53 protein-coding genes, 1 pseudogene and 1 other annotated feature (2 of these 55 cut by a window edge) are annotated in these 57,671 nt (G+C 39.1%); of the genes and pseudogenes, 45 read left to right on the top strand and 9 right to left on the bottom strand.

The window, feature by feature from the left end:
* From R8923_RS01045 to R8923_RS01070, 6 genes are all read left to right on the top strand, one after another.
* On the top strand, positions 1-314 hold the end of the coding sequence (locus R8923_RS01045; protein ID WP_485870899.1) for an N-acetylmuramoyl-L-alanine amidase. Its footprint begins 634 nt before the window's first position; 314 of the gene's 948 nt are visible here — the last part of the coding sequence; the start codon falls outside the window, past its left edge; its stop codon occupies positions 312-314.
* A gap of 121 nt (positions 315-435) precedes the next feature.
* Positions 436-2,250 (top strand): HNH endonuclease, encoded by a 1,815-nt coding sequence (locus R8923_RS01050; protein WP_485870900.1) that lies wholly within the window; start codon positions 436-438, stop codon positions 2,248-2,250.
* Positions 2,251-2,267: 17 nt separating this feature from the next.
* Complete coding sequence (locus tag R8923_RS01055) at positions 2,268-2,735, top strand: DUF6985 domain-containing protein (protein ID WP_485870901.1); 468 nt, start codon at positions 2,268-2,270, stop codon at positions 2,733-2,735.
* Between the two features lie 248 nt (positions 2,736-2,983).
* Positions 2,984-3,403 (top strand): SMI1/KNR4 family protein, encoded by a 420-nt coding sequence (locus R8923_RS01060; protein ID WP_485870902.1) that lies wholly within the window; start codon positions 2,984-2,986, stop codon positions 3,401-3,403.
* 264 nt (positions 3,404-3,667) lie between these two features.
* Entirely contained in the window at positions 3,668-4,078 is a 411-nt protein-coding gene (locus R8923_RS01065) for an Imm6 family immunity protein (RefSeq protein ID WP_485870903.1), read from the top strand.
* Between the two features lie 81 nt (positions 4,079-4,159).
* Positions 4,160-4,405: a hypothetical protein gene (locus R8923_RS01070; protein ID WP_485870904.1), complete on the top strand. Its 246-nt coding sequence runs from the start codon at positions 4,160-4,162 to the stop codon at positions 4,403-4,405.
* A 366-nt stretch (positions 4,406-4,771) separates the two neighbouring features.
* Here R8923_RS01070 and prli42 read toward each other — a convergent pair whose 3' ends face one another.
* The gene (gene prli42 / locus R8923_RS01075; protein WP_088809974.1) at positions 4,772-4,867 is read right to left on the bottom strand and encodes a stressosome-associated protein Prli42; all 96 of its coding nucleotides are present in this window, start codon (positions 4,865-4,867) and stop codon (positions 4,772-4,774) included.
* 108 nt (positions 4,868-4,975) lie between these two features.
* On the opposite strand from prli42, the gene R8923_RS01080 reads away from it, so the two are divergent.
* The 4 genes from R8923_RS01080 (at position 4,976) to R8923_RS01095 (ending at position 10,196) form a co-directional block, all read left to right on the top strand.
* A complete protein-coding gene (locus R8923_RS01080; RefSeq protein ID WP_485870905.1) occupies positions 4,976-6,076 on the top strand; it encodes a M20/M25/M40 family metallo-hydrolase in 1,101 nt (366 codons plus the stop codon).
* A gap of 127 nt (positions 6,077-6,203) precedes the next feature.
* Complete coding sequence (gene gndA, locus R8923_RS01085) at positions 6,204-7,619, top strand: NADP-dependent phosphogluconate dehydrogenase (RefSeq protein WP_485870906.1); 1,416 nt, start codon at positions 6,204-6,206, stop codon at positions 7,617-7,619.
* A gap of 430 nt (positions 7,620-8,049) precedes the next feature.
* Entirely contained in the window at positions 8,050-8,730 is a 681-nt protein-coding gene (locus R8923_RS01090; protein WP_485870907.1) for a response regulator transcription factor, read from the top strand.
* Positions 8,727-10,196 (top strand): HAMP domain-containing sensor histidine kinase, encoded by a 1,470-nt coding sequence (locus R8923_RS01095; RefSeq protein WP_485870908.1) that lies wholly within the window; start codon positions 8,727-8,729, stop codon positions 10,194-10,196. The genes R8923_RS01090 and R8923_RS01095 overlap by 4 nt, the downstream gene beginning before the upstream one ends.
* Positions 10,197-10,231: 35 nt before the next feature.
* On the opposite strand, the gene yidC is transcribed toward R8923_RS01095, so the two are convergent.
* The 3 genes from yidC to R8923_RS01110 form a co-directional block, all read right to left on the bottom strand.
* Positions 10,232-11,059, bottom strand: a complete 828-nt coding sequence (gene yidC, locus R8923_RS01100; protein WP_485870909.1) for a membrane protein insertase YidC — start codon at positions 11,057-11,059, stop codon at positions 10,232-10,234.
* 40 nt (positions 11,060-11,099) lie between these two features.
* Positions 11,100-11,369 carry a hypothetical protein gene (locus R8923_RS01105; protein WP_485870910.1) on the bottom strand — a complete coding sequence of 90 codons (270 nt, stop codon included), beginning with the start codon at positions 11,367-11,369 and terminating at the stop codon, positions 11,100-11,102.
* Between the two features lie 71 nt (positions 11,370-11,440).
* Entirely contained in the window at positions 11,441-11,722 is a 282-nt protein-coding gene (locus R8923_RS01110; protein WP_485870911.1) for an acylphosphatase, read from the bottom strand.
* A gap of 129 nt (positions 11,723-11,851) precedes the next feature.
* Between R8923_RS01110 and R8923_RS01115 the strand changes: the two genes are divergently transcribed.
* Positions 11,852-12,238 (top strand): DUF1033 family protein, encoded by a 387-nt coding sequence (locus tag R8923_RS01115; protein WP_485870912.1) that lies wholly within the window; start codon positions 11,852-11,854, stop codon positions 12,236-12,238.
* Entirely contained in the window at positions 12,231-13,298 is a 1,068-nt protein-coding gene (gene fni, locus R8923_RS01120) for a type 2 isopentenyl-diphosphate Delta-isomerase (protein ID WP_485870913.1), read from the top strand. Before R8923_RS01115 ends, fni begins: the two co-directional genes overlap by 8 nt.
* A gap of 36 nt (positions 13,299-13,334) precedes the next feature.
* Here fni and trhO read toward each other — a convergent pair whose 3' ends face one another.
* On the bottom strand, positions 13,335-14,300 hold the full coding sequence (trhO, locus tag R8923_RS01125) for an oxygen-dependent tRNA uridine(34) hydroxylase TrhO (RefSeq protein ID WP_485870914.1): 966 nt from the start codon (positions 14,298-14,300) through the stop codon (positions 13,335-13,337).
* Positions 14,301-14,498: 198 nt separating this feature from the next.
* Here trhO and R8923_RS01130 point away from each other — a divergent pair, with 198 nt between their 5' ends.
* From R8923_RS01130 to dtd, 30 genes and pseudogenes are all read left to right on the top strand, one after another.
* The gene (locus R8923_RS01130) at positions 14,499-15,425 is read left to right on the top strand and encodes a YitT family protein (protein ID WP_485870915.1); all 927 of its coding nucleotides are present in this window, start codon (positions 14,499-14,501) and stop codon (positions 15,423-15,425) included.
* A gap of 77 nt (positions 15,426-15,502) precedes the next feature.
* Positions 15,503-16,069 carry an ATP-dependent Clp protease proteolytic subunit gene (locus R8923_RS01135; RefSeq protein ID WP_485870916.1) on the top strand — a complete coding sequence of 189 codons (567 nt, stop codon included), beginning with the start codon at positions 15,503-15,505 and terminating at the stop codon, positions 16,067-16,069.
* 152 nt (positions 16,070-16,221) lie between these two features.
* Entirely contained in the window at positions 16,222-18,504 is a 2,283-nt protein-coding gene (locus tag R8923_RS01140) for a DNA translocase FtsK (protein WP_485870917.1), read from the top strand.
* Positions 18,505-18,803: 299 nt separating this feature from the next.
* Positions 18,804-19,880, top strand: coding sequence for a BMP family lipoprotein (locus tag R8923_RS01145; RefSeq protein WP_485870918.1), 1,077 nt, complete (start codon positions 18,804-18,806; stop codon positions 19,878-19,880).
* A 365-nt stretch (positions 19,881-20,245) separates the two neighbouring features.
* Complete coding sequence (locus tag R8923_RS01150) at positions 20,246-21,784, top strand: ABC transporter ATP-binding protein (protein WP_485870919.1); 1,539 nt, start codon at positions 20,246-20,248, stop codon at positions 21,782-21,784.
* A 10-nt stretch (positions 21,785-21,794) separates the two neighbouring features.
* Positions 21,795-22,838, top strand: coding sequence for an ABC transporter permease (locus R8923_RS01155; RefSeq protein ID WP_485871208.1), 1,044 nt, complete (start codon positions 21,795-21,797; stop codon positions 22,836-22,838).
* On the top strand, positions 22,835-23,785 hold the full coding sequence (locus R8923_RS01160; protein ID WP_485870920.1) for an ABC transporter permease: 951 nt from the start codon (positions 22,835-22,837) through the stop codon (positions 23,783-23,785). The genes R8923_RS01155 and R8923_RS01160 overlap by 4 nt, the downstream gene beginning before the upstream one ends.
* 122 nt (positions 23,786-23,907) lie before the next feature.
* Positions 23,908-25,192, top strand: a pseudogene (gene yfmF, locus R8923_RS01165) (EF-P 5-aminopentanol modification-associated protein YfmF).
* Positions 25,173-26,462 (top strand): EF-P 5-aminopentanol modification-associated protein YfmH, encoded by a 1,290-nt coding sequence (gene yfmH / locus R8923_RS01170; RefSeq protein ID WP_485870921.1) that lies wholly within the window; start codon positions 25,173-25,175, stop codon positions 26,460-26,462. Before yfmF ends, yfmH begins: the two are co-directional and overlap by 20 nt.
* 108 nt (positions 26,463-26,570) lie before the next feature.
* Positions 26,571-27,302: an elongation factor P 5-aminopentanone reductase gene (gene ymfI, locus R8923_RS01175; RefSeq protein WP_485870922.1), complete on the top strand. Its 732-nt coding sequence runs from the start codon at positions 26,571-26,573 to the stop codon at positions 27,300-27,302.
* Between the two features lie 38 nt (positions 27,303-27,340).
* The gene (locus tag R8923_RS01180; RefSeq protein WP_485870923.1) at positions 27,341-28,288 is read left to right on the top strand and encodes a helix-turn-helix domain-containing protein; all 948 of its coding nucleotides are present in this window, start codon (positions 27,341-27,343) and stop codon (positions 28,286-28,288) included.
* Between the two features lie 74 nt (positions 28,289-28,362).
* Entirely contained in the window at positions 28,363-28,941 is a 579-nt protein-coding gene (pgsA, locus tag R8923_RS01185) for a CDP-diacylglycerol--glycerol-3-phosphate 3-phosphatidyltransferase (RefSeq protein ID WP_485870924.1), read from the top strand.
* 77 nt (positions 28,942-29,018) lie between these two features.
* The gene (locus R8923_RS01190) at positions 29,019-30,272 is read left to right on the top strand and encodes a competence/damage-inducible protein A (protein WP_485870925.1); all 1,254 of its coding nucleotides are present in this window, start codon (positions 29,019-29,021) and stop codon (positions 30,270-30,272) included.
* A 254-nt stretch (positions 30,273-30,526) separates the two neighbouring features.
* Entirely contained in the window at positions 30,527-31,576 is a 1,050-nt protein-coding gene (gene recA, locus R8923_RS01195; protein ID WP_485870926.1) for a recombinase RecA, read from the top strand.
* 293 nt (positions 31,577-31,869) lie between these two features.
* On the top strand, positions 31,870-33,432 hold the full coding sequence (gene rny, locus R8923_RS01200; protein WP_485870927.1) for a ribonuclease Y: 1,563 nt from the start codon (positions 31,870-31,872) through the stop codon (positions 33,430-33,432).
* Between the two features lie 99 nt (positions 33,433-33,531).
* Complete coding sequence (locus tag R8923_RS01205; RefSeq protein WP_485870928.1) at positions 33,532-34,257, top strand: YebC/PmpR family DNA-binding transcriptional regulator; 726 nt, start codon at positions 33,532-33,534, stop codon at positions 34,255-34,257.
* Positions 34,258-34,306: 49 nt separating this feature from the next.
* The gene (locus R8923_RS01210) at positions 34,307-35,653 is read left to right on the top strand and encodes an aldehyde dehydrogenase (protein ID WP_485870929.1); all 1,347 of its coding nucleotides are present in this window, start codon (positions 34,307-34,309) and stop codon (positions 35,651-35,653) included.
* A gap of 66 nt (positions 35,654-35,719) precedes the next feature.
* On the top strand, positions 35,720-36,655 hold the full coding sequence (locus R8923_RS01215; RefSeq protein WP_485870930.1) for an L-lactate dehydrogenase: 936 nt from the start codon (positions 35,720-35,722) through the stop codon (positions 36,653-36,655).
* 72 nt (positions 36,656-36,727) lie between these two features.
* Entirely contained in the window at positions 36,728-37,330 is a 603-nt protein-coding gene (gene ruvA / locus R8923_RS01220) for a Holliday junction branch migration protein RuvA (protein WP_485870931.1), read from the top strand.
* Positions 37,331-37,343: 13 nt separating this feature from the next.
* Positions 37,344-38,357, top strand: a complete 1,014-nt coding sequence (ruvB, locus tag R8923_RS01225; protein ID WP_485870932.1) for a Holliday junction branch migration DNA helicase RuvB — start codon at positions 37,344-37,346, stop codon at positions 38,355-38,357.
* The gene (gene queA / locus R8923_RS01230; protein WP_485870933.1) at positions 38,354-39,382 is read left to right on the top strand and encodes a tRNA preQ1(34) S-adenosylmethionine ribosyltransferase-isomerase QueA; all 1,029 of its coding nucleotides are present in this window, start codon (positions 38,354-38,356) and stop codon (positions 39,380-39,382) included. Before ruvB ends, queA begins: the two co-directional genes overlap by 4 nt.
* A 74-nt stretch (positions 39,383-39,456) precedes the next feature.
* The gene (gene tgt / locus R8923_RS01235; RefSeq protein WP_485870934.1) at positions 39,457-40,596 is read left to right on the top strand and encodes a tRNA guanosine(34) transglycosylase Tgt; all 1,140 of its coding nucleotides are present in this window, start codon (positions 39,457-39,459) and stop codon (positions 40,594-40,596) included.
* A gap of 30 nt (positions 40,597-40,626) precedes the next feature.
* Complete coding sequence (gene yajC / locus R8923_RS01240; protein ID WP_485870935.1) at positions 40,627-40,962, top strand: preprotein translocase subunit YajC; 336 nt, start codon at positions 40,627-40,629, stop codon at positions 40,960-40,962.
* A 154-nt stretch (positions 40,963-41,116) separates the two neighbouring features.
* Complete coding sequence (locus R8923_RS01245; RefSeq protein WP_485870936.1) at positions 41,117-41,434, top strand: post-transcriptional regulator; 318 nt, start codon at positions 41,117-41,119, stop codon at positions 41,432-41,434.
* A gap of 32 nt (positions 41,435-41,466) precedes the next feature.
* The gene (gene secDF / locus R8923_RS01250; protein ID WP_485870937.1) at positions 41,467-43,731 is read left to right on the top strand and encodes a protein translocase subunit SecDF; all 2,265 of its coding nucleotides are present in this window, start codon (positions 41,467-41,469) and stop codon (positions 43,729-43,731) included.
* Between the two features lie 99 nt (positions 43,732-43,830).
* Complete coding sequence (locus R8923_RS01255) at positions 43,831-44,196, top strand: LapA family protein (RefSeq protein WP_485870938.1); 366 nt, start codon at positions 43,831-43,833, stop codon at positions 44,194-44,196.
* Positions 44,197-44,404: 208 nt separating this feature from the next.
* Positions 44,405-46,702 (top strand): single-stranded-DNA-specific exonuclease RecJ, encoded by a 2,298-nt coding sequence (gene recJ / locus R8923_RS01260; RefSeq protein WP_485871209.1) that lies wholly within the window; start codon positions 44,405-44,407, stop codon positions 46,700-46,702.
* A gap of 26 nt (positions 46,703-46,728) precedes the next feature.
* Positions 46,729-47,250: an adenine phosphoribosyltransferase gene (locus R8923_RS01265; RefSeq protein WP_485870939.1), complete on the top strand. Its 522-nt coding sequence runs from the start codon at positions 46,729-46,731 to the stop codon at positions 47,248-47,250.
* A gap of 138 nt (positions 47,251-47,388) precedes the next feature.
* Positions 47,389-49,605 carry a RelA/SpoT family protein gene (locus R8923_RS01270; protein WP_485870940.1) on the top strand — a complete coding sequence of 739 codons (2,217 nt, stop codon included), beginning with the start codon at positions 47,389-47,391 and terminating at the stop codon, positions 49,603-49,605.
* A 14-nt stretch (positions 49,606-49,619) separates the two neighbouring features.
* A complete protein-coding gene (dtd, locus tag R8923_RS01275; protein WP_485870941.1) occupies positions 49,620-50,072 on the top strand; it encodes a D-aminoacyl-tRNA deacylase in 453 nt (150 codons plus the stop codon).
* A gap of 38 nt (positions 50,073-50,110) precedes the next feature.
* Here dtd and R8923_RS01280 read toward each other — a convergent pair whose 3' ends face one another.
* Positions 50,111-51,391 carry an N-acetylmuramoyl-L-alanine amidase family protein gene (locus R8923_RS01280; RefSeq protein WP_485870942.1) on the bottom strand — a complete coding sequence of 427 codons (1,281 nt, stop codon included), beginning with the start codon at positions 51,389-51,391 and terminating at the stop codon, positions 50,111-50,113.
* A 200-nt stretch (positions 51,392-51,591) separates the two neighbouring features.
* Positions 51,592-51,813: a binding site (T-box leader), on the top strand.
* Between the two features lie 51 nt (positions 51,814-51,864).
* Between R8923_RS01280 and hisS the strand changes: the two genes are divergently transcribed.
* Both hisS and aspS read left to right on the top strand, forming a co-directional pair.
* A complete protein-coding gene (hisS, locus tag R8923_RS01285) occupies positions 51,865-53,130 on the top strand; it encodes a histidine--tRNA ligase (protein WP_485870943.1) in 1,266 nt (421 codons plus the stop codon).
* A gap of 12 nt (positions 53,131-53,142) precedes the next feature.
* The gene (gene aspS / locus R8923_RS01290; protein WP_485870944.1) at positions 53,143-54,912 is read left to right on the top strand and encodes an aspartate--tRNA ligase; all 1,770 of its coding nucleotides are present in this window, start codon (positions 53,143-53,145) and stop codon (positions 54,910-54,912) included.
* Positions 54,913-54,953: 41 nt separating this feature from the next.
* Here aspS and R8923_RS01295 read toward each other — a convergent pair whose 3' ends face one another.
* The 3 genes from R8923_RS01295 to R8923_RS01305 form a co-directional block, all read right to left on the bottom strand.
* Positions 54,954-55,334 (bottom strand): hypothetical protein, encoded by a 381-nt coding sequence (locus R8923_RS01295; RefSeq protein WP_485870945.1) that lies wholly within the window; start codon positions 55,332-55,334, stop codon positions 54,954-54,956.
* 128 nt (positions 55,335-55,462) lie between these two features.
* Positions 55,463-55,831: a P-II family nitrogen regulator gene (locus R8923_RS01300; RefSeq protein ID WP_485870946.1), complete on the bottom strand. Its 369-nt coding sequence runs from the start codon at positions 55,829-55,831 to the stop codon at positions 55,463-55,465.
* Between the two features lie 15 nt (positions 55,832-55,846).
* Positions 55,847-57,052, bottom strand: a complete 1,206-nt coding sequence (locus R8923_RS01305) for an ammonium transporter (protein ID WP_485870947.1) — start codon at positions 57,050-57,052, stop codon at positions 55,847-55,849.
* 293 nt (positions 57,053-57,345) lie between these two features.
* Between R8923_RS01305 and R8923_RS01310 the strand changes: the two genes are divergently transcribed.
* On the top strand, positions 57,346-57,671 hold the 5' portion of the coding sequence (locus R8923_RS01310) for a TetR/AcrR family transcriptional regulator (RefSeq protein ID WP_485870948.1). Its footprint extends 280 nt past the window's final position; 326 of the gene's 606 nt are visible here — the first part of the coding sequence; the start codon lies at positions 57,346-57,348; the stop codon falls past the right edge of the window.

The following is a 57,671-nucleotide window of genomic DNA, read 5'->3' on the forward strand; positions in this document are numbered from 1 at the left end:
CCAAAATTAAAGTCCGGAAACATTCAAAATATTGGTATAAAACGTATGTTAATGTCAACGGGAAAATGACGCTTGGCTATGTTTACCATAGTTTTCTAACTAAAGTAGGGAAGCCGAACAGAAAAGGGCAGATTAGTGCAACTGTGAAAGCCTTCGCGATTTTTTGGGATAACGAAGAATTGAATGGCGGTCAAGTTTTGACATATAAACCCGGAGCGAAATTGAAGCATTATCCTACGAGAAACGGCTTGAAATCAGCGTATTTTTTAAAACAGAAAAAAATATTTTACACAACGACTTATTGGCTTAAATAACCCTTCGCCTCATCCTTCAGGATGGGGCGTTTTTTTTATGTATTTCTATCGAAAATTCACAAATCATCCGCATACTATTTTTTTCTATGTTAAACTAGAAAGACAGGAGGTGAATTTTTTAATGAAAGATATACATTATCAGGAAGATGACTTTGAAAAAGCGAAAAAAAGCATCGGCAACCTCATCGGGAAGGGTGCTTGGGGAAAGGGTGCAATCGACTGTTTAAAGGATGCTTCCAAGAATTTAGAAGAAGTAGAAAAAGATATTCGTACATATGATTCAGACGGCGCCATCTCCTTCCAACATACGGACCAAAAAGCCCAGTACCAAGAGCTTTTTGAAGATTTCGATGTCCTCTACCGCTTTTCCGACCAAATCGGCGAAATCGTCAAAAATACGATCGACCGCCCCTTTTATGAAAAGCTAGATGATTTTGTGGAAGGCATGCGCAACCTAGATGCCACCACTTTCACAACGGAAAACCGCATCGGCGCAACAAGAACAAGCATGGAATTTGTCAACAGTTCCACACAAAAACAAGTCGAAGTCCCGAAAAGCAAAGTAAGCCTCGACGATTTATTCAGCGGGAGCGCATTTTATGCGAATCAAATGAAAGCGCAGTTTGATGCGTGGAAAAAGACCCATAAAGGGGAAGACGTCAGCCGCCAAGACTTTCAAGCCGCGATGCTAAATTCCCGCGCCTTCACCTATACGTCCATCAAAGACGAACAACAGAAGCAAGAATTTTGGGTGAACATCGCCGCCACAGTGGTCATTATCGGGGTTGCCGTCTTCTGCCCTCCAGCCGGTCTAGCCCTTGGTGCCACTTACGGCGTCCTCGAAATGGGCACCGCGCTTACAGGAAAAGACTGGGTAAGCGGCCGCGAGCTTGATACCTCCGAACGCGCGATGCGCGGAAGTTTTGCCTTACTCGACGTCTTGCCCGGCGTCAAAGCCCTATCTGGCGGCGTACAAACCATGCGCACAGGAAGCCGTTTAGCGAGCCTAAGCGATACATTCGTGCACGGAGTAAAAAGCGCCCCAACCCAACTCGGCGACATCACAAAAATCGGCCAAACCCAAATACGCACACGCATCAAGAGCCTAAAAAACGTCACCCAAGACGCCTTACAAAGCGCCACCCAAAAAGGCATCCAAGGTTTAGACAAAGTGGGGCAAACCGCGACAACCATGAAAGGCTCCCTCAATTTGCCTCCAAGGCAAAACCTAGCCTTAGCCGGAATGGGCGGCATCCCAACCCAAGCCCCATCCCAAATCACACAAGGGACGGAAAACCTCAAAGACATCCTCCAGAAATTTGACGTGAACTTGAGTGGTAAAGGAAAACAGGCGGATGGTATAATAAAAGGAGCTGGTGGGACTGCAAATGGTGTGCCGACTGCATTTAAGCAAATGGAATTTACTAGTTCATATGAAACGCGCATAGGTCAGACACCTGCAGTTGGTAATAAAAAAGTTCAATTTGAGGGCGCACGAGGAGAATCGCTATGTACCTTAAAACCACCCCCAGACTCAAAATTAGAAAGTTTGTTAAAAGATGCGGGTGTAGGTGGCGTTACCTATAAGAATGGCGTTCCCGATTTTACCCCGTTCTCTAAAGCAGAAGTTGAAATTGATCATATGCTTGGTGGAAAAGGAACAATGGGTAATAAAGCTAGAGATTTAAATTTTCAGCAAGCAAATTCAAAATTAGCGAAAGAACTGAATAATTCATCAGAACTGGCTAAATCATTTGGTATGGAGCCTGGTAATATAAAGCCATCTGATATTGAAAAATATAGGGTGAAAAACAACTTAACTTGGCATGAACTAAACGACTGCAAGACAATACAACTTGTACCATCGGAAATTAATAGTTCGTTTGGTCATCTTGGCGGAGTGGGGGAAATAAATACAGGCGCATTTATAAAATAGGATAAGGAGTTTTATGTATGAAAATTAATGATGAAATTTTTGGACAGTTAGAATTTGATTATTCTTGGTCAAAAGATAGCAAAATTGACTTTTATGGTAAAGAAGTTGAGATAGTTATTTTAATCGCAGGAGATGAAGATGCAGAATTTGAAAAAGAACAATATGACGCCTATAAGGTGTTTATGGATAATTGGACTGATGTCCAAAAGACGTTATTGAATCCTATTTTAGATTATTATAGAGAAGAAAGAAAAAACCGTGGATATGATGTTGAACTAAATGAAGACTATCCAAATATCTCTACAACAGGAGAACTATTAAATCATATTACATTAGTGGGAATAAAGGTTCCTTATGGAGAAATATATGGTGGAAGAAGTATAGGTATAAGTTTTGATTGTACATGGGATTCTGAGAATGGATTAGGCTTGCGATTAAGTGATGAAGAAGTGATAAAAGTAGGCTATCAGGATGTCGCAATCTAAGGATAACTCTTTAAGACGAATATAAAAAAATCTATTTCATAAACACTTCTATTTTGCCAGATTCTGAGGGCGATGAAGAAAATCTTTTACTAGTAATGTAGATAGGTTATATCCCTAAAGTGATAAAGCTTTAACTAGTAAATGTGTTAGTTTGTAGTGTGCTTAACTCTAAAAAACAAAGCAAAATTGCATGTAACTGAATGACTTTAAAAGAATCAACTTTATCTTACTTTATAGGAGGGAAATAAATGTACGATAATTTATATAAGATAATTAAAAAGAATGAGATAATAGGCGATTTTACATATGCTAAAGTAAATGAAGAAACGTTGACAGAGGCTGAAAGTGAACTTGGGATTATTATTTCGGATGCATATAAATGGTTTTTGAAAAAGTTTGGACATGGGAGCATTGGAGGAATAGAAATTTTAGGAGTAGGAAAGAATGGGAAAATGGCTTTTGTTAGTGAGACTCTAAAATATCGTTCGTATGGTTTACCGAAAGATTTAATCGTCATTGAAAATTGTGATGAATGGGTTTATTGTCTAGACTCAAAAACAAATAAAGTTGTTATGTGGTCTCAGGGGGAATTAGAAGGTAGCGTTGCCTATCAGAATTTTGAAATATATCTACTGGATAGAATTAATGATATGATTGAAAATATGTAATTTCACTGAAAAGATACCCACTCTTTTGTAAACAGTATTAGTGGTGAATAACTCAAACTAGATATTTTTAAGGAAGCAGGAGCCTATTCAATTATGAAATAATCCGTAACAGACATTATTTTGTCGTTATGGATTATTTATTTTATTCTAGGCGTGACTTCATCTGTAATTTACAAGCAAACTTGATGAAACTGTTAAAGTTTCTGGAAGAGCCAACTTCATAGTGCGAAATGGGAAACATATAGATTAAGGAGGTTATGAGAAATGGACACAGAAAAATTTTACGCTTTGAATAGTTATGAAAAAGTCGAGCATTTATTAAAAACAAGTGAAAATTTAATTCCTTATTTTTCAACAAAAGAATATCAAAGCTATGCAACTTTTTGTATTGAAGCATGTTGGAATTGGTTGAAAAACAAGGAAAAAGATGGAGAATATCTATATAACTTATTAGATGACGAAAGTGAAGGACTTGTTTCAATTCAATACTCAGCGAAATTAGATAAAGATAATAATATCTGGAGCTGCATAATTGATGCAGTTGCCTATACTAGTAGGAAAGCATATGAAGCCGAGGAGACTCGCTATTTTCCAGAGCCAATCGCTTTAGTAGAAGATTCCATAATAGAACATTTTAATGATTGCTTAAATCAAGTAGGAGGAAATATGTTATAAAAAGTGAAAAAGTGTGTACTCAACGAGGGTCTAAAATTTGTTTAATTATAGGTTTCTTGACAAGTACAGGAGGAAAGATTTATGAATATAGAAGAAGCAAAGCAGATTTTATTGAAAGAACAGTTACATGGATATAATTGGTTCAACGAAGGTCCTGTTAATCCAAATGATGTATTAATATATAAAAATGAAAATGGCTGGGTTGTGGCAGCGGCTGATGAAAGAGCTTCGATTGTAGACACTTCTATCGCTTACTTTGACAATGAATCTGACGCTCTAAAAAACTTCATTAAAAAAGTTAGGCTAGAAAAAATATTAAATGAGTGAAAAATATATAGAATATAAGGAAGAGTTAGGGGCACGGGAAAAGGAAAAGATGATGCAAATCATTTGACCTCGTCCTTTTTGGACGGGGTCTTTTTTATGTAACGTTATGTAATGCTACATAATGTTAAGAATTAAAATCCAAAGTCTCAGCCCCATTTCAGCCCCAAACAGAAAAAATAGTAGGCAGATGAAAAAATTAAAACTCTCAGAACATTGATGTTAAAGGGTTTTTCAGGTTAAAAATATTCCTTAAAATCCATACCCCTAAACTCCCTAGATGTTTTGGGTGGTACTCTTTGTAGTGCTGCTCTTTTTTTGTATAAAAAAAGCCGGAGAGCTTCCGGCTTTTGGGGATTGTGATAATTTTTAAAGAAACATTAATACTCCAGCCATAACACTTGAAAGAACGATGGCGATAAGCATCAGAATGACCACAAAACGTACAAATTTTTTGTTGGACATGTAGCGTAAGCTCCTCTCGAAACATTGTTACCTTATTTTACCAAGATAGTAGTAACTGTTCAAGCGGAATTATGTTATTCTATATAAAAACAAGGAAAGAAGGAGAAAATGATGACCGCATCCGATTTTTTTGAAAAGCTCGTACAAATTTATTCTCCGTCGTATCACGAAGCGGAAATACTGGATTATATTGCGTCAGAACTAAAAAAGCGGAATGTAGAGATACTTGTTAAATCGGATGGCGGAATTATTGCACGCTTAGAAAAAACAGCTGAACATTTTCCAGCGCTTTTCTTTAATGCCCACGTGGATACAGCTACAAACGGGAAGATTCCGGTGCTTCAAAAACAAAACGGGGTATACTTAAGCACAAATGGTTTTTTAGGCGCGGATGATAAAGCAGGTGTCGCTGTAATGCTCGAGCTAATCGACACGCTACAAATGAGTTCAGAAGCGAAGCACGGGACACTTGAATTCATTTTTTCAACCCAAGAAGAGGTAGGAATGCTAGGGGCGAAAATGCTCGATTTAAGTGTGCTAACGTCACGCTTCGGGTATTCGCTGGACGCACCAGGAAAAGTAGGAACCTTTCAAATTGTCGGCGAGTCACATGTTGTGCTCGATTTTACAATTATCCAAGACTTCAAAAAATCGCAAATTTCAGCGATTAATGTAGCGAGAGCCATTATCCATAAATTAAAGCAAGTCAATTTGCCACAAGCCATAAAGCATGAGGTAAAGCAATTTGAAGGTGCGATTAATGAAAATGCTGATGAAACTGTTTTCATGAAGTTGGTGCTTTCTGGCTATATGCCGCTTGAAGAATTGATGCCCTACATGGAAGAAGTGAAGCAACTATTTTTTGAGGCGGGTATCAAATACGATGTTGAAATGGAAGGGGAGTCACATGTCACACATCCCGGCTTTCGCTTGGAGGAGCGCCACCATAGTGTAGCATTGTTAAAACAGGCGCTAAACCATTTAAAATGGCAAAGCGAACAGATTTTTTATGCAGGCGGATCAGACGCGAGTATTTTTAACGAGCGCGGGCTTGTGACCGTACTTCTATCTGCAGGGTATCAAAATCCGCATTCAGAGGATGAACAAATTTCTGAAAACACGCTTGAAAGGTTAACGGAACTGGTTTTAGCCCTTGTTTTATCCGGAGAAAATTTTGGGGAAGCAATTTCTTTTTCAAAAAATTTATAAAATGTTATGAGTGGCTAGAAACATTCATTTGCTGTGGTTCCCAATATTTGGTATAGTAGAGTGGTTGAAAGAAAATGAAAGACAGAGACTTCTGCCTGAAAAATACGAGGAAGGGAAGAATTTTCATATGGCAAAACAAGAAATTGGCGTTATTGGAATGGGTGTAATGGGGCGTAACCTTGCACTAAATATTGAAAGTCGCGGGCATACTGTGTCGATTTTCAACCGTTCTACTGAAAAAACAAAAGCGGTTATGGAAGCGAATCCGGATAAAAAACTAGTTCCGACTTATAGTTTAGAGGAGTTTGTGGAGTCACTTGAAGTACCGCGCCGTATTTTGATTATGGTTCAAGCAGGTAATGCGACGGACATGATGATTGATGCGGTTAAACCTTTCCTAACAGAAGGCGATATTTTAATTGACGGCGGAAATGCATTCTTTGAAGATACCATTCGTCGCAACAAAGAATTGAGTGAAGAAGGTTTCAACTTCATCGGAACAGGCGTTTCTGGTGGTGAAGAGGGCGCACTAAAAGGCCCATCTATTATGCCAGGGGGACAAAGAAAAGCATACGATTTAGTTGCCCCAATTTTACGCGAAATCGCAGCGGTTGCTAACGGTGAACCATGTGTGACTTACATTGGTCCAGACGGCGCTGGTCACTACGTTAAAATGGTGCATAACGGCATCGAATATGGTGACATGCAACTTATTGCAGAAGCCTATACCATCTTAAAAGATATTGTTGGTTTAAATCACGATGAATTAGCAGACGTTTTCGCAGAATGGAACGAAGGCGAACTAGATAGCTACTTAATTGAAATTACAAAGAACATTTTAACTGTGCGTGATGATGAAACTGGAAAGCCAATTGTGGATGTTATTTTAGATAAAGCTGGTCAAAAAGGTACAGGTAAATGGACGAGCCAAAGTGCGCTTGATTTAGGTGTGCCGCTTTCGCTTATTACAGAATCTGTTTTCGCGCGCTATATTTCGGCGCTTAAAGATGAACGGACACATGCAAGTACCATTTTAAGCGGTCCAACTTATCATTTTGATGGAGATAAAAAAGCGTTTGTTGAATCTGTACGTCGTGCGCTATACTTCAGTAAAATCGCTTCTTATGCCCAAGGGTTTGCTCAAATGAAAGCAGCGAGTGATGAGTATGAGTGGGATCTTCAATACGGGGAAATTGCGAAAATTTTCCGTGCGGGTTGTATTATTCGCGCTCGTTTCTTGCAAAAAATAACAGATGCTTACAATAATGATAAACATTTAAGCAACCTTCTGTTAGATCCATATTTTAAAGATATTGCGCATAACTATCAAAATGCGCTTCGTGAAGTGGTTGCGGAGGCTGTGAAAGCTGGAATTCCAGTCCCAACCTTCACGGCAGCAATCAGCTACTATGATAGCTATCGCTCTTCAGTTCTACCAGCGAATTTAATCCAAGCACAACGCGATTATTTCGGCGCTCACACGTATGAGCGCGTTGATAAACCTGGTGTATTCCATACAGAGTGGCCAGAAGTTGACGAATAAAAAGAATTGCTAAACACATCTCTTTGAGGTGTGTTTTAGCTTGTAGAAAAACCAAAAGTATACGCAAAACAAAACGTCCCACGAAAACCAGACTACTGACAAATGGTGAGATTCTAGGCAAAGTCGAGTACCGAAGCGGAGCGTACTCGAGTACGAGAGCATCGGAACGGAGATTTTAACAACGAAGATTGTCGTTTGTCAGCAGTCTGAAACACATCTCTTTGAGGTGTGTTTTTGTTTGAAGCTAAAACATGCAATAAACTTCTGGTTTTTACAAGTTACTCTAACTGTATCATGTTTGGTTTATTAAAATTAGCTAAAAATTTATCAAAAAAGTTGTCATAAAGGGATTATTAGTTGTTTTATCTGCAAAGTTAGTTACAATAGTAATAGGTATGATGTTTTGAAACCGAAAGAGAGGTTTTTTCAGATGAGTAAAATTTTAATCGTTGAAGATGAAAAAAATTTAGCGCGTTTTATCGAACTTGAGCTTCAGCATGAAAACTATGAAACAAGAGTTGCTAATGACGGAAGAGCTGGACTAGAACTTGCACTTGAAGAAGAATGGGATGCCATTTTACTTGATTTAATGCTCCCTCATTTAAATGGTGTAGAGGTATGCCGGCGCGTTCGTCAAGTGAAGCAGACACCGATTATTATGATAACAGCTAGAGATTCCGTTATTGATCGAGTTTCTGGACTCGATCACGGAGCAGATGATTACATTGTTAAACCATTTGCTATAGAAGAACTTCTTGCGCGTTTACGCTCACTCCTTCGTCGTGTTGAAAATGCCGAGCAATCCTTAAAACAAACAACACTTGAGTATCGAGATTTAGTTGTAGAAAAGGAAAGTCGCATTGTTCGCCGCGGAGAGGAAGTTATTGATTTAACAAAAAGGGAGTACGAGTTACTTTTAACCTTAATGGAAAACATCAACATTGTTTTGACTAGAGAGGTGCTTTTAAATAAGGTTTGGGGTTACGAAACTGAAGTTGAAACGAACGTGGTGGACGTATATGTCCGTTATTTACGGAATAAAATCGACCACCCTGATGAGGAAAGTTATATTCAGACTGTTCGGGGCACAGGTTATGTGATGCGTACATGACGACAAGTAATTTTTCATTAAAGAGCCGTTCTTTAAAGTTTAAATGGACATTTGGTGCTAGTGCCGCCATTTTCCTGACCTTTTTCCTGTTCTCCTATGCAATTTATCAAGGCATCGGACAAATGCTTTTAAATGAAGAAGAGCAAAAAGTTGATTCGTTATTAGCTGAAACGACAGCGAATGAAGTCCTAAAAAGCGGCAACCTCGACAACACTGATTTGCTAGTTGAAGTTTTTGATAAAAATCCTAATATTAGTCGTAAAATTCAAGACCAAGTCATTGCGCTTTATGACGCAGATGGGCAATATATTCAAAAGTACTTTTTGACAGCCAGTAAAAAAACGGCAAACAATGATTTCACACAATATTTCAGGAAAACTAATGAACGGGTGACAAGTAAGCCCACGATTAATGGAGAAAAAATGCTGATCTCACAAGGCCCAATTACATCCATTACAGATAACTCAACTGTTATTGGCTATGTTCAAATTATTAATCCACTAACAAGCTACAATAAAATTATGGGCAAGCTACTTGTAACGATGTTCATTTTGGGCGGAGTTGCACTATTTATTAGTGGAATGCTAGGTTATTTACTCGCACAAAATTTCCTAAGCCCACTAACAAAACTTGCGAAAGGAATGAACGATGTTCGCAATAACGGTTTTCAAAAGCGGATTGAAACAACATCCAAGTCACGTGACGAGATTACTGAGCTTACTGTTATTTTTAACGACATGATGACGCGGATTGAAACAAGTTTCGAACAGCAGAAACAATTTGTAGAAGATGCCTCGCATGAGCTTAGGACGCCAGTACAAATTATGGAAGGTCACTTGAAACTGCTCAATCGCTGGGGAAAAAGTGATCCTGAAGTGTTAGATGAATCATTAAATGCTTCTTTAACCGAACTAACTCGCATGAAACGTTTAGTACAAGAAATGCTTGATTTATCACGTGCTGAACAAGTTTCTCAAACTAAGGAACTTCAAATTGTTAATGTGAATGATGTTGTGGAGCAAGTAAGACGTAATTTTGAAGTGATGTATGAAGACTTTACATTTACTTTAGAAGAGAAAGAAAAAAATCTGCATGCCATGATTCAGCATAATCATTTAGAACAGCTACTCATTATTATTATGGATAATGCAGTGAAATATTCGGACGGGGCGAAAGAAGTAAATATGAATGTTTTCAAAGTAAAAGACAAAATTCATATTTCGATTCGTGACCATGGTGTCGGAATTTCGAGCGATGAAATTGATAAAGTATTTAACCGTTTCTACCGTGTAGATAAAGCACGTAGCCGTGAAAAAGGAGGAAATGGCTTAGGTCTAGCCATTGCCAAACAACTCGTTGAAGGATATCTAGGCACAATTAGCGCGAAGAGCGAAGAAGATAACGGAACTGAAATTACAATAACATTGCCTGTCATCGTAAAAGAAGATGGTAAGGTAGCTAAATAGTAGAAAAAGCTGAGGCCGCGAGAGCCTCAGCTTTTTTATTTTTGTTTCTTTTGTTCTTCAACAATTTTTTCAAATTCACGTTCTTCTTTCGCCATTTCTTTAACTTCAGGATGTTTATTCATATAAAGTTTTTTCGTAAGTAGTGTTTGACCAGCTAAGAAAATCCCACCGACAGCCCAGTATAGTGCAAGCGCGGAAGGGGCAGAGAACGAAATAAATAAAATCATCGCGGGGGAAAGTAACCCCATAATACGCATTTGTTTCTTTTGTTCAGGCGTATACCCAATCATGGAAATAAAATATTGACCAAGATAGACGAGCCCGGCGATAATGGCTAGAATCGTGTCTGGTGAGCCTAAATTAAACCATAAGAAGGTGTGGCTTGCAATTTCTTCAGATCCACGAATTGCGTAGTAGAACGCCATTAAAATCGGCATTTGAATGAGTAGTGGTAAACAACCCATTTGCATTGGATTAATATCATATTTTTTGTAAACAGTCATCATTTCTTGTTGAATTTTCGATTGCTCTTCTTTTGTTGCAGCTCGTTTTAACCGCGCTTGAATATCATCAATTTCAGGTTTTGCAACGGCCATTTTTGACTGTATGGACATTTGTGCTTTCGCCGTACGAAGGTTAAGCGGCATGATGATGGCACGAATAATAAGGGTTGTAATAATGATAGAAATCCCGTAATTATCGTTAAAGAATGATGCCACAAACTGAATAAACCAAACAAGCGGCGCAATTAAATACGTATAGAAAAAGCCGTCCTGATTTTGCGATGGATCCATGCTACATCCAGAAAGTACGAGTAGCGCCACTGCAAGCATGCTAATAAGTATTATTTTTTTATTCTTCACTGTTCTTATTTCCTCCTAAAAGTTCATTCTGCTCATAAAACTAAGAACAATGACTCTCTTCATCATCAGACTGACTTTTTTTCAAAGTCGCAACAATCCAATTAACAACGAAACTAACATGCTCATTTACCATTTCTTTTTGCGTATCAATTGTTAAATGAGAAACATGGACTGCCTCAGCGCGCGATAACATTTTAGGTTTAAACAGTGTAATAACTGGCCAAAAACGAAATAGCGCAAGCATAAGTAGAAATGTGACAGTAAGTGACACATACTCAGGCTCTGAAAACATTTGAACAAGTATTGTCATGACGCGCATCAGCTCCTTTCTCGGTTCATTCCTTAACTATAATTCAAATAGTACTGGAATTCAAGCCCCATTTAATAGACAATATCAAAAGTTTTTGTTTCAGGAACAGGGGCACCTTTATAGATGAAAACTTCTTGGATGCGCGCACTAGGCGAAGGCCCTTTTTTTACAGCTTCAATAAATTTTTCAAGCTTATCACTTTCCGCGCGGGCAGAAATCTCAACAGAACCATCATCTAAATTTTTAACAGTACCACTAACATCATATTTGTAGGCTACATGTTTTGTCGTATAGCGAAAACCAACACCTTGTACAAAGCCAGTCACTCGAATAATTGCTGTTTCAACTGCCATTTTGACACACACCCTTCTCTTATCTTATATACTTTAGTTTAGCGCTTTTCCCCTCGAGTTTCAAAAATTTACTTTCCGCAGTCCAATTGCTATAATTTAACTATTCTGTAGTGTGGGAGATGTTTTCAATTGACTGAATGGAAGGTGCTTTTAACAACAGGTGAATACGAACCATGGTGGTTTTTTGAAGAATGGGAAGAAAATATTGTTTCAAGCTTTACTTTTGAAGAAAAAGAAGAGGCATTCTTAAAATACGGCGAACTGGCAAAAAAACTCATTTTAGGTTATCCGCACAAAGCGCTAAAGAAAAATGTTCTTTTCGCAGCATGGAACGAAGATGAGATAGCTTACTGTGAAGACTGTGAGGATGATATTCAAACATTTCACGGTTTGATTTTAATGAAAAATCATGCTGTTTATACCCCTACGAAAGTGGAGGTGGAAAAATGGTTTAGCGAGGTTAGCCCGTTTGAAATCAAGTTTTCAAATGAAGAAAGTGGGGAAGAAATTGGATAAAAAAGAAGCGCTGCTTAGAGAACGTAGAAAAGATGAACATGTGACGCTTGCTTTAAAAAACTATGAGCGGACGGAATATGTTTTTCGAGATCTACAAATTTTAGGAACATCACTTCCGCGCTTAGATGTAAAAGACGTTTCACTACAAACACAATTTGCTGGGCACACGTTTGATGTCCCTTTCTATATTAATGCCATGACTGGTGGGAGTGCCCACACAAAAAATATCAACCAAGATTTGGCGGAAATTGCGCGTGAAGTCGGCCTTGCTATGGCAGTCGGGTCACAATCTGCTGCTCTTTCAAACCCAGATTTAATTCCCACGTACGAAATTGTCCGAAAGACGCATCCAAACGGTATTTTATTTGCAAATGTAAGCCCTGAAATTTCTGTTGACCAAGCTAAGTTTGCGATTGATATGCTAGAGGCGAATATTTTACAAATCCATATTAATCCAGCGCAAGAACTTGTGATGCGTGAAGGGGACCGTAATTTTGCGCACTGGGCGGAGGCAATAAAAAAATATACGGAGCAAATAAACATTCCAATTATTGTTAAGGAAGTCGGCTTTGGTATGCGTTTTGAAACTGTTCAGCTTTTAAAAGATTTGGGTGTTCAAACTGTGGATCTTGGTGGACGTGGCGGAACTAATTTTGCAGAAATCGAAAATGACCGAAGACGGGATCAAGGCTATAATTTTATGCAAGAGTGGGGGTTAACGACGGCAGAATCTTTGCTCGATGCCAAACGCCAAGTGCTAAGCGGTACGGAGTTTATTGCTTCGGGGGGAATTAAAACGCCACTTGATATGATGAAATGCTTTATTTTAGGCGCAAAAGCAGCGGGTATTGCGGGGCTTGTCCTTCATTCTCTTAAAAAAGAAGGGAAGGAAGCAACTATTCAGAAATTGACCCTTTTTAAAGAAAATCTGCAAGCTTTATTTGTACTAGTTGATGCTAAAAATATGCAAGAAGTGTCTAACACACCACTTATTGTTAAAGGTGATTTACAAAATTTTTGTGTGGCTCGTGGAATTGATTTTCAAAAGTTGGCGAAATAAAAAGCAAAAATGCGAGGTGCATTTTTGCTTTTTCATTTAACGAATAGATTTTGATAATGTTTCACCAATTGCGTGAAGGCGAGTTTCTAGTTCTTCATGAGAAAGGTGATGATTTTTCACATATAGATTTTCTGGGTGGATGCGGCATTCATGAGAGCAACTGTGCAAATATTTCTCATCATTTTCTTCTGAAGCGAGAATTTGCTTGTTGCAATAAGGATTCGCACAATTAATATAGCGCTCACATGGTGTTCCGTCAAAATGATCGCGACCAACAATACGATGCTCAACCCGGTTAATTGGAACGGAAATACGTTCATCAAAAACGTACATCATGCCGTCCCACAAATCACCTTTTGTATTTTCATTTTTACCGTACGTAGCAATGCCGCCATGAAGTTGTGAAACGTCTTCAAATCCTGCCGTTTTTAACCAGCCAGAGAATTTTTCACAACGTATTCCACCTGTACAGTAAGTAACAATTTTTTTGCCGTTGAACTCTTCGCGATTTTTTTCTACCCATTCTGGTAAATCACGGAACGCTTTAATATCTGGACGGATGGCACCGCGAAAGTGTCCTAAATCAAATTCATAATCATTTCTTGCATCTAAAACAACAGTGTCTGGGTCAGTTAGAGCTTCACGAAATTCTTCAGGCTCCATATAGTTTCCTGTAATTTTCAGAGGATTGACATCATCTTCTAAGTGAAGCGATACAATTTCCGTTCGTGGTCGAACGTGCATTTTTTTAAAGGCATGCTTGTCTGTTTCATCGATTTTAAAAACCATGTCTTGGAAACGAGCGTCAGCATGCATATGCTCCATATATTGCTTGGCAGCTTCTTTTGTGCCCGAAACTGTTCCATTAATCCCTTCATTTGCTACTAAAATTCTTCCTTTTAATCCAATTTCTTTACAAAAAGCACTATGCTGTTTTGCGAATGTTTCTGGATCATCAATTGTCGTGTATTTGTAGTATAACAACACTTGATAGTCGCTCATTTTTATCACCCTTATTTAATAATTTGTTATGTGAAAAAGTACGCATTTCCGCACTATTCTCCACAAGTTGCGCATCTTTTATCTTACTATAAGTAAGGAGAATTCGGCAAGTGTAAATTTACTTCACTAAATGAAGTTTCTATACAATATAAAAGTGGCTATGCTATACTAAAAGAGAAAAAATGCGAAAAACAGGAAGTGATGACATTGCAGGTAAACTCGGATTTTTTGGAAGAACAGGCTTTACGAGAAGTTAAAATACGCAGACGAAAAAAAATGAAGTGGTTTTTATATAAGATATTTATTATTACTGTTGGCGCCATTTTAATGGGTGTCGGTCTGGAGCTTTTCCTCGTCAATAACCAAATTTTAGATGGTGGTGTAGTAGGGATTTCCATTATAATCTCACAACTTTCGCCGCTTCCGCTCGGTCTCCTAACCTTTGTTTTAAATATCCCTTTTTTTATTCTAGGTTACCGTCACATCGGTAAAGTTTTTGCTCTATTCACTTTGTATGGTATCGCAGTCATGTCAATAGTCACGCTTTTATTGCATGATTTTAAACCAGTGACAGATGATTTATTACTGGCAACTGTTTTTGGTGGGGTGACCCTTGGACTAGGTGTCGGGCTTGTAATCCGAAACGGGGGAGCGCTTGATGGGACAGAAATCGTGTCTATCATTATTAACGGTAAAACACCTTTTTCTACGGGGCAAATCATTATGGGCATCAATCTACTTATTTTTAGTGTAGCAGGATTTGCTTTTAACTGGGATAGAGCCATGTATTCCCTTATTACATATTTTTTAGCGTATAAAGTCATTGATATCGTCATTCAAGGAATGGATGAATCAAAAAGTGCCTTCATCATTAGTCAATACTATGAAGAAATTGGACTTGAAATTATGGATCAAATTGGTAAAAGTGTGACCTATTTGGATTCTACTGGAGGCTATTCAGGTGCTACTGGGAAAGTAATTTTTGTTATAATTTCTCGATTTGAGGAAGTGAAATTAAAAGCTATTTTAGATGAAATCGATCCAGATGCCTTTTTGGCCGTCGGTGGAAGCATGTCTGAAGTTCGTGGTGGAAGCATGAGATCAAAACGAACACCTCACTTATAAACAGACATATTTTTTGACCTTTTTTGACCAAAAGTGTAAAATAAAGTTACAGTTTTGTTTGAGAGGACGTGGAGAAGATGTCGGAAGAAAAGAAACAAGATGTAAATAGTTTATTGACACAAAAAATGATTGATAATCGCACAATTTTACTTTACGGAGAAATTAACCAAGATTTAGCTAAAGAAGTATCTAGTCAGTTGCTCCTTTTAGAATCTTTAAGTGATGAGCCAATTACCATTTTTATTAATAGTCAAGGTGGGCACGTAGAAGCAGGAGATACAATCCATGATATGATTCGTTTTGTAAAACCAGAAGTGCGCGTTGTTGGAACTGGCTGGGTAGCGAGCGCTGGAATTACCATTTATTTAGCTGCCGAAAAAGAAAATCGTTTTAGTTTGCCAAACACCCGCTACATGATACATCAACCGCTTGGCGGGGTACAAGGTCAAAGTAGTGAAATCGAAATTGAGGCTCGCGAGATTATAAAAATGCGCGAGCGAATCAATCGCTTAATTAGTGAGGCAACTGGTCAACCGTATGAAAAAATTGCAAAAGATACGGATCGTAATTTCTGGCTGTCAGCAGACAGTGCGATTGAATATGGAATCGTAAATAAAATAATCCAAACGGGTGCTGAACTGTAAAAAATAAAACCGCAACTCTCAATTTGATTGTTGCGGTTTTTTTACGTACGTTTGTTTGGGAAATAGGACTTTCGAATGAGTCAAGCTAAGGCGAAATATGTTATAATGAAGCAGGATTTTCATGTGAAACTGAGAATAAGGTGGGGAAAGTATTGGCAACTCAAAAGAAAAAAACGGCGACGCGCAAACGAACAAATTCGCGTTCGAAGAAAAAAAATAATCCTATTTTTCGTTTCGAAATTACAGGTCTTATTTTCATTGCATTAGGACTTATCGGTATTTTTAAATTAGGTTTTATCGGTCAACATATTTATGCGCTTGGCGAATTGTTAGTTGGCTCACTTAGCTACGGTTTACTCATTGGCTTAATAATTCTTGGCGGCTATTTGATGATTAAGCGCGTGTGGCCAAAAATGTTTTCAAAAAGACTCATCGGAATTTACTTGATATTTACCGGACTCGCAATACTTTTACATATGACGTTTATCGCGCAAAACCTTCCAGCAGATAGAGAATTCTTGGAATATTCATGGCAAGTTGCATTTACGAATCTCATTCACCCAAGTACCGTGCCGACAGTAGGGGGCGGAATGATTGGGGCAACAGTATCTTTCGTTACTTATTTTCTCGTGTCTAAAATAGGAACAAATATAATCGGGCTTATTCTTGTCTTTATAGGTTTGTGTTTTGCCTCTGGAGTTCCACTTGTTGTTGTAAAAGACAAAATCAAACAAGCGGTTTCATTTATCGTCCAAAAATTCAAAGCTTGGAATGAAAAAAGTAAAGAAAAAAGAGCTGAACGTGAAAAAAAACAGCTTGTAAATGAAAAAGAGTTACCTATCGAACAAAACGAGCAACCTAAAAAAGAAATCATCGAAGACAAATTGCCACCAATTATTTCTAATTTCAGCCAAAATCAAACGCCAGAACCCGTTACGGAACCCATCAAAAAGGAGCTGGAGGAAGAAGTTGGTCAAGCTGAATTGAAATTTGAGCAAGAGTCTTTTGAAAATGAAATCTATCAATTGCCTGCTCTTGATTTATTGGTAGAAGCTAAACCGACTGATCAATCTGCCGAATATGATCAAATTAAAGCCAACGCTAGAAAACTAGAAGAAACATTTGAAAGCTTTGGTGTGAAAGCAAAAATAACACAAGTACATCTCGGCCCTGCTGTTACAAAATACGAAGTACAGCCAGCTGTCGGTGTAAAAGTAAGCCGAATTGTTTCGCTAAATGATGATATCGCACTTGCACTTGCTGCAAAGGATATTCGGATTGAAGCACCTATCCCAGGAAAGTCTGCCATTGGTATTGAAGTCGCTAATCAACAAGTCGCTGTTGTGACACTGCGTGAGGTGCTTGAAAACAACAGTCATAATAAGCCAGAAGATAAACTCCAAATTGCGCTCGGGCGTGATATTTCTGGTGAAGCAACACTTGCCCATTTAAATAAAATGCCGCATCTACTTGTTGCAGGTTCAACTGGTAGCGGGAAATCTGTTTGCATTAACGGCATCATTACGAGTATTCTCCTTCGTGCCAAGCCACATGAAGTAAAAATGATGATGATTGATCCTAAAATGGTCGAGTTAAATGTTTATAACGGCATTCCACATTTATTAGCGCCAGTTGTCACCAATCCGAAAAAAGCCGCACAGGCATTACAAAAAGTAGTCGCGGAAATGGAAAGGCGCTACGACTTATTTTCTCATACTGGAACCCGAAATATGGAAGGATATAATGAACATGTCCGCCGTCATAACGAAGAAAATGAAGAAAAACAAGCGGAATTACCATTTATCGTTGTTATTGTTGATGAGCTTGCCGACTTAATGATGGTCGCCTCAAATGATGTTGAAGATGCGATTACTAGACTTGCTCAAATGGCACGTGCCGCGGGTATTCACCTTATAATTGCAACGCAACGCCCTTCTGTCGACGTGATAACAGGGGTAATTAAAGCAAATATTCCTTCACGCATTGCTTTTGCGGTTTCTAGCGCAACAGATTCTCGAACAATCTTAGATATGGGAGGCGCTGAGAAGCTACTAGGACGAGGAGATATGCTGTTCTTACCAGTAGGTTCAAGTAAACCAACACGCGTGCAAGGCGCGTTTTTATCCGATGAAGAAGTAGAAAAAGTTGTGAACTTTGTAATTGCCCAGCAAAAAGCACAATATAACGAAGAAATGATTCCAGATGATGTGCCAGATATATCAGAGGAAAGCGAAGATGAGCTTTACAATGAAGCGGTTCAGCTTGTTGTAGAGATGCAAACTGCTTCTGTTTCAATGTTACAACGGAAATTTAGAATTGGCTACAACCGAGCTGCTAGACTTGTAGATGAGATGGAACAACGCGGAGTCGTGGGGCCACATGAGGGTAGTAAGCCGCGTCGTGTGAACATTGAACGAATTGAAGGGGAAGAATAAAAAAGAAGCCAGTTCAATTTTTGAACTGGTTTTCCTTTCGAATTAAATGTAAACGCTTACTAAATGAATGGATTTGAAATAAAATCAAATTTTCGGAATTTACTTGTATTTTAAAAATGTCATCTTACTTGTTTATTTCTACAGCGGAACATGGTATATTAAAAGCAGTTGGAGTATACGATTACAAAGAATTTTCGTCTTTTAGCAAAAAGGGAACTTACATAACCTAATAAGGCACGAATGTTCGTAGTAAACCGTTAAATCTAGCTGACATTTTATCTCTTGGGAGGGGTTTGCAGGTGAAAAAGCGTACATTTGCTTTAGCACTAACAACAGTTTTAGCTTCTGCTTTAATTTTGGGAGCTTGTGGTTCGAATGATTCGGATAGTAAAAGTGGGGGTAGCAAAGATAGTGATAAAGACTTCACTGTTGCTATGGTTACTGATACTGGCGGTGTAGATGACCGTTCATTTAACCAATCAGCTTGGGAAGGACTTCAAGCATTCGGTAAAGATAACGGCATGGAAAAAGGTACAGATGGTTACAACTACTTGCAATCTGCATCTGAAGCTGACTACAAAACAAACTTAAATACAGCTGTTCGTTCTGATTATGATTTGATTTTCGGTATTGGCTACAAATTAAAAGAAGCCATTGAAACAGTGTCGAAGCAAAATCCAGATAATCACTTTGCTATCGTTGATGATACAATCGATGATCGCGATAATGTTGTAAGTATCGGATTTAAAGACAACGATGGTTCATTCTTAGTTGGTGTGGTAGCTGGTCTTACTACTAAAACTGATAAAGTTGGATTTGTCGGTGGCGTAAAAGGTACAGTTATCGACCGTTTTGAAGCTGGGTTCACTGAAGGTGTAAAAGCTGTAAATCCTGATGCGAAAATTGACGTTCAATATGCAAATGACTTTGCAAAAGCAGATAAAGGGCAACAAATTGCTTCAACAATGTATTCTAGCGGTGTAGATGTTATCTTCCATGCTGCAGGCGGCACTGGTAATGGTGTGTTTGCAGAAGCGAAAAACTTGAAGAAAAAAGATCCTAGTCGTGCTGTTTGGGTAATCGGTGTTGACCGTGACCAATGGGACGAAGGAAAAGTTAAGGCTAACGATGGTAAAGAATACAATGTTACCTTAACTTCTGAAATTAAACGTGTTGATATCGCTGTTAAAGACTTATCTACTCGTGCAAAAGCTGGAGATTTCCCTGGCGGCGAGAAGATCGAATACGGTCTAGATAAGGATGCTGTTGGACTATCACCTCATCAAGAAAATATTTCTGCAGATATTCTGAAAAAAGTTGATGAATACAAAAAGAAAATTGTTGATGGTGAAATTAAAGTTCCAGAAAAACCGTGATGAAATAAAGAATGACAGGGTCGCTTCTTACTAAAAGCGACCTGTCATTCATTTTTAAATGAAACCGCTTTCTAATAACAAGTAAACCCTTTTACTAATGTAACCAAAAGATATTTTTATTTTTTTATAAATTATGATTGCATTGGAAAGCAAATAGAAATAAAATAAAGTGATGCCTTTTTTATTGGTCCTAAGATTTACCACTCATACATACTTTTTACAGAAAAGAGCATTGATAGTGATATGAAACGGATAAAAAACTCGAGAATCGTTGTAGACTGATTGAGGAGAGGCGGCGTTTTTCGTGAGAAATACGCGAGTGGCTGTTTTTCCGTTTTGAAGAAGCGAATAAAGGGAGTGAGAATGTGGATTATGTTATTGAAATGTTAGGAATCAGAAAAGAGTTTTCTGGATTTGTAGCTAACGATAACATTACCTTACAGTTAAAGCAGGGAGAAATCCATGCTTTGTTAGGTGAAAATGGCGCAGGAAAATCAACACTAATGAACGTACTATTCGGTTTGTATGAACCAGACGGTGGGAAAATTCGCGTACGAGGTCAAAAAGAAAATATCCATAGTCCAAATAAGGCGAATGACCTTGGGATTGGAATGGTCCACCAACACTTTATGCTTGTCGATAAATTCACAGTGGCAGAAAATATTATTTTAGGGAAAGAACCTAATAAGTTTGGTGTCATTGAGAAAAAGAAAGCTATCCAAGAAATTCAAGAAATTTCTGATCGATATGGCTTGCGTGTTGATCCACATGCCGTTGTACGAGACATTTCAATTGGAATGCAGCAACGTGTTGAAATTTTAAAAACGCTTTATCGTGGTGCAGATATTTTAATTTTTGATGAACCAACAGCGGTACTTACACCGCAGGAAATTAAAGAGCTCATCCAAATTATGCGTGCTTTAATTAAAGAAGGAAAATCGATTATTTTAATTACGCATAAATTAAAAGAAATTATGGATGTATGTGACAGGGTTACTGTTATACGGCGCGGTAAAGGAATGGGAACAGTTAATGTTTCTGAAACTAATCCACAAGAATTAGCAAATATGATGGTTGGACGTGAAGTTGTCTTTACAACGGAGAAGAAACCAGCAACGCCTGGAAAAGATGTCCTTGAAGTGAAAGATTTGGTTGTGAAAGAAACTCGTGGCATTGAAAGCGTTCGCGGCTTGAATTTGTCCGTTCGCGCAGGGGAAATTGTCGGTATTGCCGGTGTGGACGGAAATGGACAAAGCGAATTAATTCAAGCTATTAGCGGCTTAACGAAAGTTTCTGCAGGTACGATAAAATTAAACGGACAATCAATTGAAAATAATAAACCACGTAAAATTACAGAACATGGACTAGGGCATATCCCAGAAGATCGTCATAAACACGGTTTAGTACTTGAAATGAGTTTAGGTGAAAATATCGCACTTCAAACGTATTATAAAAAGCCGATTTCAAGTAAGGGCTTTTTAAATCATAAGGCAATGTATGATTTTGCACGCGGTCTAATTGAAGAATACGATGTACGTGCAAGTAGCGAATATGTGGCGGCAAAAGCTCTTTCAGGAGGGAATCAACAAAAAGCGATTATTGCTCGGGAAGTAAGTCGCGATCCTGATTTTCTTATTGCGGCTCAACCAACACGTGGTTTAGATGTTGGGGCCATCGAATTTATTCATCGTCGTTTAATTGAGCAGCGCGATAAAGGAAAAGCAGTTCTTTTAATGTCATTTGAACTCGATGAAATTATGAATGTCAGTGACCGAATTGCGGTTATTTACGAAGGGAAGATCGTAGCTATTGTGAAGCCAGAAGATACGACAGAACAAGAACTTGGACTCCTAATGGCTGGCTCAAAAGTAAAGGCGGAAACGGAGGAAGAGGCTCATGAGTAAAGTCAAAAGTATGTTAAACGCACTCGTTATTCCTGTTACTGCTGTTATTTTAGGACTCCTCTCTGGAGCGATTATCATGCTTATTTTTGGCTATGATCCAATTGCGGGCTATTCTGCTCTGATTGACGGGGTTGTTGGTCAACCTTATTACATTGGTGAAACCATTCGTCAATCAACGCCTTACATTTTAGTTGGACTTTCTGTAGCAGTTGCCTTTAAGGCAGGTCTTTTCAATATTGGAGCAGAAGGACAGATGCTTATGGGCTGGCTGGGGTCGATTATCGTTGCGCTACAATTCGATGGCTTAACGAAATGGATTCACTTGCCATTAGCTGTAATTGTGGGTATTCTTTTTGGTGCATTTTGGGCTTTCATTCCAGGGATTTTAAAAGCAACTCTGCGCGTTAATGAAGTTATTGTCACGATCATGCTTAATTATACGGCGCTTTATATTTTTAATTATGTTGTCCAAAATCTCTTAACAGATGGTCTTGATAAAACAAAAACTGTTGGGGAGAGCGCTTCGCTACAATCTGCCTTTTTACAAGAAATCACACAGTATTCAACCTTGCACTGGGGAATTTTAATAGCACTTGGTTTTGCTTTAATTATTTGGTTGATGTTAAATAAAACAACATTTGGTTATGAAATTGAAGCAGTAGGCTTTAATGAAAATGCTTCCCAATATGCTGGGATGAGCGTTAAGAAAACAATCGTGATGTCAATGGTCATAGCAGGTGGTCTAGCAGGACTTGGTGGTGTTATGGAAGGTCTTGGTACATACGGGAATGCATACGTCCTAAGTGCCTCGCCTGGTATCGGATTTGACGGAATAGCTGTAGCCCTTCTTGGGGGAAGTTCTCCAATTGGAATCATTTTCGCGGCCTTACTATTTGGTGCCCTTAAAATTGGTGCACTCAATATGCCAGCCGTTGCAGGCGTTCCAAATGAATTAGTTAATGTCATCATCGCCCTTATTATTTTCTTTGTGGCATCCAGTTATATCATTCGTTGGACGATGGCGAAATTTAAGAAAGGGGCGAAAGCAGAATGACTGCGATTTTAGCAACGATAGTTTCCAGTACGTTACTCATGGCAGGGCCGCTAATTTTTACGGCGCTAGGTGGCGTTTACTCTGAACGAGGCGGTGTCGTTAACATTGGGTTAGAAGGTATGATGGTCATGGGTGCATTCTCGGCAATCGTCTTCAACCTTACTTTTCAAAATGTTTTTGGTGCATTAACTCCGTGGATATCCCTTGTTGCGGCTATGCTTGTAGGAGGTTTATTCTCCCTTGTTCATGCGGTTGCGACGATTAATTTCCGCGCAGACCATGTTATTTCAGGTGTTGCAATTAACTTTTTAGCAACAGGACTTTCACTTTTCCTTGTAAAAGTTATTTATGATAAGGGGCAAACGGATCAAATTTCCTATTATTTTGGAAAACCGGATATTCCTGTATTAAAAGATATCCCCTTTATTGGCGAAATTTTCTTCAAAAATGTGCCAATCATGAGTTATGTGGCAATTTTGTTCGCGATACTTTCATGGTTTATTATATATAAAACACGCTTTGGACTTCGTCTTCGTTCCGTCGGGGAGCATCCACTTGCTGCTGACACGATGGGAATAAAAGTACGTTTTATGCGTTACCAAGGTGTTATTATCTCTGGTATTCTAGGCGGTTTAGGTGGTGCAGTATATGCGCAGTCCTTTACCCTAGACTTTGGTCACGCTACTATTTCAGGTCAAGGTTATATGGCACTTGCTGCTATGATCTTTGGTAAATGGAATCCGCTCGGGGCAATGGGGGCAGCTATTTTCTTTGGTTTTGCCCAATGTCTTGCTATTACAGGCGGCTCGCTACCATTCTTCAAGGAAATTCCAGATATTTACTTACAAATTGCACCATACGTCTTAACAATCTTGGCGCTTGTTGGCTTCATTGGTAAAGCAGAAGCACCAAAAGCAGATGGTATCAATTACATTAAAGGAAAATAAACAGAAATTTGAATAGGCAAAAACCTAAGCCTCTGCATTTGCAGAGGCTTTTAGAATTGTACTTCCGCCGTAGTTGCGCTAAAATGAAAGATAGGGTAAAAAACGGAAGGAGCTTTAAATTTATGGATTATTATCAAGAAAAATTAGGGACGATACATACAACATTTATTCAAACGGGGAAGTTTAAATCGAATCGTATTGTATTGAAGTTTCGTTCACCGTTAAAACGCGAGACAATCACGAAACGATCACTTCTAGCTATGATGTTTGAAACAAATAATGCGGCATATAAAACGCAAACAGCTTTTAGACGGCGGCTTGCTTATTTGTATGGCGCTAATTTCTTTACTTCTGTTGAAAAAAAAGGTAATGAACATATTATAACTGCCGTTTTTGATATGGTGGATGGGCAACTTGTGCCTGAAGGAGAACAGCTTTTAGCGGACGCGTTCGCTTTTTTAAACGAAGTGTTTTTCAACCCGAATATTTCTGAAAAAGCTTTTGATGCCGAAACATTTACTCGTGAAAAAGCGAATTTGAAGAGCCGGCTTGAGAGCGTGTACGACGATAAAATTCGTTATGCAAACTTGCGACTTACCGAGGAGATGTTCGCGGATGACGTTTTTCAATATCCTGCAGCGGGTATCCTCTCAGAACTTGAGGATATTACCGCGAGTGATCTTTATACGTATTATGGGGAGTTTCTTCGTGAAGACACAGTTCAGTTATTTATTTGTGGCAATTTGTCACGTGACGAAATAGCTCCTTTTGTTGAAAAACTAGATTTTCCTGACCGTGAAATGAAAGATTTAACGGTTGTCCCGTCAAAACCAGTGTCTGCTGAACGTATTGTCACTGAAAATCAGCCCATCAACCAAGCAAAGCTCGTGCTAGGGTATCGTACGGGTATTCTATTTGGTGACCCAGATTTTGTCCCTCTACAAATTGCAAATGGCTTATTAGGCGGTTATGCAAATTCAAAAATTTTCATCAATGTACGTGAAAAATCGAGTTTGGCGTATTATGCTTCTAGTCGAGTGGATTCCTTTAAAGGTTTTATGGTCATTTCTGCTGGCATTGACGAAAAAAACCGTGAACAAGCAGTGGCTATTATTAAAGAACAAGTCGCGGCAATGAAAGCCGGTGATTTTACGGAAGAAGAGCTTTCGCAAACAAAAGAGTTGTATATTAATCAATTGCTTGAAACAAGTGACGGGGCCCAAGGACTCATTGAACTTGCCTATAATAATGTGCTTAAACAAAGCGATTTAACGCTTCAGAATTGGATTCAAAAAATTAAAGATACAACCAAAAATGAAGTTGTTTTTGCCATACAAAAAATTCAGGAAGATACAATTTATTTCTTGAGGAGAGGTGAGTGAGTTAGATGGAGAAAATCGATTTTAAACAAGTTGGCGAGAGTGTCTATCATGAACAGCTTGAAAATGGCCTAAAAGTTTACTTACTACCTAAAAAAGGATTTAGTAAAACTTTTGCGATTTTCACAACAAATTACGGTTCAATTGATAATACATTTGTTCCGTTAGGTGAAACAGAAATGAAACATGTTCCAGACGGGATTGCTCACTTTTTAGAGCATAAAATGTTTGAAAAAGAAGATGGTGATGTTTTCTTTAAATTTGGTGAAAAAGGTGCGTTTACAAATGCCTTTACATCGTTTACTAGAACGGCTTATTTATTCTCTGGCACATCAAATATTCCGGAAAACTTAGAAACCTTACTTAATTTTGTACAGGAACCATACTTTACAAAAGAAACAGTTGAAAAGGAAAAAGGGATTATTGGACAAGAAATTCGAATGTATGATGATGATGCAGATTTTCGCGCTTATTTCGGCGTAATTGAAAATATGTATAAAGAGCATCCAGTTAAAATTGATATAGCGGGAACGGTTGAATCTATCGCGGAAATCGATAAAGACTTATTATACTTGTGCTACCATACCTTTTACCATCCAAGCAATATGGTATTATTCGTTGTCGGCCAGCTTGAGCCAAATGAAATGATGGCAGACATTCGTAAAAATCAAAGTAAAAAATCATTTGCTACGCCAACTGAAATAAAACGCTCTTTCCCAAATGAACAAAAACAAGTGGCTATGAAGCATAGGGAAGTACCATTTCCTGTACAAGTGGCGAAAGTTTTAGTCGGAATTAAAGAGGATATAGGCTTATTGCGTGGTTTTGAAGCAGTTAAACATGAAATGACAGCAGATATTGCGCTTGAAATTTTGTTTGGGACAACATCGGAAAACTATTTAGACCTTTACAATGCAGGCGTTATTGATGATACATTTGGTTTTGATTATTCGCTACAAGATAGTTTTTCATTTGTCATTATTGGCGGCGATGCAGAAAACCCAGATGCGCAATCAAACGCGATTCAAAAGGCCATTTTTAAAAGTGCAAGAGAAGGGGTATCGGCGGAAACGATAGAACTTGTTAAGCGCAAAAAAATAGGGCAGTTTTTAAGGTCGCTTAATTCACCTGAATTTATCGCGAATCAATTTAGTCAATATATTTTAGAAGAGGCTTCCTTATTTGATATTCCGGAGGCACTGGAATCTGTTACTAAATCAGATGTTGATTTGTTTATTAAAACTTTGGCTAATGAGGATAAAATAACATCTTTTACCCTTTTACCTGAAAAAAATTAAAGAAAAGTATAAAATCTTAGGTTTTCATGAGCAAACTCAACGAAAAAATGGTATTATAAATAAAGCCATGCTATTATGAAATTAATAGGTTTTCAGGGAGTTTTTAAATTGGTTAAAATAAACAAGTATGCTTTTATAACTGGAGCAAGTGGCGAAATTGGACAAGCAATTGCGAGACGCCTAGCGCATGATGGCTTTCATCTTTATTTGCATTATCATAAAAATTTTGAAAGTATTAGAGCTATTATGGATGAATTTGCCAATTCGCAAGTTGATATTTTCCCCATTCAAGCTGATTTTAGAAACTCTGAAAGTTTAACGAAAATGGTAGACTCTATTTTTCAGCTCGATGTTTTGGTACATGCTGCTGGGGAGTCTGAATATACACTTTTTATGGATAGCTCAGATGACTCATTGACACAACTTTATCAAATACATGTTGAAATGCCGCTCCGTTTAGTTCGCACTTTTTTGCCGAAAATACAAAAAAGTGAGCATGGGAAAATTCTTTTTATAAGTTCTATTTGGGGAGAAATTGGTGCAGCAATGGAAGTGATTTATTCAACGATGAAAGGTGCTCAACTTACTTTTGTAAAAGCCTTAAGCAAGGAAATAGCTTATACCGGGACGACTGTTAATGCAATTACCCCTGGTGCGGTAGATACAACCATGCTAGAACGCTTTTCTGAAAGTGAAAAAATGAAGTTAGCGCAGGAAATCCCGTTTGGACGACTCGCTACACCAATTGATGTTGCGAATGCCGCTTCTTTTTTGCTAAACGAAGAAAATAATTATATTACTGGACAGGCTCTAGGTGTTAATGGTGGCTGGAACATGTGATAGATAAATTTAAGATTTAATATGGTAGGTGTTTTATATTGACTGAATTAGGCGACAAACTGAAAGCTGCACGTCGAGAAAAAGGACTCAGCTTAGATGATTTGCAACAAATTACTAAAATTCAAAAAAGATATTTAGTCGCAATTGAAGAAGGCAACTATTCGGTTATGCCTGGTAAATTTTATACGCGTGCTTTTATAAAACAATACGCAGAAGCAGTCGATTTAGACAGCGCAGAATTATTTACTGAATTCGAATCGGAAGTGCCTTATTCACAACAAGAAGTGGTAAATCAAGAGCAAAGTAGGGCACAAAAAAAAGCGACACCACTTACAACGCATTCTGTTGGTGGGTCTGCTTCAACGCGAAATCGTTTTTTCGATATTTTACCAAAAGTGCTTATAGCGCTCTTTATTCTGTTCATTCTCTTTATTATTTGGTACTTTGTTTTTGCTAATAAATCAAACGATGATGAAGTAACCTCGCCAAATGATAATCAAACTGTTAAAGTGCAGGATGATACGGGTTCTTCAACAAAGAAATCAGATAATAGCGATGAAACGAAAAAGGAAGAAGAGCAAAAAGCTAATGATGCTAAGAAAAAAGAAGAGGATGCGAAAAAAGAGGAAGAAAAACAGCTTACGATTACAAAAGGTGAAACACAAGGGAATGCAACAACTTATACTGTAGAAAACGCGGATAAGCTGACAGTTGAACTATCAGCGTCTGGTGGCGAGAGCTGGGTGGGGATTTCCACTGAAGCTGGTGCTAATATTTATAACGGTATTTTAAAAGACGGGGAAAAGAGTGAAACAATTGATGCAGGTGAAAATAAAACCATTTCGATTGTTGTTGGTAATGCCCCGGTCACAACAGTTAAAATTAATGGTGAAGCGCTAGAACTTGCGCCAACGCTCGTGAAACAAGTATTAACTGTAAGCATTCAAGAAGGTAGTGATGAAAATTCAACTACATCTAATCAGTAACATAAAAGAGGTATAGGTGATTAGCTTGCCTATACTTTCTTTTTGAATAATAGTAAAGAGTGGGGGATGGAAGAATGAATTTACCGAATAAACTTACGGTAGCACGTATTATTTTAATTCCGATTTTTGTCATTATTTGTGTTGTACCGTTTGCATGGGGAAATGTTGAGTGGTTAGATTCTACAATTCCAGTAACAAGTTTAATTGCGACAATCATTTTTGTTGTTGCGGCATTAACAGATTGGTTTGACGGGCACCTAGCTCGGAAATACAATCTTATTACCAATTTTGGGAAATTTGCAGATCCAATGGCAGACAAACTGCTTGTTACAGCGGCATTTATCATTTTGGTCGAAATGAACATTGCACCAGCATGGATTGTCATTTTAATCATTAGTCGTGAACTTGCCGTAACGGGTTTACGTTTACTTCTTGTAGAAGGCGGTGAGGTGCTTGCCGCTGGACAGCTTGGGAAAATCAAGACATTTACACAGATGATTGCCATTCCGTTAATGTTTTTAGATAACTTTCCATTTGCTTGGACGGGAATACGCGTCGATTTAATTTTCCTATATGTCTGCGCATTTTTTGCCGTTTGGTCAGGAATCGATTACTTTTATAAAAATCGCGGAGTCTTCAAAGGCTCTATGTAAAAAACGGAAATACTTCAGCCGAGCAATTTTGGAGGGAGTATTTTTGTTTTTTTCGTTAAATTAAAAGGGGTGTGGATATGGTACGTGCAGAAATCATTGCGGTCGGAACAGAAATTTTGATGGGACAAATTGTAAACACAAACGCCGCCTTTCTATCTAAAGAATTAGCAAGTGCTGGCATTTTTGTTTATCATCATACGGTGGTTGGGGACAATCCTCGCCGCCTTCAAGAAGTGATTACAATTGCTGAAGAGCGAAGTGACCTCCTCGTCTTTACTGGAGGATTAGGACCAACACAAGATGATTTAACAAAGCAAGTCCTAGCGAGCCATTTGGGTAAAAATTTAGTGGAAGATGCCTTTCATCTAAATAAAATAACGGACTATTTTGCTTCGAGCAAACGGGTTATGACGGAAAACAATAAATTGCAGGCACTTGTTATTGAAAACGCCGTCGTTCTTCAAAATGACTACGGGTTTGCTGCGGGTATGTTTTTTGAGTTGGCAAATAAAAATTATATGCTCTTGCCTGGTCCCCCGTCAGAAATGAAACCAATGTTTCAGCAATATGCGAAACCGCTCTTACAAGGTTCGCTTGAGGAAGAGGTTCACTTGGAGTCAAAAATTATGCACTTTTTCGGTATCGGAGAGTCCAAACTAGCTAATGATTTACATGATTTAATTGAGGAGCAAACGAACCCTACAATCGCCACATATGCTTCGGACAATGAAGTTGAAATTCGAATTACAGCTTCTGCTGCAACAAAAGAAGAAGCGGATAAATTATTAGTTGAAACCGAACAGGAAATTTTAAGGCGAGATGGGGAATTTTTGTACGGTTATGGTGAAGTTTCACTTGCTGATGTGGTCATCATGAAGTTGTTAAAAGAAAAAATCACGATTTCTGCAGCAGAAAGTTTGACGGCTGGGCTTTTTCAAGCTGAATTGGGAGCTACAACAGGCATATCTGATATTTTTAAAGGCGGAGTGGTTACGTACAGTACTGAAATGAAACAGGATGTTCTTGGTGTTTCTAAAAAAATTATTGCTGAACACGGAGTAGTAAGTTCAGAATGTGCAAAAGCGATGGCTGAAAATGTTCGCAAGCTGTGTCACACAGAAATGGGCATTAGTTTTACCGGTGTGGCAGGACCAGGCGAACTAGATGGTCATATACCTGGAACAGTTTTTATTGGGCTAAGTGTTGCAGGTTTTGAAACAGAGACTTATTCGTTTGTTTTTGGACGAGATCGGAATCATAATCGAAATCGTGCGGTAAAACAAGGATTTCAAATTATTAATCACTTTTTAACAGAAAAAATGGGTTTTTAATTTAAGAAAAAAAGCGATAAAGTATTGTGAAAAGCAAGAAATAACGCTGAAAAAAGAGTTGGACGAACAGGTTTAGGCACGTTATAATACTTCTGTGAGGAAGGTAAAATACGGTTTATAAAAAATGCGAATAAATGTTCGCTTTTTGCTTGATTCTTAATTTGAAATAAGGTATAGTTACTTTAGGAATTTAAATTAAGAGGATTTCGACTTGTAAAATATAACAAAGAGAGATAAATAGAGGAGGCAATAACGTGAACGATCGTCAAGCTGCTTTAGACCAAGCTTTAAAATCCATTGAAAAACAATTTGGTAAAGGTTCAATTATGAAATTAGGTGAGCATAGTGACCAAAATATTTCCACTGTTTCAAGTGGCTCACTAGCTCTTGATATTGCTTTAGGCGTGGGTGGTTATCCTAGAGGAAGAATCATTGAAACTTACGGACCAGAAAGTTCTGGTAAAACGACTGTTGCCCTCCATGCCATTGCTGAAGTGCAAAAGCAAGGTGGAACGGCTGCTTTTATTGATGCTGAACATGCTTTGGATCCAACCTATGCTAAAAATTTAGGCGTTAATATCGATGAATTACTACTTTCACAACCAGATACAGGTGAGCAAGCGCTTGAAATTGCAGAAGCACTTGTAAGAAGTGGAGCAGTCGATATGTTAGTAATTGACTCAGTTGCCGCATTAGTTCCGCGTGCAGAAATTGAAGGAGAAATGGGAGACGCCCACGTGGGTCTTCAAGCTCGTTTAATGTCGCAAGCTTTGCGTAAATTATCTGGTGTCATTAACAAATCTAAAACGATTGCAATTTTTATTAACCAAATTCGCGAAAAAGTTGGTGTTATGTTTGGAAATCCTGAAACAACACCTGGTGGACGTGCTTTAAAATTCTATTCGACTATTCGTTTAGAAGTTCGCCGTGCTGAACAGTTGAAGCAAGGAACCGATGTTATCGGGAATAAAACGAAAATTAAAGTCGTTAAAAATAAAGTTGCACCACCATTCCGAGTGGCAGAAGTAGATATCATGTACGGAGAAGGAATTTCTCGTGAAGGCGAACTTGTTGATATGGCTTCTGAAGTAGATGTTATCAATAAGAGCGGTTCATGGTATTCATACAATGAGGAACGTATTGGTCAAGGTCGTGAAAATGCGAAACAATTCTTAAAAGAGCATCCAGAAATTCGCGATGAAATTTCAAATCGGGTTCGTGCGGAATATGGTATTGATGCAGATTCAGAACAGGGTAACACATCAGATGTTGATGAGGAATTCAGTCTTTTAGAAGACGAATAAAATGCATATGAAAGTCTAGTTTATAGTGGGATATAAACTAGGCTTTTTGTTTAAAACGAGAGAAAAGGCATTTTTTCTTGTATTATTCTGCCCTTTCCTTGACAATACGTATATTCAAATATAAAATTAGATTGTATATTTTACATTTGCTAAAGAGTGATGATGGAAAAGAAAACTGCTTTTTAGTAAAGCTGGAATTTATCCAGCTAATGATAGAAAATACACTTTGTGCCAATCATTTTTGGCCACCGACATAATTATAACGAAAACTGAATAGCGAAGGAGGTGTAAGGATGAGCGTAGTAGTCGCAATCATCTCCGGTTTGCTTTTCTTAATCGTCGGTTTGGTTGTTGGCTCACTTATTTATAAAGCTAGTTCTGAAAAGAAACTGGTTGCTGCTCGTGGAACGGCTGAATTAATCGTTGAAGATGCTAAAAAAGAGGCGGAAACAACGAAAAAAGAAGCGTTGCTAGAAGCAAAAGAAGAGAGCCATAGAGTACGTACTGAAATCGAAAATGAACTTCGTGGGCGAAGAGGAGAGTTACAAAAACAAGAAAATCGCTTATTGCAAAGGGAGGAAAACCTCGACCGTAAAGATACTTCTTTGAGTAAAAGAGAAGGTACACTCGAGAAAAAAGAGGAGAATATCAGTAAACGACAACAACATATTGAAGAGAAGGAAAGCAAAATTGATGAGATGATTCAAAAAGAGCAAGATGAGCTCGAACGCATTTCCGCACTCACAAAAGATGAAGCGAAAAAAGTCATCCTTAACCAAGTAGAAGAGGAGCTTTCTCATGATACGGCTATCATGGTAAAGGAATCAGAAAACAAGGCGAAGGAAGAAGCGGACAAAAAAGCGAAAAACATTTTATCACTTGCCATTCAACGATGTGCAGCCGATCATGTTGCTGAAACGACTGTATCCGTTGTCACACTTCCAAACGATGAAATGAAAGGTCGAATTATTGGTCGTGAGGGACGGAATATCCGTACACTTGAAACATTAACTGGTATTGATTTAATTATTGATGATACGCCAGAAGCTGTTATTTTATCAGGTTTTGATCCAATTCGTCGTGAAATTGCGCGAATTGCACTTGAAAAATTAGTTCAAGATGGACGAATTCACCCAGCACGGATTGAAGAAATGGTCGACAAAGCACGTAAAGAAGTGGATGAACACATTCGTGAAGTGGGAGAGCAAGCTACTTTTGAAATTGGAATTCATTCTATCCACCCAGACTTGATTAAAATTTTAGGCCGTTTGCGTTACCGTACAAGTTACGGACAAAATGTTTTAAATCATTCACTGGAAGTCGCTAAACTAGCTGGAATTTTGGCTGGAGAGCTTGGTGAAGATGTGACACTTGCGAAACGCGCGGGATTACTTCATGATATTGGGAAAGCAATTGACCATGAAATTGAAGGGAGTCACGTTGAAATCGGTGTCGAATTAGCAACGAAATACAAAGAAAATGATGTTGTCATTAATAGTATTGCTTCCCATCATGGGGATACTGAACCGACTTCTGTTATTGCTGTTTTAGTTGCTGCTGCGGATGCGCTTTCTGCTGCTAGACCTGGCGCGCGTAGTGAAACACTTGAAAATTACATCCGTCGTTTAGAAAAACTGGAAGAAATTTCAGAATCTTACGAGGGTGTTGAAAAATCTTATGCCATTCAAGCAGGACGTGAAGTCCGGATTATGGTTGAGCCAGACGAAATTGATGATTTAGCATCGTATCGCCTAGCGAGAGATATTCGCAAACGAATTGAAGAAGAACTTGATTATCCGGGACACATTAAAGTAACGGTAATCCGGGAAACAAGAGCAGTTGAATACGCGAAATAAACAAGAGCACCCGGCGGAAGCTGGGTGTTCTTTTTATGTCCTAAACTTGCGCCGCCAATTTGAATACGTTAGAATTTTAATAAAGGAGTTGAGCGGATTATGGCGGGGCATTCAAAATGGAAAAATATTCAAGGAAGAAAAAATGCACAGGATTCAAAACGGGCGAAGATTTTTCAGAAGCTTGCAAAGGAAATTTATATGACGGCGAAAAGTGGAGCTGATCCCGCGCTAAATCCTGCACTCAGACTTGTTGTGGATAAGGCAAAAGCAGCGAATATGCCAAATGATAATATTATGCGCGCGATTCAAAAGGCGGCAGGAAATCAGGCGGGGGAAAACTATGACGAGATTTCTTACGAAGGGTACGGGCCTTCTGGTGTGGCTGTTTTAGTGCATGCGCTTACGGACAATAAGAATCGTACGGGAACGAATGTGCGTGTTGCTTTTAATAAAAACGGCGGAAGTTTAGGCGAAACGGGTAGCGTGGCTTATATGTTTAATCGGAAAGGTTACTTAGTTGTGCTAAGGGAAAATCTTGGCATTAGTGAAGATGAGTTTATGTTACTTGCCATTGAAGCGGGTGCTGAGGATATTATAACAAGTGCTGAAGCGTTTGAAGTCTTTACGACGCCAGCAGATTTTACGACTGTGAAAGAGCAGTTGGAACAGAACGGCTTCACATTTGAGGCAGCGGAACTGACGATGCTGCCTACAATTTACCAAGAAGTTTCAGAAAATAAACGTGCCGAATTTGATAAGTTGCTGAGCATATTAGAAGATGATGACGATGTACAAGACGTTTATACAAACGCGTTTAACGACTAAATTTAGAAAGGCGCTGGCAACATAGGCGTCTTTTTAGGAGGGGAAAATCATGCAAATAAGTGAAATTATGAAGCGGCAAAATGCCTATTTTGATGAAGGCCACACGAAGCGCTTTCTACACCGGAAAACGACGCTTGAGAATTTAGCGATGCTACTTAAAGAAAACGAAAAACTGTTTTTGGCTGCACTCGAAAAAGATTTGGGAAAAAGTAGTTCTGAAGCCTATATGACAGAGATTGGGATGATTTATGAAGAGATTGCTTTTGCATTAAAACATTTAAAAAAATGGATGCGTGTGGAGAAAGTGAAGACGAGCTTGACGCATATTGGTTCCAAAGGATTTATTCACCGCGAGCCGTATGGTACTGTTCTTGTTATTGCTCCGTGGAATTACCCATATCAATTAGCGCTCGCACCACTAATTGGGGCAATCGCGGCTGGAAATACAGTGATTGTAAAACCATCGGAACTCGCACCACATACAGCACAAGTGCTGACGCACGTTTTATCACGTTTTCGTGAAGAGATTATTGCGGTTGTAAGTGGCGGTGTGGCTGAGACGACGGAATTATTAGAGCAAAAAATGGATTACATTTTCTTCACGGGTTCAACACGTGTTGGGAAAATTGTGATGCAAAAAGCGGCTAATCATTTAACGCCAGTTACACTTGAACTTGGTGGGAAAAGTCCAGTTGTTGTCATGAAAGACGCAAATATTTCGCTAGCAGCAAAGCGCATTGCTTTTGGAAAATGGACAAATGCAGGGCAAACTTGCATTTCACCAGATTATGTTTTAGTTCAGGAAGATATTTATGATGAATTTAAAAATGCACTTCTTGAGGCAATAACGGAGCTTTATGGTGGGAATCCTCTGGCGAGTAAAGCGTATGGAAGAATTGTGAATGACGCACATTTTAATCGGCTTTTGGGCTATGCGAAAGACGCTTTGGTTGATGAAGCGAATTTGAAAATAGCACCTTATCTTTTGGAAGAACCAGATTTGGATAGTTCTGTGATGCAGGAGGAAATTTTTGGTCCGATTTTGCCAATTATTAGGTTTAAAGAGGCGGAAGATGCGGTTCGGTTTATTCGTGAACGTCCTAAACCGCTTGCACTTTATCTTTTTACGACAAGTCGCGAAATCGAGCGGAAGTTTATTTTTAAAACGTCTTCTGGTGGTGTGTGTATTAATGACACGCTCATGCATGTTGCAACGCCGTATTTGCCATTTGGTGGTGTGGGTGATAGTGGCTTTGGACATTACCACGGGGAGGCAAGTTTCCGAACGTTTTCACATGAAAAGAGTGTGCTTAGACAAACGAATGCTTTTGATATGAAGTTTCGTTATCCAAATTCAAAATATCGGGAAAAATTATTGCGTTTCTTTTTAAAATGAGTTGCGGAAGGTTCTACTTTTTTTGTAGAATAGAGAGCGTAGTAAATAATGAAGGGGAGTAAATGAATGAAACCACGGAAAGTTATGATTATTGGAGCGGGGAATGTAGGAACTGCGGCGGCTCACGCTTTTGTAAATCAGCGTTTTATCGAAGAACTTATTTTAGTTGACATAAATGAAGATCGTGTGGAAGGAAATCGGAAAGACTTGGCTGATGCAGCAGCATTTATTCCGGGAAAAATGGATATTTCTGTGCGTGAAGCTAGAGATTGTAAAGATGTGGATATTGCCGTCATTACAGTGACTGCAGGGGCTTTAAAAGAAGGACAAACACGGCTTGATGAACAAAAAAGTACATCGAAAATTGTGGCGGGCATCATTCCAGAAATGATGAAAGGCGGATTTAATGGCATTTTTCTGGTGGCTACAAACCCTTGTGATATTATTACCTATCAAGTTTGGAAGTTGTCGGGCTTGCCTAAAAATCGTGTTCTAGGTACGGGTGTATGGCTGGATACAACTCGACTTCGTCGATTGCTTGCGGAGCGTCTTGATATTGCGGCACAAAGTATTGACGCCTTCATTTTAGGCGAGCACGGCGATTCGCAGTTTCCAGTTTGGTCGCACTCTTCTATTTACGGAAAACCAGTGAATGAATATAGTGCGGAGAAGCTAGGCGATTCTCTTAATTTGAAAGCAATCGGGGAGATTGCACGAGACACAGGTTTTGAAATTTATCACCAAAAAGGTTGTACGGAATACGGAATTGGTGGTACAATCGTTGAAATTTGCCGGCACATTTTTAGTGGTAGTCAACGTGCACTTACGGTGTCGTGTGTACTTGAAGGCGAGTACGGGGAACGCGATTTAGCGATTGGAGTCCCAGCTGTTTTGAATCAGGAAGGCGTTAAAGAAATTATTGAATTAAAGCTAAATAGCGAAGAAGAGCAAGCGTTTAAACATTCAGCACAGGTTATTAAAGACTGCATTGCAGAACTATAATACGATTGTTAGCACAAATGTTCGTAATATGCTATCATGAATGGTATGGTATGACAGAAAGGGCGAATTGACGTGTATGAATATATGAAAGGCCAGATTGCGGCCATTACACCAGAATATGTAGTTGTGGAAGTTTACGGAGTTGGCTACCAAATTGTTGCTGGGAATCCATTTGCTTTTGCAGCACAAGAAGGAAAAGAAACAAAAGTCTATTTGCATCAACATGTTCGTGAGGATAATATCACGCTTTACGGATTTCAAACGACGGAAGAGCGCTTTTTGTTTAAAAAATTGTTAGGTGTTTCTGGCATTGGTCCTAAAAGCGCGCTCGCGATAACAGCTGCAGGGGACGCAACACAATTAATTAATGCAATTGAAATCGAAGACGATGTTTATTTAACGAAATTCCCTAGTGTTGGGAAAAAAACAGCGCGTCAGATTATCCTTGACTTAAAAGGAAAGCTAGGCGACGTCGTGACAAGTGAGATTCCTCATTTTGTAGCCAAAAAAGAGATTACAGATGGGCTTTCGCCACAACTTGAGGAAGCGGTTCTTGCCTTGCAGGCACTCGGTTATAGCGAGCGCGAACTGAAGAAAATTGTTCCAAAACTTGAAGATGAGTTACTTACAAGTGATGGCTATATTAAGTTAGCTTTAAAATTAATGACAAATTAAGGAGGGATGTGGCATGGATGAGCGTATTGTTTCTTCCGAAAATGTGAGTTCCCAGGAAATCTCGTTTGAAACAAGCTTGCGGCCACAATTGCTTGCGGAATACATTGGTCAAGACAAAGTAAAACATAATCTTGGCGTTTTTATTGAGGCAGCAAGGAGAAGAGAAGAAGCACTGGATCATGTGCTTTTATACGGCCCTCCTGGTTTAGGGAAAACGACTCTTGCGATGGTCATTGCGAACGAGCTTGGAACAAACATAAAAACGACAAGTGGGCCAGCAATTGAGCGTCCAGGCGACTTAGCTACAATTTTAACATCACTTGAACCAGGTGATGTGCTTTTCATTGATGAAATTCACCGACTATCAAAGTCCATTGAGGAAGTGCTTTATCCTGCGATGGAGGATTATTGCTTAGATATTGTTATTGGAAACGGGCCGTCTGCAAGATCGGTGCGCCTTGATTTACCGCCATTTACACTAATTGGGGCGACGACACGCGCGGGACAATTATCAGCGCCACTGCGTGACCGCTTTGGTGTCATTGATCATTTGGAATTTTATACAGAAGAACAGTTAATGGACATCATTTTACGGACGGCTAAAATTTTAACGACGGAAATTAGTGCAGATGGTGCACTTGAACTTGCTAGACGATCGCGCGGAACACCGCGAATTGCTAATCGTTTATTAAAACGCGTCCGTGATTTTGCTGAGGTAAAAGGTGACGGGCTTGTTTCTTATGACGTTGCGCGTGATGCATTAACACTTTTACGTGTCGATCCACGGGGACTTGATACAATTGATCAAAAGCTTTTGCAAACGATTATGACATCATTTCGCGGAGGGCCAGTCGGACTTGATACGATTTCGGCGAGTATTGGGGAGGAGCGCGAAACGATTGAAGATATGCATGAGCCGTATTTACTGCAAATTGGCTTTTTGCAGCGTACACCAAGAGGTCGACTCGCGACACAATTAGCGTACGACCATTTTGGAATTCAAAACGAAAAAGGTGTCGATGAATGAAAGTTGAAGATTTTGATTTTGATTTGCCAGAATCTCTCATTGCTCAAACGCCATTACTTGACCGCACGTCAAGTCGCTTAATGGTGCTTGATAAAAAAACGGGGGATTTAAGCGATAAAAAATTTACCAATATTATAGATTATTTAAATGAAGGTGATGCGCTGGTTTTAAATGATACGCGTGTCTTACCTGCTCGCCTCCACGGAATTAAAGAGGAGACGGGTGCACATATCGAAGTGCTTTTATTAAAACAAAAAGAAGGAAATAAGTGGGAAACGCTTGTGAAACCGGCAAAACGTATTCGTGTCGGCGCAAAAATTACGTTTGGTGCGGGTGAGCTTTCGGCGACGTGCACCGAGGAGCTTGAGCACGGCGGTCGTATTTTAGAGTTTCATTATACGGGTATTTTTTATGAGGTGCTTGAAAATCTCGGGGAAATGCCGCTTCCGCCTTATATTAAAGAGCAGCTAAGTAATCAGGAGCGTTATCAAACGGTTTATGCACGCGAAAATGGTTCTGCTGCTGCCCCAACTGCTGGGCTTCACTTCACTGAAGAACTTTTAGATGCAATTCGGTCTAAAGGCATTCATGTATGTTTCGTGACGCTCCATGTTGGGCTTGGCACGTTTCGTCCTGTAGACGTGAGCGATACGGAAAACCATAAAATGCATTCGGAATTTTATCGTTTGACGGAAGAAACGGCGACGATTTTAAATCAAGTGAAGACAAATGGCAAACAAATTGTTGCTGTTGGCACGACCTCTATTCGGACATTAGAAACGATTGCCACAAAATTTGATGGTGAAATAAAAGCTGATTCTGGCTGGACGGATATTTTTATCTTCCCTGGCTACACATTCAAAGCGGTAGATGCTTTAATTACCAATTTCCACTTACCAAAATCTACACTCATCATGCTTGTTTCAGCTTTATCAACGCGTGAGAATATTTTACAAGCCTATCATCATGCTGTAGAAGACAAGTATCGTTTTTTTAGTTTTGGCGATGCAATGTTTATTCATTAATTTTGTGAAAAAACTTGTTTTCTATGTTTATTTTCGTTATGCTATTTAGTAGAGTAAAAAGAAAGAGGTAACACATGACAGCTATTCGTTATGAATTAATTAAAACTGATAAAAAAACAGGTGCGAGATTAGGGAAATTACATACCCCACATGGTACGTTTGATACGCCTATGTTCATGCCTGTTGGTACGCAAGCAACTGTCAAAACCATGTCACCAGAAGAGCTTAAACAAATGGGTGCAGGTGTTATTTTAAGCAACACTTATCACCTATGGCTAAGGCCTGGTGAACAATTGATTGAGCAAGCAGGCGGTTTGCATAAGTTTATGAACTGGGATCAACCCATTTTAACCGATTCAGGAGGCTTTCAAGTTTTTAGCCTAAGCGATATGCGTGATATTAAAGAGGAAGGCGTTCATTTTCGCAATCATTTAAATGGTGATAAATTATTTTTATCGCCTGAGAAGGCCATTCAAATTCAAAATGCACTCGGCTCTGACATTATGATGAGCTTTGACGAGTGCCCACCATATCCAGCTACACACGAATATATGAAGCGCTCTGTTGAACGTACATCACGATGGGCTGAGCGCGGCTTAAAAGCACACATGAAACCAAACATTCAAGGCTTATTTGGTATCGTGCAAGGCGGAGCCTATGAAGATTTGCGACGTCAAAGTGCGGAAGATTTAGTGTCACTTGATTTTCCTGGTTATTCGATTGGCGGCCTCTCAGTAGGCGAACCGAAAGACGTCATGAATGAAGTGCTAGAATTTACAACACCTTTTCTCCCAAGTGGAAAACCCCGCTATTTAATGGGTGTTGGTTCGCCAGATTCATTAATTGATGGGGTCATTAGAGGCATTGATATGTTCGACTGTGTCTTACCAACACGCATTGCACGTAATGGAACATGTATGACTTCAAACGGACGTCTTGTGATTAAAAATGCCAAATTCGCAACGGATTTTGGTCCACTTGATGAAAATTGTTCTTGTTACACCTGTCAAAATTATTCCAGAGCCTACATTCGCCATCTAATTCGGTGCGATGAAACATTTGGAATAAGACTTACGACTTATCATAATTTACATTTTCTGTTACACTTAATGGAGCAAGTACGTGAAGCAATTCGCTTTGACCGTCTGCTAGAGTTTCGTGAAGAATTTTTTGAGCAATATGGTTTTAATGGGCCAAATGCGAAAAATTTTTAATAAATATTTTTTTAAAGGAGCTGACAATTTTTGGGTGGTTTAACAGCATTTATTCCAATTATTTTGATGATTGTCTTGTTCTACTTCTTGCTAATCAGACCTCAACAAAAGCGTCAAAAAGAAGTAACAAACATGCAAAATAGTTTAGCAAAAGGCGACAAGATTATTACGATTGGTGGTCTTCACGGCATTGTCGAAGCTATCGAAGACGGCACTGTCGTACTAAAAACTGGCAATACAAAGCTTACATTCGATCGCAATGCGATTCGTACAGTTCTTGAAAAAGGAAATGCTACTCCTGAAGTGGTGCAAGCTGAACCAGTTGAAGATAACATTGAAACTGAAAAAGAAGCAGAAGAAAAATAAAAGAATTGCTCTAGTCCAGCTAGAGCAATTCTTTTGTTTCATATGGACCGTGAAATGTGTCATTTATGTGGATTTTTCACTTTCTGCTTTTCATTTGCCCACTTTTTAGATAAAATGAGAATAGTTGATTGTAAAATGAGGGAGGGGAAGTGCTATGTTGCACGAAGACTGGTATGAAAGTTTGGAACCAGCTATTTTAATAAAAGTGGAAGATTTCCATCTTCTCAGTTATAGAGAAATCAAACCAGAACACATTTGGTCATTTTTAACAGAAGTTAAATGGGCTACAAATCCCACTCCGAATTTGCATGAACGCGTCAATGATATTATGCAGATGAACATTGGACAATTAATGGACTTTATTACAAAAACATCTAAAACATCCAGTGAGACAGTAGTTAACGTTAGCGCAAGCAATGAAACGGAGACTTCGGAAGATAACGAAGAGGTATCTTCTGAACTTTCTAAATAGCATTACATGGTTTAGATGAGGGAGGAAAAGAAATGATTAAGAAAAGTAGGTTAGTAACCTTCTTCCTAGTCGTGGCAATTATTTTTGGGGTCGTTTTCAGTACAGGGAAAATGGTTTTACAAAATATTAATTTAGGACTAGATTTACAGGGCGGATTTGAAGTGCTTTATCAAGTAGAACCTGCTTCTGGAAAAGGTGAAGTGACTAAACAGACACTTACAGATACTGTGAGTGCCCTCGATCGCCGTATTAATAGTATCGGCGTAGCTGAGCCTAGCATCACAATTGAAGGTAACAATCGAATTCGTGTCCAGCTCGCTGGAGTTACAGATCAAAACGAAGCACGAAAAATGTTATCGACAACGGCGGAACTTTCTTTTAGGGATGCAAATGATAAACTTATGATGGATGGTTCTGATTTAGTTCCTGGAGGAGCAAAACAAGCTTTTGATCAAAATAACCAACCAATTGTCACATTGAAACTAAAAAGTGCGGATAAATTCGCGGATGTGACAAAAACTATTTTGGCTGAAAAACCAGATAATCAACTCGTTATTTGGTTAGATTGGAAAGAGGGCCAAAAATATCAAGTAGAAAAAACTAAAAAAGATCCTGCATACTTATCGGCACCAAATGTCAACCAAGTTTTAGACACAAATAAGGTTGAAATTTCGGGTAACTTCACTGTTGAAGAAGCAAAAGACTTAGCCAACTTATTAAACTCAGGGGCTTTACCAGTTAAGATGACAGAGGTATATTCTACGTCTGTTGGGGCACAGTTTGGTCAAGATGCACTTGATGAAACGATTCTTGCTGGAATTATCGGTGTTGCGGCTATTTTCATCTTTATGATGCTTGTATATCGTATTCCTGGGATTATTGCATGTGTGACACTTGTTGCATATACTTACATTGTTCTACTTGTTCTCGCTTTACTTAATGCAACACTAACGCTTCCAGGGATTGCTGGACTGATTCTCGGGATAGGGATGGCTGTTGACGCGAACGTTATCACCTATGAGCGAATAAAAGAGGAGCTAAAAGTCGGACGATCGACGAAAGCGGCGTTTGAAGTCGGCGTAAAAGAAGCTTTCCGCGCTATTTTTGACGGAAACATTTCGACTTTACTTGTTGCCTGTGTTCTATTCTATTTTGGAACAAGTTCGATTAAAGGATTTGCGACAGTCCTAATTATTAGTATTTTAGTCAGCTTCCTAACAGCCGTTTGGGGCTCACGTGTATTACTCGGCTTACTTGTTAAGAGTAACGTTTTAAATAATAAACCACGTGCATTTAGTGTGAAACCGAGTTCGATTCATAACTTACATGATGGCATCAGCACATACGACTTAAAAACGCCATTTGACCGTTTTGATTTCGTTAAAAACCACCGCCTGTTCTTGTGGATCTTCACGAGCATTGTGGTTATTGGTATTGTTGTTTTGAGTGTCTTTAAACTTAATCTGGGTATTGATTTTGCGAGTGGTACGAGAGCAGAAATTACTTCTGATTCACCACTTACAGAACAGCAGATTAAAAAAGATTTAGATGATATTGATATGCCATCAGATAATATTGTCTTCCAAGGTAAGGACAACAAAACGGCGGTAGTTTCTTACAAAGGTGCTCTTTCGCAAGATGAGATTGCGAAGTTTAAAACGCATTTTGAAGAAGAATATAAACATGAACCGAGCATTAGTACAGTAACGCCAACAGTTGGGAAAGAACTTGCGAAAAACGGCTTGTATGCTATGGCAATTGCTTCGGTACTCATTGTCATCTATATCGCCATTCGTTTTGAATTTTATATGGGGATTGCAGCGATTCTATCGTTACTATTTGATGCTTTCACCATCTTCATATTCTTCAGTATCTTCCAGATTGAGGTTGATTTGACGTTTATTGCAGCCGTTCTGACTGTTATCGGGTATTCGATTAACGACACAATTGTAACGGCCGACCGGATTCGAGATATTGGGCGTAAGATGGGACGCTATAAAACGAAAGAAGATGTGGCATTTGCTGTTAATCATGGTTTACGCCAAACGTTCACCCGTTCGATTAACACAATTTTAACGGTTATTTTCACCGTAGTAGCACTTGTCATCTTCGGTAGTGAATCCATTTTAAGCTTCTCAATTGCTTTACTTGTTGGACTCGTCTCAAGTGTATTCTCTTCAATTTTCATGGCGATGCAGTTATGGTACGTCTTTAAAGCACACCAAGTGAATAAAAAAGGCCCCGTTGCCACTGTTAAGAAAAAGAAAAGAAGAAACCCTTCGCAGCCTATGGTATAAAGTCGTGTAACAAAAGTCGGACGAGATGTCCGGCTTTTGTTTTAGCATAATTTTTAGCGGGAATAAATGTATATAATTAGAAAAAAGGAGACGGATGTTATGAAAAATCAGTGGCAGGTTATTGTAGGGATCATTTTAGCTATATTAATTGCAGTGTTTGCAATTATGAACGTTGAAGCAGTCGAAATCAATTTCTTTTTTGCACAGTTGGAGTGGCCGCTTATATTAGTTATTTTAGGTTCAGTTCTTATCGGCGGTTTAATTATTTTTTGTCTAAATATCGCAAAAGTACGAGGTATGAACAAACAAATCAAACAACTTCTTGAGGAAAAAACTAATTTAGAACGACAGCTTGCTGCGGCAAAAGCCATGCAGACGAAAACTTCTACAATCTCAATTCGAGATGCAGAAGAAACGGAAAAAGCGGTAGAGTTACCGAGCCAAAATCAAGACGAACAGAAATAATAAATGCGCTTTTAGAAGAGTGTAAACACTAATTTTATTCCAAACTTTTTTGTGCACGGGTGCCGAAATGGAGGGAATGTTATAAAAGTCCAATATCTACGGATTATTGGCAATTTGAAAGCTCCAATTAATTTTGATTTGGGCTTTTTACTATTGGTTTTTCTGCTATTTTCGGATATAATAGGAGGGTTGAAAGGTGGGGGGAATTGTGATTCATTCCAAATACAGATGGAAAACTGAAGAAATTGACGGTGAAAAAGTAGCAAACCTAGCTAAAGAGTTGAATGTGTCGCTTCCGCTTGCGAAAATGCTTGTAAAACGTAAGATTACAACTGAAGGACAGTTTGATAAATTTATGAATCCTGCAAAATATGCGAGCTATGACCCTTTTTTACTCGCAGAAATGGATCAGGCTGTAAAGCGGATTAAATCTGCTATTCAAGCAGGCGAGAAAATTATGATTTACGGTGATTATGATGCAGATGGTGTGACGAGCATTGCCGTGCTCTATAAGACGCTAGAAAGCTTAGGGGCATTCGTACAGTTTTATATTCCAAATCGCTTTACGGAAGGATATGGACCAAATCAAGATGCTTTTCAAATGATTAAAAACCAAGGATTTGATTTGATTATCACAGTAGATAACGGAATTGCCGCCCTTCAAGTCATGGATTTTGCACAAGAAATCGGAATAGATGTCATTATAACTGACCACCATGAAATGCGTGAAACATTGCCGCAAGCTGTTGCAGTCATTCACCCTAAACACCCCGACTCAAACTATCCTTTTGAAGATTTAGCGGGGGTTGGCGTTAGCTATAAACTTTCACATGCGCTGCTTGGCGAAGAACCCGTACATTTACTAGATTTGGTAGCTGTTGGAACCGTTGCGGACCTCGTTTCATTGACCGATGAAAATCGTCTTTTTGTTCAAAAGGGGCTCCAAGTACTTCGTGAAAAACCAAACACAGGTCTTCGTGTTCTCGCTTCGAAAGCAAGTGTTAAATTAGAGGAAGCAAATGAAGAAACAATTGGTTTTGCCATTGCCCCAAGATTAAACGCTGTTGGACGTCTAGGGGCAGCTGACCCCGCTGCAGAATTGCTGCTCGCTTTTGACGACGACGAAGCCGAATACTTAGCTCTGGAAATTGATGAGGCAAACGTAAATAGACGGGAACTTGTTGCTGATATAACCGCTCAAGCCATTTCGATTTTGGAGGCAAAAGCTGAAATTCCAAGCATGGTTGTGATTGCTAAAAAAGACTGGAATCCCGGTGTGCTAGGAATTGTTGCATCGAAATTAGTAGAGAAGTTCAATCGTCCAGTCATCTGTCTAGCCATTAACGAAGAGACGCAAATGGCGAAAGGTTCTGGTAGGAGTGTGCCAAACTTCCATTTATATCAGGAACTTGATAAAAATAGAGCTATCCTTGAAGCGTTTGGTGGGCATCCAATGGCAGCTGGCATGACTGTATCGCTTAGCAATTTGGAGGCGCTCGAGACTGCTTTAATTGAGCAGGCGGACGCAGTAGATGTGACGAGTATAAAACGTGAGCTTAGCGTAGAAGACACTTTGCAATTAGCGGATGTTTCGCTTGAGTTCATTCAGATGATTGACAAAATGGCACCATTTGGAACGGGTAATGTAAAGCCAATTTTCCAATTTGAAGAAATTTATTTGAAAGATACGAAACGCATTGGGGCGGATAAGACGCATTTGAAAACAGTCCTAACAGACGAAAACGCGCAATTAGATGGGATTGGCTTTAATTTGGGGGACTTGGCGGATAATTTGGCACAAAATGCGCTTGTTAGTGTTGTTGGCGAATTGAATGTAAATGAATGGAATCATATTCGAAAGCCGCAACTTAGATTGGTAGATCTTGAGGTGGATCAATTTCAACTTTTTGATGCGCGTAATCGAACAGAATGGCAACGTTTATTAAAAGAATCGGAGCGCGAACGGGTTTTCATCTGCTTTAACCAAGAAACCGTGACGAAACTTCCAGCGATTGCGGAAAATGTGGTGTTTACGCCTGATGATAGGGAATACGCACGGGAAGTGGTTTTTGTTGACTTGCCGAAAGAGGTGAGCCACGTGGAACCGTTCATTAAAAAGTTCCAGCCAGAACGGATTTACATTCATTTCGGTGCATCAGAAAGTCAAGATTTAGAATCGCTGCCAGATAGATTGGCATTTACGAATCTATTTGCTTTGATTAAAAAATATCAACCTTTTTCCCTCGAAAAGTATGGTCCTGCCTTAAATAAAAAGTTTGGTTGGAGCAAACAGCAAATTGATTTCATGTCAAACGTGTTTTTTGAGCTGGACTTTGTTAAAATAGAAAATGGCGTGATTTTATTAAATGATTTTTTAGAAAAACGAAATTTAGAAGAAGCCGAAATTTATCAGTCGAAAAAACAAAAAATTGCAACACAAGAAAAACTGCTTTATGCGAGCTTTAATGAATTATTTAGCTGGATGAAGCGAATTATGGAGGCTTAGTGCCTACCCACTTTGGAGGAATAAACATGGATTTAAATGATCTTAAAAAATTTGTCGCAATCGTGGAGGATTGGCCAAAAGAAGGCATTGTATTTAAGGATATCACACCGCTTATGAATAACGGTGAAGCTTATAAATTTGCGACAGATCAAATTGTGGAGTATGCTTTGAAATTGCAAGTAGATTTGATTGTCGGACCAGAAGCACGAGGCTTCATTATCGGTTGTCCGGTTGCGTATGCGCTTGGTATTGGTTTTGCGCCGGTACGTAAACCCGGCAAGCTACCGCGTGAAACGATTGAAATGGAATATGAACTTGAATATGGTACAAATACGCTCACCATGCATAAAGATGCAATTAAGCCAGGGCAACGCGTGCTGATTACTGATGATTTACTGGCAACGGGTGGTACGATTGAAGCAACGATTAAACTTGTAGAAAAACTTGGTGGAATTGTTGCTGGCTGTGCCTTTTTAATTGAACTTACGGAATTAGAAGGACATAAAAAATTAAATGGTTATGATCGTTTGATTTTAATGGACTTTTAAGTTAGAAAAAACATTTTCCAGTTGGAAAGTGTTTTTTTCTAACGACACATGGAAACTACTTTCTAAAGCCACTTTTGTCGTGTATAATGAGAACTATGAATCTATTTTTATTAAGAGGGAAAGAAGGGGGTGGATAAAATGGCGAAAGAGCAAAATTTGACGGCAGAACAAGTCATTGAGATGGCTTCTAATTATATGAATGAATCGCATCTGAAAATTGTGAAAAAGGCTTATGAATATGCGCGCGACGCACATAGTGAGCAATTTAGAAAATCGGGAGAGCCATATATTATTCATCCAATTCAAGTAGCGGGAATTCTTGTCGAGTTAAGAATGGACCCTGAAACGGTAGCGGCAGGTTTCTTACACGATGTTGTCGAAGATACGGATGTAACCCTTGTAGACTTAACGGAAGCGTTTAATGAAGAAGTGGCGATGCTAGTTGATGGCGTGACAAAACTTGGGAAAATTAAATATAAATCGCACGAAGAGCAACAAGCTGAAAATCATCGGAAAATGTTCATTGCGATGGCACAAGATATTCGTGTTATTTTAATCAAGTTGGCTGACCGTCTGCATAATATGCGTACTCTAAAGCATCTTCCGGTAGAAAAGCAGCGCCGCATTTCAACGGAAACACTTGAAATTTTTGCGCCACTTGCTCATAGACTTGGAATTAGTCGAGTGAAGTGGGAGCTTGAAGATACAGCACTGCGCTATTTAAATCCGCAGCAATATTACCGCATTGTCCATTTAATGAAACAAAAACGCGGTGCACGTGAACGTTATTTGCAAGATGTAATTGACGGTGTTTCAGATAATTTAGACGAATTAAATATTCAAGCGGATATTTCTGGTAGACCAAAACATATTTATTCCATCTACCGGAAAATGTCAGAACAACATAAGCAGTTTAATGAAATATACGATTTGCTAGCAGTTCGGATTTTAGTAAGCAGCATTAAAGATTGTTATGCGGTATTAGGTGTCATTCATACGCGCTGGAAGCCAATGCCTGGTCGGTTTAAAGATTATATTGCAATGCCAAAATCAAATATGTATCAGTCGCTTCATACGACAGTAATTGGACCGCAAGGCGAGCCGCTCGAAGTGCAAATTCGAACACATGAGATGCATCAAATTGCGGAATACGGGGTTGCGGCGCACTGGGCTTATAAAGAAGGGAAAGTTGTAAATTCAAAAACGTCATTCGATAATAAAATGACATGGTTCCGCGAAATTTTGGAATACCAGAATGAATCTGATAATGCGGAAGAGTTTATGGAATCATTAAAATTAGATTTATTTGCGGATGTGGTGTATGTCTTTACTCCAAAAGGCGATGTTTACGAGCTACCAAACGGATCGGTTCCACTTGATTTCGCCTACCGAATTCATACGGAAATTGGCAATAAAACGATTGGCGCGAAGGTAAATGGTAAAATTGTCACGCTTGACTATAAGTTGAAGACGGGGGATATTATCGATATTTTAACGTCGAAGCACTCTTATGGTCCAAGTCGTGACTGGTTAAAACTCGTGCAGACATCGCAGGCGAGAAATAAAATCCGTCAATTCTTTAAACGACAAGCGAAAGAAGAAAATGTCGAAAAAGGTCGGGATTTGGTTGAAAAAGAACTTCGTCAAATGGATTTTGAACCTAAAAAGATTATGACGAATGAAAATCTCGGACGACTCCTTACGAAGCTGAATTTTGCTCATGAAGATGATTTGTTTGCTGCTGTTGGGTATAACGGAATTACGGCGCTTCAAGTGGCAAATCGTTTGACGGAGAAAGAGCGAAAAGAACGTGACGAAGAGGAAAAAACAGAGAAATTGCTTTCGCAAGCAGAAGCGCGAAATAGCAATGCGGAGGCCAATAACGAGAAGCTTAAGATTAAGCATAATGCAGGTGTAGTTGTTCAAGGCGTTGGCAATTTACTAATCCGTCTATCAAGATGTTGTAATCCTGTTCCTGGTGATGAAATTGTTGGTTATATCACGAAAGGGCGTGGTATTTCAATTCACCGTTCGGATTGTCCAAATGTGCAGTCAATCGAAAGTGAACGTCTTATCGGTGTAGAGTGGGAGGATGCGGACTTACAAGCAAAAAATGATTATAATGTAGATATTGAAATTTATGGTTATAATCGTAACGGCTTGTTAAATGATATTTTGCAAGTTATTAATAGTTTGACGTCGAATATTAACGGTGTAAATGCAAAAGTGGATAATAATAAAATGGCAACACTCGTGTTAACTTTGCAAATTCATAATATTAATCATTTACAGCGAGTTGTGGATAAAATTAAGCAAATTCCAGATGTTTATACAGTTAGACGATTAATGAGCTAGGGAGATGATGGACTATGCGTGTTGTGCTTCAACGGGTGACAAGTGCTAGTGTAACGATTGATGACGAAATTATTGCAGAAATTCCACAAGGCTTTTTGCTTCTTGTCGGCTTTACTCATACGGATACGGAACGTGAAATTGATTGTTTAGTACAAAAAATTGCAAATCTCCGAGTGTTTGAAGATGAAAATCAGAAAATGAATTTATCTATTCAGGAAGTTTCTGGAAACGTGCTTAGCGTTTCACAGTTCACACTTTATGCGGACGTGAGAAAAGGACGCCGACCAAGTTTCACTGACTCAGCACCGGGTGCGGAAGCAGAAAAATTATACAATTTATTTAATAAAAAGTTGGGGAAAGCTGGTTTAGGCGTAGACGTTGGAGTTTTCGGAGCGGATATGAAAGTTTCGCTTACTAATGACGGACCAGTCACGATTTTGCTTGACTCAGATGATTTAATGAAATAGGGAAAGCCGGGAAGTTCATATGAACTTCCCGGCTTTTTTTAGTTAGCGAAATAATTTGCGAGTCCTTCTGTAACACCTTCAGCAATTTTTGTGCGATAAGAACTAGAATTAATATTAGCTTCATCAGCTTTTGAACTTAAATAACCAAGTTCAAGTAAAACAGCAGGTTGCTCATTTTCACGAACAACATAAAAGTCACCAACGCGGGCGCCTCGATTTGTTGTTGGAAGGATATTTCCTAAACTTTTATTAATGCTTTTGGCAAGTCCCTTATCACTACTGTCATAATAATAAGTTGTTTGACCGCTCACGCTCTCATCATTATGTTCAAGACTATCATAATGTAAGCTTACAAATGCATCAGCATTGTTTTTCGAAGCAATTTTTGTTCGTTGACGTAGTGAAATATATTCATCGTGGTCACGGGTCATAATGACTTTAGCGCCCGCTTGTTCAAGTCGAGCTTTAATCGCATTTGCCGTTTTTAACGTTGCCTTCTTTTCAATTGTTCCATTTTCACCTTTTGCCCCAGGATCATTTCCACCATGGCCTGGATCTAGAACGATAGTTGCTTCAGAAAGTTTTGTTGTTTTTGATTTAGCCGGTTTTTCTTTACTATTACCAACATCAACAACCCAGTTTGCGACGTACCCCGTCTTCCCATCAGAAGTTTGTACTTGATACCAGTCACCTTGCACACCTTGGATTCCGTAAGAATGACCAGAGTTTGCTTTTTCAATAACTTGACCACTTAAATCAGGTTTGCTTCGAATGTTTGTGGAGTCGTCACGAATCGTTAAACTTTGCAAATTACTTTGATCAACTTTTGTCGTTGATTCGCGAATCGTTATGTAACTCGCATTTACCCAAGCATTTTGCCCTTTATATTGAATTTGAGCCCAGCCATTTTGTTCACTCACAACATTAATTTGATCACCTGTATTTAATATACCTAAAACGGTGCTGTCAGTTGATGGTTTGGACCGAACATTTAATCCATTTTCAGAGCTTACGACCGCCGTACTATTACTTGCAGCGCTCACATCCGTGTTTTCTACGAGCCAGCTAGCCACCCAACCGCTATTTCCGTTGTCTAACCGAACTTTGTACCATTTATTTTCTTCTCCAATGACGCGAAGTACGTCACCTTTTCGGACTTGACTTGTGACATCATAAGCAAGACCTGGACCGTTTCTCACGTTTAAAACTTCCGCCTGAACGCGAACCGCATTTGCATTCGCCATTGCAATCGTTGTAATAACCCCCGCCGCAATGAGTAACGCTGATAAAACGGTAATAAATAAAAATTTATTTTTCACGAAATTGTTGCACCACCTTTATAAAAACTTCTTCAGGTCATTAAAATGGTACCATAAATTACGCTTTCATGGAACTATTAACCATAATTTTTTGAAAAAAGGGAAAAATTTTTTCGTCTGAGTGTAGATAGACTTTTAGCGTTTTTCAATTATCCAATTGACTTTAACCATTTTTTTTAGTAATCTAGAAATAATTCATATTTAAACTGATGACGAAGAAAAGTACAAAAAATCACTCCCATAAAAGAGAGAATTTCATTTGCTGAGAGAAATTCATGGTGAAACTTTTTGGAAAGACACTTTCGAGGTTTTGACCGAAAATAAGTAGGTCAAAACGTACTCCGGCGTTAACGGAAGAGTGGGAATTATAAAATTCCAATTAGGGTGGTACCACGGGTGAATCTACATCTCTCGTCCCTTGTTTTCGAACAAGTGACGAGGGATTTTTTATATTCAAAAAAGGAGGAAATGTGATGAAAATTCAATTACCGCGTGGCACGCGAGATATTTTACCGGAAGAGGTACAAAAATGGCATTTTCTTGAAGATAAATTTCGTGAGATTTGTGAAAACTATCGTTATGAAGAAATTCGTACGCCTATTTTTGAACATACAGAATTATTTGAGCGTGGTGTAGGGGATTCAACGGATATCGTTTCAAAAGAAATGTACACCTTTCAAGATAAAAAAAATCGGAGTTTAACACTCCGTCCAGAAGGAACTGCTTCGGTTGTTCGTGCGTTTGTCGAGCATAAAATGTTTGGTGATGTTAATCAACCAGTGAAGCTATACTACAATGGACCAATGTTTCGCTATGAGCGGCCACAAGGCGGGCGCCAGCGACAATTCACCCAAATTGGTGTGGAGGCAATTGGGAGTGCAGATCCTGCTATTGATGTGGAAATCATTGCGCTTGCGATGAATTTTTATAAATCTATTGGACTTAAAAATATTTCATTAACCATTAATAGTTTAGGAGATAAAGAAAGCCGCTTGAAACACCGCGAGGCACTCATTGCGCATTTTGAACCACGCATTGATGAATTTTGTTCGGATTGTCAAAGCAGATTGCATAAAAATCCGTTGCGTATTTTGGACTGCAAAACGGATCACGCACATCCGCTCGTTCAAACAGCACCGTCAATTTTGGATTTTCTAAACGATGAATCAATTGCTTATTTTAATCAAGTAAAAAGGTTTTTAGAGGCAATTGAAATTCCATTTACGGTTGATGCAACGCTTGTACGTGGACTTGATTATTATAACCATACAACTTTTGAAATCATGAGTGATGAAGAAGGTTTTGGAGCGAAAACAACGCTTTGTGGTGGCGGTCGTTATCACGGGCTTGTAGAAGAATTTGATGGACCAGAAACGCCTGGAATTGGCTTTGGAATGGGCGTAGAGCGTACTTTGCTTGCGCTTGATGTCGCAAATGTCGAAATTCCAAAAGATAAAGAACTATGCTGTTATGTGATTGCGGCAGGGGAGGCAGCGGAACTTGAAGCCGTTAAAATTGTGAATAAACTTAGAAACGCTGGAATTAGTGTGGATAAAGATTATCAAAAACGCAAATTTAAAGCGCAAATGAAAGACGCGAATCGTAAAGAAGCAAAATATACCATTATCATTGGAGAAGATGAGTTAGCGTCTGGTGTCTACCCGCTAAAAAATATGGAAACAGGTGAGCAAATTTCAGTTTCAGCTGGAGAACTTGTTAGCCGTTTAACGAAACCCTAAGGAGGAAAAAACGTGGAAAAAAGAACAGCGTATTGTGGAGAAGTAACAGAAAACTATATTGACCAAGAAGTCGTATTACATGGCTGGGTACAAAAACGTCGTGATTTAGGTGGCCTTATCTTTATTGATATGCGTGACCGCGAAGGAATTGTGCAAGTGGTCTTTAATCCCGAATTTTCTGAGGAAGCACTTCGTGTTGCAGAGTCCATTCGTTCGGAGTTTGTCATTACTGTAAAAGGGAAAGTTGCAGCACGTGATGAGGCGGTTATTAATACGAAAATTCCAACAGGAAAAGTGGAGATTGTGGCGTCTAGTGTAACCATTTTGAATCGCTCCAAAACACCACCGTTTTATATTGAAGACGGAATTAATGTTTCTGATGAGCTACGTTTAAAATATCGCTATCTTGATTTGCGTCGTAAAGAAATGGCAGAAACCTTTAAAATGCGTCATACCGTTACGCGCGTTTTCCGTGAAACGTTAAATAAACTCGGCTTTTATGATATTGAAACGCCGTATTTAACAAAAAGTACACCTGAAGGGGCGCGTGATTATTTAGTTCCAAGCCGCGTTTATCCAGGGAATTTTTACGCGCTACCGCAATCACCGCAAATATTAAAACAGCTTTTAATGACAGCTGGATTTGACAAGTATTACCAAATTGTTCGTTGTTTCCGTGACGAAGATTTAAGAGGCGATCGCCAACCTGAATTCACCCAAGTCGACCTTGAAACTAGCTTTTTATCTAAAGAAGAAATTCAAGCTTTAACTGAAGAGATGCTTGTAAATGTGGTCCGGGAAGCGAAGGGTATAGAAATACAAGCTCCATTTCCACGTATGACCTACAGCGAAGCGATGTCGCGCTACGGAAGTGATAAACCAGATGTGCGTTTTGACCTTGAGCTGACTGATATTTCAGCTGTTGTAAGCGATGTGCCATTTAAAGTGTTTACATCGGCCATTCAAGCTGGAGGTGTTGTAAAAGCAATTAATGCCAAAGCCGCGGCCGATAAATATTCACGTAAAGAAATCGATGCGCTAGGCGAATTTGTCGGTACTTATGGTGCAAAAGGACTCGCGTGGCTTAAAGTAGAAGAAGCCGAGTTAAAAGGACCAATTGCGAAGTTCTTTGATAAAAACAAGCAGACTGAGCTACGAAAAGTACTTGACGCAGAGACAGGTGACTTACTTCTTTTTGCAGCAGATCAACCAGAAGTTGTTGCAGCTTCTCTTGGGGCCCTCCGCTCAAAACTTGGGAAAGAACTTGAACTAATCGACGAAAGCAAATTGGCTTTCTTGTGGGTGACAGATTGGCCACTATTTGAATACGATGAAGAAGCAAATCGTTACGTTTCCGCACATCATCCGTTTACTTTACCAAGAGCTGAAGACATTCCTCTTTTGGAAGAAAAGCCAAGTGAGGCGATGGCGGAGGCCTATGATATCGTACTTAACGGCTATGAAATCGGTGGCGGCTCGCTTCGTATCTACCAAAAAGAAGTGCAGCAAAAAATGTTCCGCGCCCTTGGTTTTACGGACGAAGCAGCAGAAGAACAGTTTGGCTTCCTCATGGATGCGCTTGACTACGGTACACCGCCTCATGGTGGCATCGCACTCGGACTCGACCGTATCGTGATGATTCTGGCAGGAAAAAACAACTTGCGTGATACAATTGCTTTCCCTAAAACAGGGAGTGCTGTTGACCCACTTACAAATGCACCTGGTGAAGTAAGCACAGCACAGCTTGATGAGCTCGGCTTGACGATTCCTAAAAAAGAATAAATAAAAAAGAGGTGTGAAGTTTTTGGCTTCACACCTCTTTTTTAAAATCCGGTCGTAATGGCTTCTATATTGTCAACCTTAACCTTATTCACAAGAAGACCTTGATTGGCCTCGTTTTCCCAGAAAGGACCTTGTAATTTTTTTGCTACATCTTGACTAACTTTATTTTTATTATAAAATGTCGCTTCTACGTTATAACGACTGCCCTTTTTAACGGTTTTCCACATTTCTTCAGAGAGCGGGATGGTAACTACTTCGGTACCCGCACCGTCAATTGTGCCGCTAACAGTATGATCTGCTGATTTTTTGGTTGGAGTAAAATTAAAAGTAATATCAACTCTCGTGCTCATATGTTGATAGTAAAAATATCCGCCACCAATGAGTAAAACAGCGATTATCGTGAAAATGGGAATTTTACGCATAAAATGAGCTCGCGCCTCCAATCTAATTACATCTCACTATCAATTATAGCTGTATTCCGCTCATAGTAAAGAGGAAAAGATAATTTCTCATGATTTTTTTAGAAAAGGAGGCATTTATTTGGTTAATTTTAATTTTCAGAGGGTGAATCTTGAAGTGCTTGGGTTCCAGTTTCCCCAGTGCTAATTTTAATGACTTCGCTAAGCGGATAAATAAAAACTTTCCCATCGCCTGCTTCCCCAGTGCGCAGTGTGTGTTTAACGACGCGTAAAACTTCTTCAACAGGTACGGTACTAACTACGATTTCGATTTTCATGCGCTCATGAATGTTATTCTCTTTCTTTTTACCGCGATACAATTCGATGAAACCTTTTTCAAGACCAGTGCCGAGTGCTTTGGTTACAGTTAAGCCGCTAACACCGATTTTAGCTAATTCTTTTTGGAATGCTTCAAATCGATTGGGGCGCGTAATAATTTCAATTTTTGTTAAATTTTCCATGGTAAAACCTCCTTTTTAATCATGATAAGCTTTTTCGCCGTGAAGTGTTAAGTCAAGTCCTTTATACTCTTGCTCTTCGCTAACACGGAGCGGTAGGAAAAGCTTGATGAGTGCAACGATAATGACGGTTGCAGCGGCGACAAAAACGATGGTGATAGAAATCGCGGCAAGTTGTTTAAAGAGTAGTGAGGGATTCCCGTAAAATAAACCGTCAGCGCCAGCTTCGTTGATTTTGGTTGTGGCGAATAACCCGGTTGCGATGCCGCCCCAAATGCCGCCAATTCCGTGAAGGCCAAATGCATCTAGTGCATCATCATATTTAATTTTACCCTTCAACCAGAAAACGCCCCAGTAACAAAGTGCACCCCCAAGGAATCCGATAAGCATGGATGCAGGGACGGTGACGAACCCGGCAGCAGGTGTAATAGAAACGAGACCAGCGATGGCGCCTGAAATTGTACCAAGCATTGTAGGGCGTTTATTTGTAAGCCATTCGACTAAGCACCAGCCGATAATACCTGCAGCTGCAGCTGTATTTGTATTGACGAACGCGGCCATCGCGACATTATCGATTGTGAGTGCACTACCGACATTAAAGCCGTACCAACCGAACCAAACAAGGATTCCACCGATTAAAGCAAGCGGAAGATTGTGTGGTGAAGCTGTATCGACTTCTTTTCTTCGACCGAGCATAATTGCAAGAACGAGACCGGTAATACCTGAGCTAATATGGACGACATTTCCGCCAGCAAAATCGAGTGCGCCAAGGTTGCGAAGAAAGCCGCCATCTCCCCAAACCCAGTGCGCAACGGGTGAATAGACGAGTAGGGACCATAGGACGATGAACACAAGGTAAGCGGCGAAATTCATTCGTTCTGCGAAAGCGCCAGATATGATGGCAACGGTTAAAACAGCAAATGTCATTTGGAACATCATAAATAGTAAATGAGGAATGGCATCGCTATAAAGTTCATTTGGGGCAAAGCCTACTTGGTTTAAAAAGCTCCACTCAAAACCACCAATGAAGCCGTTATTTGGAGAAAATGCGAGTGAATAACCTACAATAACCCACAAAATCGATATGACAGCCATGGATGCAAAACTATACATCGCTGTGCTTAAAACATTTTTTCGACGTACCATTCCACCGTAAAATAAGGCGATTCCTGGTGTCATAAGCCAAACTAACAATGTACAAAAAAACATAAAGACAGATTCCATATTCAACTCTCCTTATATGTTAGATAAACTAACATTGAATAATTTATTTATGCCACTATAATACATAAATAAATTTAAATTGCAAGAATTTTTTATTGATTCCGCAAATTTTGTTAGATTATCTTACAAAAAAGTGAAATTCATTTGATTTTTCAACTCAAATTTAGTAGGAAAGAATGTTTTTTTAGGAAAGGGATGTCAGCTTTCATTCAAAAAAGGTTTAGGAAAAATCTTGTTTGTTTGCTCATAATGATGATAAAATAAGAGGAAGTAGAGGAAAAGGAGCGTTTTACATGGTAAAGAGAAGTCGAGCAGAGGAATTTTTAATAACGCGTAAGAAAATTTTAGATGCTGGCAGAAACTTATTTATGGAAAAAGGGTATCGGAGTGTGTCAACGCGCGAGATCGCTGTTAATGCGGGTATTACGCAGCCGGCGCTTTACCATCATTTTAAAGATAAAGAAATGCTCTATCTTGAAGTTGTAAAGGAGCTCACGACAAGTATTCAAGCTGACATGGATAAGTTAATACAGAAAAATTTGCTTCCAGTGGATAGGTTGAACGAAATGGCTGTGATGCTTATTGAAAAACATCCGACTAATATTTTACTAATGATTCA

It is taken from the genome of Listeria tempestatis (genome assembly GCF_963575625.1).
Classification (GTDB): Bacteria; Bacillota; Bacilli; order Lactobacillales; family Listeriaceae; genus Listeria; species Listeria tempestatis.

What these genes read in the sequence shown, in the direction of transcription:
- trhO (WP_485870914.1), bottom strand. Translation starts at nt 14,300, where the DNA reads ATGAGCGACTATCAAGTGTTGTTATACTACAAATACACGACAATTGAT.
- secDF (WP_485870937.1), top strand. Translation starts at nt 41,467, where the DNA reads ATGATTAAGAAAAGTAGGTTAGTAACCTTCTTCCTAGTCGTGGCAATT.
- R8923_RS01055 (WP_485870901.1), top strand. Translation starts at nt 2,268, where the DNA reads ATGAAAATTAATGATGAAATTTTTGGACAGTTAGAATTTGATTATTCT.
- tgt (WP_485870934.1), top strand. Translation starts at nt 39,457, where the DNA reads ATGACAGCTATTCGTTATGAATTAATTAAAACTGATAAAAAAACAGGT.
- hisS (WP_485870943.1), top strand. Translation starts at nt 51,865, where the DNA reads ATGAAAATTCAATTACCGCGTGGCACGCGAGATATTTTACCGGAAGAG.
- R8923_RS01050 (WP_485870900.1), top strand. Translation starts at nt 436, where the DNA reads ATGAAAGATATACATTATCAGGAAGATGACTTTGAAAAAGCGAAAAAA.
- R8923_RS01160 (WP_485870920.1), top strand. Translation starts at nt 22,835, where the DNA reads ATGACTGCGATTTTAGCAACGATAGTTTCCAGTACGTTACTCATGGCA.
- ruvB (WP_485870932.1), top strand. Translation starts at nt 37,344, where the DNA reads ATGGATGAGCGTATTGTTTCTTCCGAAAATGTGAGTTCCCAGGAAATC.
- R8923_RS01190 (WP_485870925.1), top strand. Translation starts at nt 29,019, where the DNA reads ATGGTACGTGCAGAAATCATTGCGGTCGGAACAGAAATTTTGATGGGA.
- R8923_RS01255 (WP_485870938.1), top strand. Translation starts at nt 43,831, where the DNA reads ATGAAAAATCAGTGGCAGGTTATTGTAGGGATCATTTTAGCTATATTA.
- R8923_RS01080 (WP_485870905.1), top strand. Translation starts at nt 4,976, where the DNA reads ATGATGACCGCATCCGATTTTTTTGAAAAGCTCGTACAAATTTATTCT.
- yfmH (WP_485870921.1), top strand. Translation starts at nt 25,173, where the DNA reads ATGGAGAAAATCGATTTTAAACAAGTTGGCGAGAGTGTCTATCATGAA.
- R8923_RS01210 (WP_485870929.1), top strand. Translation starts at nt 34,307, where the DNA reads ATGCAAATAAGTGAAATTATGAAGCGGCAAAATGCCTATTTTGATGAA.
- R8923_RS01295 (WP_485870945.1), bottom strand. Translation starts at nt 55,334, where the DNA reads ATGCGTAAAATTCCCATTTTCACGATAATCGCTGTTTTACTCATTGGT.
- R8923_RS01070 (WP_485870904.1), top strand. Translation starts at nt 4,160, where the DNA reads ATGAATATAGAAGAAGCAAAGCAGATTTTATTGAAAGAACAGTTACAT.
- rny (WP_485870927.1), top strand. Translation starts at nt 31,870, where the DNA reads ATGAGCGTAGTAGTCGCAATCATCTCCGGTTTGCTTTTCTTAATCGTC.
- R8923_RS01105 (WP_485870910.1), bottom strand. Translation starts at nt 11,369, where the DNA reads ATGACAATACTTGTTCAAATGTTTTCAGAGCCTGAGTATGTGTCACTT.
- R8923_RS01155 (WP_485871208.1), top strand. Translation starts at nt 21,795, where the DNA reads ATGTTAAACGCACTCGTTATTCCTGTTACTGCTGTTATTTTAGGACTC.
- R8923_RS01270 (WP_485870940.1), top strand. Translation starts at nt 47,389, where the DNA reads ATGGCGAAAGAGCAAAATTTGACGGCAGAACAAGTCATTGAGATGGCT.
- R8923_RS01215 (WP_485870930.1), top strand. Translation starts at nt 35,720, where the DNA reads ATGAAACCACGGAAAGTTATGATTATTGGAGCGGGGAATGTAGGAACT.
- R8923_RS01095 (WP_485870908.1), top strand. Translation starts at nt 8,727, where the DNA reads ATGACGACAAGTAATTTTTCATTAAAGAGCCGTTCTTTAAAGTTTAAA.
- R8923_RS01265 (WP_485870939.1), top strand. Translation starts at nt 46,729, where the DNA reads ATGGATTTAAATGATCTTAAAAAATTTGTCGCAATCGTGGAGGATTGG.
- R8923_RS01135 (WP_485870916.1), top strand. Translation starts at nt 15,503, where the DNA reads ATGTCGGAAGAAAAGAAACAAGATGTAAATAGTTTATTGACACAAAAA.
- R8923_RS01060 (WP_485870902.1), top strand. Translation starts at nt 2,984, where the DNA reads ATGTACGATAATTTATATAAGATAATTAAAAAGAATGAGATAATAGGC.
- gndA (WP_485870906.1), top strand. Translation starts at nt 6,204, where the DNA reads ATGGCAAAACAAGAAATTGGCGTTATTGGAATGGGTGTAATGGGGCGT.
- R8923_RS01065 (WP_485870903.1), top strand. Translation starts at nt 3,668, where the DNA reads ATGGACACAGAAAAATTTTACGCTTTGAATAGTTATGAAAAAGTCGAG.
- R8923_RS01205 (WP_485870928.1), top strand. Translation starts at nt 33,532, where the DNA reads ATGGCGGGGCATTCAAAATGGAAAAATATTCAAGGAAGAAAAAATGCA.
- R8923_RS01305 (WP_485870947.1), bottom strand. Translation starts at nt 57,052, where the DNA reads ATGGAATCTGTCTTTATGTTTTTTTGTACATTGTTAGTTTGGCTTATG.
- pgsA (WP_485870924.1), top strand. Translation starts at nt 28,363, where the DNA reads ATGAATTTACCGAATAAACTTACGGTAGCACGTATTATTTTAATTCCG.
- R8923_RS01090 (WP_485870907.1), top strand. Translation starts at nt 8,050, where the DNA reads ATGAGTAAAATTTTAATCGTTGAAGATGAAAAAAATTTAGCGCGTTTT.
- R8923_RS01245 (WP_485870936.1), top strand. Translation starts at nt 41,117, where the DNA reads ATGTTGCACGAAGACTGGTATGAAAGTTTGGAACCAGCTATTTTAATA.
- R8923_RS01110 (WP_485870911.1), bottom strand. Translation starts at nt 11,722, where the DNA reads ATGGCAGTTGAAACAGCAATTATTCGAGTGACTGGCTTTGTACAAGGT.
- queA (WP_485870933.1), top strand. Translation starts at nt 38,354, where the DNA reads ATGAAAGTTGAAGATTTTGATTTTGATTTGCCAGAATCTCTCATTGCT.
- dtd (WP_485870941.1), top strand. Translation starts at nt 49,620, where the DNA reads ATGCGTGTTGTGCTTCAACGGGTGACAAGTGCTAGTGTAACGATTGAT.
- prli42 (WP_088809974.1), bottom strand. Translation starts at nt 4,867, where the DNA reads ATGTCCAACAAAAAATTTGTACGTTTTGTGGTCATTCTGATGCTTATC.
- R8923_RS01300 (WP_485870946.1), bottom strand. Translation starts at nt 55,831, where the DNA reads ATGGAAAATTTAACAAAAATTGAAATTATTACGCGCCCCAATCGATTT.